Below are 55,303 nucleotides of genomic sequence, written 5' to 3'. Positions count from 1 at the left end.
ACCGCCACGAATCAGCCCGGTCATAAGCGTGACCGCTTCCGGCGGATACATCCATTTGCCCCGCACGGTGATGTCGTTGCGCATGATCCACGGGTAAGGCAAATCGAGACCGTCACCGCCGAGCATGCCGACACCGCCCATTAACACAACACGTCCGTAAGGCCGCACGGCCATCACTGCGGCGCGCACCGTCCTCGTAGTCGCAGATGGCGGCAGCAGATCCATTACGCAGTCGACAGGGGTTCCGGCAGCAGCACGCATCCGCTCGCGATCGTCGTCCTCGTCGCCAGTCAGCTTCACAGTTCGGATGCGTTCGCCGAATCGCCTTTGCAGATCTGCGAGCGCGCGTTCATTGCGGCCCGGCGCGACCACGCAGCGCACACCCATTGCGAGGGCAACGGCGACGCACGCGCTGCCGAAGTTGCCAGTTGCGCCGCTGACAAGCAATGTTTCGCCGGCCTGCAGATTCGACGCAAGCAGCCCGCCGTACGGAACCAGCATGGTGTTGAGCGCACACCATTTTGCGGCATCGGCGGGATCGATTTCACCGATACGAATGGCGTTCTCGGTTGGCACGCGCATTTGTTCGGCAAACGGGCCGTGGTGAAAATGGCGCGCGAGTTGCAGGCCGCCGTCACCGCGTGCGCTCCAGCCCTGCAATGTGATGTCGGGCGTGAGCGCGTCGTCGCGTGAACGGACGGTCGGGTCGCAGAAAACCCAGTCGCCTATCTTGAGATGCGTGGCGTCGGGGCCGAACCTACGCACACGTCCGATTGCCCCGCAGCCAGGGACGATCGGCAATTCAATCGGGTAGCGGCGCTCGCCGCTGAACACCTCCCGCGCATACGACAGTACTGGCGCGGCAACGACGTCGACGATCACTTCGCCGGTGCCCAAAGATGGATCCTCTATATCTTCAACCGCAAGCGGCTCGCCGAGCGTCTTCAAAATCGCTGCTTTCACGTGAATTTCCTTTGATAGTGGTCGGAAGAAACCATTCTGGCAGGCGTAAAATCGATAACAAGGCCTAGTACTATCCTGGGATTCGCGCGTACCTGCTTGAGGAGAAAGGATGGTCGTGACAAAAGCGAGCCGAAAGGAATTTGGCGACTTTCTGCGCTCACGGCGCGAGAAGCTTAGTCCCGAATCGGTGGGGCTCAATAACGGGCGGCGGCGGCGCACGCCCGGTTTGCGTCGCGAGGATGTTGCGGAACTCGCGGGCATCGGCGTGGACTGGTATGTACGGCTTGAGCAAGGCCGCACGGTGAGTCCGTCGGATACTACGCTTCAAGCGCTGGCTCGCGCGCTGCGACTTGGCAAAGTCGAGGCGGCGCATCTGCGCGCATTGGCACGCAGCGGTGATCGGCAGCCCTTCACTCGCGAGAGCGTGCCAGGACCCATCGTGAATCTAATCGCGACACTCGAGCTTCCCGCGTATGTCACGGGCAAGCGTTGGGATTTGCTGTCCTGGAATCGAGCAGCGGCCGATCTGCTCGGCTTCGACCGTCTTGCCGAAGCGGACCGCAACATTTTGGTGTTCATGTTTATCGAACCGGACTCGCGCCGACTTTTCGGCGCGACCTGGACCAGCGAGGCGCGTCGCATGATCGCGTTGTTTCGCGCAACGCATGACCTTCATGCCGACGATCCGGCCTTTGTCGAACTGGTCGAACGCCTGCGCGCGAACAGCACCGAGTTCGCGAAATGGTGGAGCGCGCACGACGTTCGTGGGGGCGCCTCCGGGCAGAAGGTGCTGACCCATCCGGAGCGCGGCACGCAACGCTACGACTACGCGACGTTTCAGGCGAACGACGACCCTGCGTTGAAACTCGCAATCTACACGCCCGCGTGAATCGCTCCCCCACGGCGGAAAAAACCCGCCTGACGGCGGGCAGGAATTTCCGGTATAGCTACGGCCAGAGCTGGCGCAAAACGATTAGAGATTGATCCCACTGCCATTCAGAGCCGACTTTCCCGCGGGTGTCAGGCTGTTCTTTCTAACCCCGAAACTTTCGCCTCGACCACGAACCGGGACTCAAAATTCCTGGCTGTTCCGGAAATCATGAGCGTCTCTCGCGCGCGCGTCATTGCTACATAGAACAGCCGCCGCTCCTCGGACTCGGCAGACTTCGGGTCTGGGACAACTGTCTCTTCGCTGCGCGCAATCCACACGTGGTCCCACTCCAATCCTTTCGAGCTATGCATCGTGGTGAGGATCAGCGCGCCCAGCGTCGGCTCGTTATTGGATTGCCGCAAGAACAGCAGGCGTTCGGCGAACGTGCCCGACAGGCGCGACAACACCTCGTTCGTCGCCTGTATCGCACGGATCGCTGAATCCTTCTTCGCATACTTCAACATCCATTCGGCCACACCGGACAACGTCAGCGAGTGGAACTTCCGCTCGCATAGGCCCTGCCACTCGGCCAAGCGTTTCATGAATTCCCGGTAGTTGGTGGCCACATCCTCAGGCAACCCCAACGCCACCAACTCGGCTCGCCCCTTCTGCGTAAGCGCGGCGCCCATATCTGTATGCAGCGCCCGCAACTGCTGAGCGCTCAGACCCAGGTGGGCAAGCACCGCATCCAGCCCCGTTTCCTTCACGCGCTCCACGATCTCGAGCAGATTGCACATCAGCGCACCTTCCGGCCGGCTGAGCACCGACGCGCCGGACGCCCGGTAGTACTTGATGCCGTGCGATCGACACACGGCTTCGAGCGGATCCAGGATGCGGTTCGTGCGGGCCAGGATCGCGCACGACTGGCCTCGCGCGAGCAGTGGCCCGAATGCCTCGACAGCAGCTACGGCCTCCCCATACTCGTCGGGGTGGCGCGAGCTCAGCACACTCCCGCCGTAACCCTTTTCCGCACGCAGCGTCTTTGCGATCCGATCCACGTTGTTGCGGATGACCAGATCCGCGGCCGACAAAATCTCTGCACGACACCGATAGTTGCTGCCGAGCACGACCGGCTTCGCGTCGAACGCCTGGATGAACGACTCCATTCCGCGATACCCAAGCGCTTCACGAAACGCGTAGATGCTCTGATCGTCGTCTCCAACGACGGTGACGATCGAACCCGCCTTCGCGTGCAGCTCGATCCAGCGGTACTGAAGCGGATCGGTATCCTGGAATTCGTCGACAAGTAAATACGCGAAGGGGTACGGCAGGATAGCGCCTGCCTCCATTCCTTCGACGGCCAGGCGCAGCATGTCCTGAAAGTCGATCTTGCCGTTGCGGCTAAGCGCGTCTTGATACGCCTGATACAACTCGCCATCATCCGTTTTCGGATCACATTGGCCAAAGTTCGTCTTGATCTTCTCGATCGTCGGAATGACGTCTTCGGCCTTTGCCTCGCGCCCGAGTTCCTGCATCACACGGATCAACAGCCCCAGCCGATCGCCGTCCGAGGCGATATCCAGCGGCCGGGCGCCGGGGCGCCTGAGCTGCTTGTAGGCGAGCGAGTGAAACGTTCCCGCGATCAGGCGCGTCTTCACCGAGCCGCCGGCGGCCTTCAAGATCCGCTCACGCAATTCGACTGCGGCATCCTTCGAAAAAGTCACCGCGCCGACCATCGCGGCGCTGTCCTGCAGCAGAAGCGCTGCTTTTGTGGCTATTGTCTTGGTCTTGCCCGCGCCCGGGCAAGCAATCGCCACGCAATGCTGACGCAACTGCGCGACCTCTCGTTGCTGGGGATTGAGCTCGTCCAGCATGTCGCCCTCGTCCTCGTTACAGGCCGCGTACCGTCGTCATCAGGCGCAAGTGCGTCATGTAGCCACGCACGCCGAGCGGATTGACCTTCTTCAGGAAGCGCACCGTCTCATCATCGACATCCGACTGGTCGCGAATGCCGTTCCATACCATGAAGTCGAAATGGTCCATCGCCCGGTCGAACTTCATGATGGCGGTCAGCATGCGCATCGAGAAGCGCGAATAGGCCTCGACCTCGATGTCCATGGCCGGCATCGGGATCGTCGGCTCGAACACGAATTCCTTGTTCGCACGCAGCTCCGCTTCTTTCTGCCGGCGGTAGGCCTCGGCTACACGAAGCTGCTCGTCGGCATACCCTTCGATCGAGGTGAGTTGCTTCTCGAAGAACGTATTGACTGTATCTTTGTCCTCCGCACCGAACGTCGATTGACCGAATCGCTGCATGTTGATGCTCATGCGGTTCAGGTAGGGCCACCATTGCTCGAAGAGCGGCTTGAGACGCGTGTGGTTCAAGCGCACGCGCGCGGCAACGACCGCTGCGCCCGAGAGTTGGCGATCGAGCAGCTGGCGGCCGATCTCTCGGCGACGCTTGATAATGGCGATCCGCTCGGCCGCCGGCAGGTCACGGAACAGCTTGCGGGTTCGGGCCACTTCGGCGCGTTTCATGTTCGCGTCGTCGGTCGAGATCACGCCTTCCTTCTGCAGCCGGTCAGCGTCGGCTTCCATTTGCGTCAGCTCGCGTTCCAACTCGCCGTCGTCGGCGACGTCCATTGTGAGCGGCGCATCGCGCGCGCCCGGCTCCAACGCCACGAGTGCCAGCTGGTTGTCTTCCCCGTTCTCGACCACAATGCTCATACGCCTCTCCTGTTTTTGGCCGTTTCGGCCGGTTGCGTCAGTTGGAACAGGCCCGCGTTCGCGCTGCCCATACAGCAATTGTTGCGGCGGACGGCCTGTTCAAAGGAGAGGATCGACGACTATTTGAAGCGGCTTTCATAGCCTACGGGATGCACTGCGTGATTGCGAGCGCATACGCTGCAAACGAAAACGGGGAAGCCGCTAACGTGTTAGCGCTTCCCTGCTGAAAAGAAGGTGCTTTTTTGCGAGCTTTCCGCCGTCTACCTTACGCTTACCTTCTAGCGAGAAGACTGAAACGACTCCGCCGTTTTCCACAGAAGCGCACCGAGCAGCGCGGCTACGACAACCCAATATGCCGCTAAAACCGGCAACGGCACAACGAGAACGACAAAGAGCGTGCCTGTCACGAGTAGCAGACCATGCCCGGCAAGGTGGAAGGAAAGCGGACTGACGAAGCCGGCTGCGGACGCTTTGATTTTTCTCCGTGCGGTACCGTCGACAAACATGCCGAAGGCAAACAGCGACGTACCTACGATCCACATCTTCATCACCATTGCACGGAACAGCATCCGATAGACAAGTAACCAGAAGTTCTCTGTCCAGGTATGCGCAAAGGTCGAAAATCCCCCGTCATCCATGCCGCCAGCGTTACCTGAGGCGTTCAGCGTGCGATGTAGGATCCCGCTTTCCACGAATGCATGCCGGAACGTCTCGTTCGCACCGCGCACGGCCGCATCAGCGCGAGTTTCCCCCACCGACGACACCAGCGAGGCAGTCTCGGCCTCCGGGACCTCAAACAAACGGCGTTCAGGGATCGCTGGCATCACAACGATGGCCAGCACCGGTACCAGCAGGAACCAGATCTTCAAGTGCGAACCGAAGCGGCTAGCCATGAAGGACTTTCACCAGCATGAGAACGGGAACCGCCACGACCGCGGCCAGGCCGCTCCAGAAGAGTGCCGGGCGGCCTTCAGCGATCGTCGCAAGCGCGTAACAACGTGCACCAGAACCATAGGTGAAAACCTCTGGCACCTGTGCGTTGATTTCACCGTCGAACGCGCTTGCCGTGTCGCATGCGCGTTGAGCGGTGTGAGCATCAACCCTCGAGAGCTTCGCTATGATCGTAACGGTGAGCGACATCGTAATCCTCAAAATAGCGGCGGAACGCCTCGCCCTCCAACGTGCGCGAAGCCAGCTGGAAGGCGGCGGTTCGCTCGGTAATGTGCTCCGGGCACCGCTCGTCGACCATCTCGAAATCGTGGTTGGCGTGCCTTTCCTCAAATGCTGGGATAGCATCCACCATCGGACACCACACTGCGACGTGATCGCCGCGTCGAGCGACATACCGACGCGCGTAAAGCAGCTTTGCGGGCTCGAACAGGCCCTGCATGAAGGCAACGTGGGCGTTTCCCGCGCGCTTCGCCCGCTTGAATCCGTCGAGCGCCGACTCAATCATCTCCGCGGACAAAAGTTGCTTGTTTCCCATGAATCGCTCGCCGATGAAAGCGGCCACTCGTGAACAGGCGAGTTCCAGCTCCGGCGCCACGTTGAAGACCGGCACCAGCTTATGTGAGAGCTTGTGATCGCGAATGATGTTTTTGTATGCAGCCGACATAGTCTGAAAGGTTAGCCTTCGATGATGGGAATTCGACCTTGATACACGGCGCCCCCTGAGATGCGCATGAAGTACTGCAAGTTCGGCAGGCTGTGAATCAGCCGTACGGGTATCAACGGCACCTTCTCAAGTTGCAGCGAGCGCGACTGCGACCCACTGAACTCCAGCGCATGAGCTTCGGTCGTCGTGTTTGTCGTGTTCGACACATTGACCACCCGGATTGCCGTCTCCCCGACTTTGTCTGAGAACCACTTCGCTGTATCGGAGTCTTCAAGTCTAAGGACTATCTGGTTGTTCAAATTGCCCAAAACCTGCAGCATTTTCGCTGCATTTCCGAGCTTGGCTTCCACGTCGGCGCGCGCCTGGAAGGCCACGAACGCCTTGAAACCCGCGCCGCGCCCCTTGTTCAGGATCTGAATCACCTGTTCGTTGATGGCTTCCGCGATTTCGTCGATGATCAACACGACATCGGGAATCTCAGTGTAAAAGTTGTAGATCGACCCGCAGACCGCCGCAACGTCCGTCAGGACCATCGACGCGATCGCTTTCTGCACGATGTTGTTGGACAGCGAGTCCAGCCCCATGTACAGGACGGCCCGCTGCTTGATGACCTTGTCGATGTCCCAGATTTCCCGCTCGTCCTCAAAGTCATCAGCCTTGGGCGCCAGCATGAGCCCAGTCTCGCCCGTTGCCAACATTTGAAGCAGCGGCATCACGGACGCGATGATGCGCATGTAATGCTCACGATCGTGCGTGTGGGTCGCGATCAACCCATCGATCGTTTCATGTCCGTTGTCATGCGCGGCGAAACGGTCCAGGTACAACTTGGCCATGCCGTCGACCAGCGAGACGTCATTGCGGCGCTGTGCATCCTTGACGGTTGCCGCAACGGTCAACTCTTCCCAGTTCGTGACTCCTTTCTCCACGAAGAAGCGACGAAGACAGCGCTCCAGCAACGTTCCGACACCGGATTGAGCGTATTTCAGGATGGTGCGCAGATTGGGCTTATCGCCGACGAACAGTTCCCCTTTTACCGCGCGGTCGATGAAAAGGAACGCAAAGTCCCGGAAAGGCCCTTCCTCCATCAACTGTGCGACCCGCGACGGGACCTCAGAGGGTTGCGACCAGTTCTCCAGCGGATTGAGCCGGATCGACTCGTTGGGCTTCGCCTGATTGAAGTAAAGGAACTTGCGACCGCTGCGAGCGCACTCTTTCTCGACGCGCAGTTTCCATTCGGCATCGTTCTTGGGATCGACGATGATGAGCACGTCTTTCGGGTTGTGGATGACCTGCGTCGAGACCACCTCGTACGTCCGGGTCTTGCCCGCGCCGGTCGTGCCGGCCACCAAGGTGTGACCGCCCATCGCCTTGTAGTGAAAGGGTACGCGAACCTTCTTCGGCTCCATACCGTGGATCCACGACGACCCCTGCGGCATGCGATCGCGGATGCTGTCGCGCGGTCGGAAGATCCGTTCGATGCGCGTCTCGACGCGACGCCCGATCTCCGTCTTCGACAGCCATTTCGGCAGCGACGGAATGTCCGTCACCGGCATGCGGAGGATTTCGTGGGCGATCTGGGTGTGCTTTTGTGTCCACTCGAACCCGATACCGAGATACATCGAGTCCACTTGCTGCTTCATTTGGCTCTGCGTCGTCAGCAGTTTGTTGATCTGGATCTTGCTGAGCCACTTGGTCGAAATCGCCATTCGGAAGCTCAACGCCTGCCAGACCTGCATGCCACGAACCACCATCGGCACGATGCCGGCGAGTGAAAATGCCCACCCACACGGCATGCCTGAACTCAGGATGCCCACAATCACGACCGGCCAAAGCAGCAGCGGTCGAAACTCGTAAATCGGGCGAAAATGGTTGACGTATTTCATGGCGTCGGTCGCTCCGAGATCAAGCGGCCGGCACGCTCGACGACGCAGATGTCGGTGCCGTGCGCGCGCAGCAAGAGGCTGCGCTTCCTGAGTTGTTCGACTAGCGTGTCGCTGGTCATGCCGTAGGCGCCAACGAGCCGCTTTTGCACGACAAGCCCCTTTTCCTCCCACACAACCTTGGCCTTGCCCGCCGCCACGTCGCCGGCGAGCGCTTTGAAAAACTCCTTCATCATCGCAGCGCCTGGCCCCAACACCTCGTTCAGTTCCTCGTCGGACGGACCGGCCTTGGCCGACGACGCTCGCACAGGCGCCCCGGCCGCAGCAGGATCGACAGGTGCGGAGCGCGGCGACGTCGGTGGTTCTGCCGGCGATGGACGTGCGGGCTCAGTCGTGGCCGCGGCAACGGCCTGCGCTTCGCTGCGCTCCAACGCATCGAGCAACGACTGAGAAAGCTGTGGGCCGGCGACTGCGGCGCCGGCGTCAGGTGCGCCGGCGTGCGGCGACGTGCCGGCCGTGCGTGCGGCTTGGCCGGCGTGTTCGGCTTGTTCGACCTGTTCGGTCGGAGCAGGCTGGGCTGGTCTAGCGGCGGAGTGGACCGAAGCGGCGGCAGGAACCGATGACACCATCTGCGGTTCAAGCTCAAGTGCGACATGGACCGCGGATGGAACGTCGAATTTCACCGGCGCGAAGACGCCGCGCTGCGCCTTCTCCTCAAAATTCACAGAAACGTCCATTGCTTGCCGGACAACCTTATGCGCCAAGGCTTCGAACCCTTGCGGGCTGCGTTCTGGATTGATCGCGTTGAACAGGTCGGACAGCACCGCTGTATCGAGTCCTTCGAGCAGTTCGTGCGTGATGATCGTCTGCCCAAACATCGCCGTGCGCATTCGCTCTGCCTTGAGTGGCGTTGGGCGGCGTTCCACTGCGTAGGGCCTCCGCCCGATCCACGTTCCGAACGGGCCGTGGGCGGCAGGATTCCACGTCTGCCGATCCGACTGCCGGATGCACTCGAAGTGGCGAAACGGCTCGTCAAGCAACGAGCATGCGGCCGCAAGGAACACAGCGTAGTTGTACTGCGGCTCCAACTTTCGGCGCTTCTCCGAGGTCAAATCCGCCGCAAACTTCTGCCCCCCGGCAAGCCGCATCGCGTAGAAAGTCGACTCGATGGTGGCACGGAACGCGCCACCTGGCTCGCAGTGCAGCGTGGGCGTGAGCGGCAACGACGAGTACCACTCGGCACACCGGCGGAGCACGGACAGCCACTTCCGTGCGAACTCCGACTCCGCGCTCTCGTTTGCACACTGACGCACAAGTTCGATGCGCTTCTGGTGCGACGCGAAGAGGTCTTCCGCTGCTATCGGATCATGATTGACGGTCACGGGATCATCCTTGACGCGAGCTTCAAAGCACTGGTTCCGGACGCCGTGGCACCACCCCCGAAGACAGTCGCGAGCTTCGGTATCTCGAACGACAGAAGAAGGATGAAAACCGCAAGATTGAAGATGTAGGCTCCGTTGAGCACGGTCGATCCGCCCACGTCAGATGCCTTGTTCACGGCAGAGACGATCGAGGCACCGATCAGCTTGAACAGGATCGCCACGATCACCACATACATCCCCGCGCTGATCATCCAGTCGAGCCATTTCACGAAATAATTGCGCGTATAGGACGAAAATCCCAACGCAAGCGCAATGGGACCAAGGACGATTCCGATGGCCGCTTGGATCTTCCCGACCGCCGTGTAATACACGAAGATCACGGACGCGATACACATGAGGCAGGCCGCGAGGATGAGCGCGATTGAGTCTGCTAGCAGCGCCGGGAGATTCCAGAGCGTGACGGTCGACAGTTTGGTCTTGATTGCGTCAAAAACCACGCCCGCCAACCGCGCCATCGCGGCCCCGGTGGCTCCATCCTGCGATCCGCCTATGCTCGTTGCCAACTGCTGGAACCACGTCCAGAAGCCCGTTGCGATCGAGGTGTAACCCAGATAGAGCGCGACAAATATGCCTAGAATAGCCAGCTCTTCGAACACGTTGACCCACGCGGCCACTGGGTGGTGCGTGCCGGCGAATCGGATCCCGACGAGCACGAGCGAGATCACCCCCAAACCCCAGGCAAACTTGTTCGCCTCGGGCATCACGGAGTTGCTTGCATCCACCGCGCTCGGAATGATGCTACCCAGCAACGAATCGATCTGTTGGGCGGCCTGAGCGGCACCGGCACCGAAGTCGCCGTTCGGGCTGACGAGGACCGTGCCCTGCCCCGCCCCCGTACCGCTAGTAGGCGCGGCGTTTGTCTGCGCAGCGGCACTCTGCGGTAAGCAGATCGCGCCGACTGCCACCGACATCAGCAGAAAAACGACACGAACGAAGTGATAGGGAGAACGCATCGTCATTGCCCCAACACCGGCGAAGCACCGATCTGTGCGTTATAGGCGGCCCGTTCGCGGTCCTGCTGCGTTTTCAGTGCCGCTTGCACCGCGCTGTTCTCCTTCTGGTCTGCGACGCTCGCCGAATCCTTGATCGCGTCGTTCCGTTGTTTTGCTGCCATCATGGAGAGCAGGTCACTGTTTTGACTCGAGATGATGTCGAGCATGTGCGTCGTGAGCGCTGCGGTCGCCTCCATTGTCGGCGACATATTCAGCTGGTCCTGAATCTCCTGACGACGCTTCGCAAGCGCCCCAACATGCGAGATAACGTCATTGCCTTGCTGGAACAACTGCTTGGCCGTCTTGTCGTTGTTCTGAAGGAGCGTGTTCTGATCGGTGAACCACTGATCCGACGTCTTCCCGGATTGAGTGATCAACGACTGCACGTGGCTCGCATACTCGGCGTTGCTCTGGAGCCCGCCATACAGATCCTTCAGCGCATCGCTGTACTTCGAGAGGTCAGTGATGTCACCCGTGATGCTTTTCAGCTGCGCCATCATTGCCGACGGATCGAGGGAGGTCGCCTGCTTCAGTTGATTGAGCATCATCTGATACTGATAGATCAGGTTGCTGTCCTGATAGGCCTCCCCTTTCACCGCTGCGATCGCGGTCGCCGTGTTCTGGATGAAGTTCGAGGCATCGAACACAGGGAGATTTGCATGTGCGTGTTGCAAGAGACCAATCGTCAGCACCCCGGTCGCAACGATGCTGCGCAGGATCTTTTTCATCATTTTTCGATTTTCCTTGTGATAGCAGTTACGCGTTCGCGAGCACGTCACGCACATAGTCTTCTTTCCAGTGTGTGTTGCCCGACTTTACGTGCTTGTCCAGCAGCGCCTGTGCGCGGCCGTCCGAACGAAGATACGCAAGCGCCTCCTTCGGGAACTGTGCCTGCAGCATCCGCGTGAGGGTTGCCGTGACCAGCAGATAATCGCGATTGGGAACGGCTTCCGAGATCATTCGAATCTGGTGCTGTGTGAGCCCGAAGATGTCGCGATAGAGCGTCTGGTTGTTGATCGCGTCGCTGTTGGGCAGATAGATGATGTTCGGGACGTTCTCTTTGAGAATCTCGAAATTCGGTACCCGTGCCAGCTGTCCCAGCGATTGCGTCGCCATGAGCAATACCGCGTTCAGCTTTCTGATGGTGACTGCCCAAATTTCCAGCCGCGCATAAAATTTCGGGTAGGTGAAGAAGAACCCCGCCTCCTCGATCTCGATGACGGTGTAGCGCTTGCCGTCAAGAATCTGGGCAATCCGGTAGAACGCGTAATCCATGAACAGGGCGGCCGCGACCGGGAAGTTCTGGAACAGGTCTCCCATTTCGATCGAGAGATTGTCGGAGATCGCGAATCCGTCTTCGATATGATCGAAGAAGCGACCATTCTTCTGCCCGTCCGTCCACACGAACAGCCGGTCCCGAAGATCCGACGACAGAAGGGTGATCAAGCCTGACAGGCGCCAGGTATCCGGCGGGTATGCTTTCGCGAGCGTGCGGATCCGTTCGAAGATTTCTGTTTCCTGCTGCGGCGTGCAGGTGTAGTCCGCGCCTTCGATGACAAGCTTGACCCAGTCCGCCACATACGGCCAATGCTTTTCGTCCCCGATCAATGAGAGCGGATTGACGGACGTCGCCGCCTCGAAGCGGCCCGTCGCGTCGATAAATCGGCCGTCGCCCAGCATGGTCGGAATCCGCGTCGATCGATCCTTGTCGAAGCGAATGCGGCGCGCACCGTGCCGGTCCGTCTGCTCGACAATGAAATTGAGGATGATCGACTTACCAGCCCCGATCGGGCCGACGACCAAGAGGTGGCCCTTCCCGCCCGGGTGATGCAGATCGAGGTACTGCAGCGTCCGGTAGCGGGTCGGGAGGCACGTCAGCGGGCCGGTCTTTTTCCCCGACTGCTGCGTCAGCCACTCGTTCACCTTGGAGCCCTCTCCGACGCTGCACAACGGCGCGATATCGGACACCGCCGGCGTTTCGACGAACTGAAGCCGCTTTTGCTGATCCCATCGGCCGGGCAGCGTTGCGCTCCATGAGGCGAACAGGTTCGTCTTCTCCAGGATGACCCCGAAGCCCGCATTCCCGATCACACCGACTACCTGGCGCGTCGCATCCTCGCATTCCTCGGGCGTGTTGCCGTACACCACGATGGAGATATTCGCGAACCCATACTGTTGGCCCTCGGCATCGAGCTTCGCAAGCGCGTCGCCGGCCTCTTTGGCCAGCAGCTCGCGACCCTCATCGTTTTTTTGCTCCTCTTTCGTTGCCCACTGCTTCAAGATCGCGGCCGGATTGAAGGCCGCCACCTTGTAAAAGCCCCGAATCTTCTTGATGTAGCTGCTCGCGCGCGACGTATCGAGGAAGCGGAACATCACGCAGACGTCCAGTTCCGCATCGACCTGCGCGAGCACATCGAGAGCCGCCTCTTGAAAGCCCATCCACTCTTTCACGCCGATGATGCGCGCATACACCTTGCCGTGCGCCGACTCGAACATCAATTCGGTCGCACCGATCGTGACTTCAGTCTCCGTCAGGTGCGTATCGAGCATGGTGACCGGATAGCGCACACGTCGCTTGGGCGCTGACGGATTCGCTCGCTGGTGCAGGAACGCCAGTGCGTTTTGCAACTGGAGCCTCTTCATCTTGAGCCGTGTCACACCTCCCACAAAGCCATCGATCACGGACTCGAACCGCTTGATCTCGTTTTGAATCTTCGTCAAATCAAAGGCAAAGGCGCTGCGAGCGAGGATAGTGTCTTTCGCCACCTCGAACATCGCGGCGAACAGATTCTGGCCCCCAACCGTCATGTGGTAGCTGATTTTGTCGAAGATTCGGGAAATTCCAGTCTCTGGCGTGAACGCCAAGGCAAGCGAATGGGCATTTTCGAAGAAATTGCCGCTCCCGATGTTGGCCTGATTGATAGCGTCGATGCGTGCGGAAGACGCGGCCGAGAACTCACCGTCGATGCCGCCCTTCACGCGGCGATGCGACATGCGCCACCATGCGGTCACACGGTGGTCGAAGTTGCGGCACGCATGGTCCAGGTTGTCCCGCGCGGCCGTGATGTCGCCGGGATTGGGTGAATCTGCGTCGATCCCTTCGAACTCGAACACCGTCAGAAGCGACCCGTCCTTGTTGAGGACCAGTTCGGGCGTCACGAACGTTGCCCACGGTGCAATCTCCTGCACCGCGCGCTTCGTGAACGTCATCTTCAACATGGCAGATCCTGGTCGAACCCGTACGGCCGCTTGAATCGCGCGCTGAACCTCGCGCTAGGTCCGGGCTCATACACGTCCGGATAGCGGTTATAGACGAGCATGACGATCCGCCACCACGGATCGGTCGAACTCTTCCAGCGCAGAAAAAAATGCACGATGACGCCGACGATCAGGAACGCCGGGCTCCAGCTCGTGTAGCAGAGCAACGCCGTCAGCGTCCCGTTGAAGATCGCGAGTCCCCGGTCTGCCCCGCCCATCTGGCGCGGTAGCGAAAGTCCTCTACTCACCTTGTGCTGGCGCATGTCAGCAGGCGACGGCCATATGGAAGTGATCGCGCATGATGGGCACCGCGACCGACGCGATGCCCAGGCCGATCAGCACCACGGAGAACGTCTTGGCGATATTGCTTTCCGAGTTGGCCACCGCCACGCCGCCGAGCGTGATCAGCACGATGCCGATCCCGTACAGATACGGGCCGCTGATCAGGTTGCTGATCGTGCAGATGATGTCCGTCAGACCGGTGAGCGACGAGTAGTCGCCGGCCGCCATTGCGGCCACCGACATGACGCTTAGGAGCGCTCCGACGAGCATCGGCTTGCCCACACGCAGGCGTTTGCTAATTGCCGCCGCGTGATTCAAAAATTTCTTGCCCTTCATTTGATGTCTTCCCGTTAAAAAACCCGTTGTAGGTCGTAATCGTTGTCTTTGAAGCCGCGGATCTCGAGGATCTCGGACACGTGCCGCATCTCGCCCGTGCGCCTGAAATGCACCACGTAGTTGAAGCAGTCGGCGATGTTCTTGCGCATATCCTCCAGTTCCCACCGTGAGCCGGTTGGAATGCCGAGCATGGCGAGCGATTCGAGCCGGCTCAGTGCGGTCCGCGCGTTGTTCGCGTGGATCGAGGCGAGCCCGCCGTCGTGACCGGTATTGAGCGCCTGCAAAAGGTCGTAGGCCTCGCCTCCCCGTACTTCGCCGACTATGATTCGGTCGGGGCGAAAGCGCAGGCAGAGGGCGACAAGTAGTTGCGTCGTCACGTTCGTGTCAGCGTTCGAGAGCAAACGCACGCGGTTGGGCACGTGCAGCTTCAGCTCCATCGTGTCTTCAATCGAAATGACGCGTTGGTCCGCCGGGATCTGCTCGATCAGCGCATTGAGGAACGTCGTCTTGCCGGCGGAGGTACCGCCCGCGACCAGGACGTTCTTGCGTGACTGCACGAGCGCGACGAGCGCGCCCATCAGTGCTTCGTTCTCGAGACCTTCCTCAAAATGGATCGCCTCGGCAAATTCGGGCCGCGCGATTGCGGCCGCGAAAGCGCCCATGCTCACGTAGTCGGCCAGCGACAGCTTGGATTCGCGGTGCTTCCGTATGCTCAGCGCATGGCCGTCGATCGAGGTCGGGCTCATGACTGCCGCGATACGCAGATTCTGGTGACCGGCGTTGATGATGCCTTTGTCGCTACCCGCCTTAACCGACTTCTCCACCGATGATGCCAACGAGTGAATTGCCCCTTCGAGATGCTCGGGACGGAGACCGACGTTCTCGCGGGTCATCACCCCACGGCGCTCGACCCAGACGTTGCGGTAGTCGTTGATCATGATTTCCGCGAGATCGGGCGCATCGAGCAACTCACGAAGCGGGGCCAGCGCCTGGAAGAACATGCGCACCGCCTCCGCTTCGAGCGGTCGCAACTTCAGCAATGAGTTTTCGGACGTATCGGACATGCGATGATCTGTGGGCGATCTAACATGTCCTATATTGTTCGAGCAGCCAGGCTCCCATGGGCACCGAAAGAGGCATCAAATCAGGCGCCTTTGGACCATGCGGTGATTGTGGACGGCGCCGCCTTCGAAATCCCACAACCTCACCTTCCTGCTCCTCGAATCCGCTAACGTGTTAGCGTCACATCAGCAGAGAGACAGCGGAAATCGCATCGCTTTCACCCGAACCATCGTTTATCCTGAGATGCACGTCATCACGCGGCCGGCCGCGTTCGTGGATGTGGGCCGTGCCTTCGGACGCGCCGCAATCGCGCGCCTGCTCGCCGGCATTTTTCGCGCAACGTACGCGTGAGCGTTCACGCATGAGAATCTCGCGCGCACTCAAAACAAATACACATCGGCCTGAACGGGGAAAAAGATGCACAACGATCAACTAAGCACGCCACAGGCCGTGCGCGGCCAGACGCTCTTCGCGCCGCGACTGCTCTTCGGTCTGCTTCAGGGAGTGGCACTCTATCTGTTGATGAACGCCGCACACACGCGCGGCAGCATCGCGACCACTCCGCTGCTGTTCTTCCCGCTGATTCTCGTCGCCCTGTTCGTTCCGCCAATGCTCGTTGTGGGCTTTCAGCGCATGCGCGGCCCGCGGCTCGCACTGTGGACCATCCTGCTCGGCGCCATTGTCTTGATCCTCGGATGCCACGACGCATGGCGTTCCGCGGGCACCGGAATGACCGGCGTCCACGCGTTCGGCCACAACGGCGTTGTACTGCCGTCGGCGGCCGTGATTTTCTACAGCGGCGTAATCGTGTTCATCGCCTATTGCCTCGTTCTTGCCGGTGAGGCGGCACAGTCATGGTTCGCGCCGTACGATGGCTATTTCGAGATCAGCTGGAAGCTTGGACTGCAGATAGGTCTGTCCGCCTTCTTCACAGGCGCGCTGTTTCTCGTACTCCGGCTGGGCGCGGCGCTGTTCCTACTGGTCAAGCTGCACTTCCTGGAACGGCTCCTGCGTGAATCGTGGTTCGACCTTCCCGTCGCGGCGATGGCGTTCGCATCCGCGCTGCACATCACCGACGTGCGGCCGGAAATCATCCGTGGTTCACGCACACTGGTGTTGTCGCTGCTTTCCTGGCTACTGCTCGTGCTCGTCGTCATTGTCGCGGGATTCCTCGGCTCTCTGCCTTTCGCCGGCCTCGATCTGCTTTGGGCGACGCGCTCGGCCACGTGGATACTTCTCGGCGTCGCGGCGCTGAAGATCGTGCTTTTGAACTCCGTCTTCAGGGACGGCCCGAAGCCCAACCCATCGCCACGTGTATTGCGCATCTGCATGCGCGTCGCGTGCCTGCTGCTGCCGGTGCTCGTGCTGCTAGCGGCCTACGCACTCGCGTTGCGCATTGGGCAGTACGGGCTCACACCGCGCCGCGTCCTTGCCTGCACGGGCGCGGTCGTAGCGTCCGTCTACGCGATCGGCTATGCATGGGCGGCTCTCGGCCGCGACGACACGCTCGGGCACATCGCGCCAGTCAATGTGGTCGCGGCGTGGATATCGGTCGCGGTGCTGATCGCGGTCTTCACGCCGCTGGCCGATCCAGCGCGTCTGTCGGTGAACAGCCAGGTGAGTCGTCTACTTGCGGGCAGAATCCAACCTGATCAATTCGACTACGCTTTCCTGCGATTTAGGTCCGCCAGATACGGCCGCACCGCCCTCGCGCATCTGCAACAGGAGACCGAGGCGGCCGGATCCGCCTCAATTCGCACGCTCAGCGCCAAGGCTGCGAGTGAACCTGAGAGCGCTGAGTCGATCGCAAGCCGCCCAGACGCTGCGACGCTCGCGAATAACATCGTTTCGCGCACGCCCGGCGTGAGGGTCCCAGATTCGTTTCTCTCGACGGATTGGAAGCGCGCGGCGCAACGCTCAGTGCTTCCGGCGTGTCTGAATTTCGGATCGGTGAACTGCGACGCCTATCTGGTCGACCTGACCGGCGACAGGAAAGTCGATGTCGTGCTTTTTCCGAACAGTGGAAGTATCGGGTTCGTGTTCCATCAAGCGGGAGACGACGCATGGCAACTTGCGGGAAAGTTCTCGATCGCACCAAACTGCGCTGCAATACGCGATGCGTTGTCGAAGGGCACATTTCGGCTGGTCGAGCCGCGTCTGCGCGACATCGAGGTGAACGGGCAACGTGTCGAAATAGAGGCGACGCCGACCCATGAATTCGCATGTTCAAAATAAGCATGAGGCGCCGGAGTTGTCCACGCTGCTTGCGCGAGCGTTTTTCTTTGCCTGAATCGGGTTCTGTGCCGATTCACCCTGCGAGCAAGATCGAGTCGTCGCTTTCCAATGCAACGGTTCGCATTCTCCCGAGCGCTCATTCAGAGAAGGCACCACGAAAGAGTGTCGCCTCAGATACAAGCGCGCTTCCACTCTGTTTGAGCGCGCAACTTCAACGATGTCTAGGTCGTCGCCCAAACATAAAAAGCCCCGCACATGGCGGGGCTTCGGTTTCGAGACTGACCCTGAGCAGCCGGGACTAACACATCACTTCAACTGTTTCGCCGAAGGGGGCTTTCCGCGCCCGCGCAAGCGGCGTGGTTGACGCCCACAGCACCGCATAGTGCGGTCCCACGGCCGGAAACTTACCAACCATATCCGTCAGGTAGACCAGAAACGCGGGGTTCATGCCGTCCTGTGCGACCCGATTGAACGGATCAGCGAACGCCGTCCCGCCGCCGCCCCTCACCGGCATAATCTCGGGCGAGTCACCCCGCTCGAAAATCTGCACCTGCGTCACGCGGGTATCGCAATCCATAACGATCAGACGCGCCGGCTTCAACGAATGGAAGACCGTGAGGATCTCCGCATCGAACTGCGCCTGCGTCTCGTCAAATACCGAGCCACTGGAGTCCCGCACGAACACCGCGTCGCCCATTGCCGGGGTGTGCAGCGCAGGCAGGTAGAAACCGAGGTGCAGATAGCGGCGGTTGGGCATAGCGAAACTGTAGTCCGTTGGAGATGATTGCTGCGCGAACCGATGCAACACGGCCCGCCAGTCGACCACCGGCCGAACGGCCTCGCCCGCCATTGCCTGCAGGTCGCCCGGCAACTTCCCCCGCATCGCCGCAGCCTTCGCGGCTTGCGTCACCGCCACCTTCCACTCGGCTTCCTTCACGGGCTTGTCCGAGCCTTTGTACGGTCGGACTTCACCGAAGGAACCCGGATTGTTGTCGGCGGGCTGTTCAGGCTGCTGCCCAGGCTGTGGCCGTTTCGATCCGCCCGGCTTCTGGTTGGATTGCGACGGCGGGCCCGATGAGCTCTCTTGCTGAAGCGGCGGCGCTTGAGGTTGCGGCTCCGGCGCCTGAGGTTGAGGTTGAGGCTGATTCTGCTTCTGCTTTTCGTCTTGCGTCAGCAACCCGTAAATCTCCTCGGCAGACTTGCCGGTGTAGCGTGGATCGACCAGCAATCCCTTTGGCAGGACCATGCCTGACGACAAAACGATCGGATTGATCGCATAGTCACAGGCGTCGTTCCACCGCTTCGGATCGCCTGCACCCTGGCGCCAGCAATGGCCATTTGCGACGTGGAGCACCTCGTGCGCGATGACACCACGCAGCTCGAGATCACTCAGCGAATCGAGATAGCCGGGGCAGTATCCTAGCGTCTCACCGTCGACCCAGAACGTCTTGGCCGTCGGATCCTCCCGCACGTTCAATCGGAGCGCGAGCGCCCCAAAGAACGGCTGGGACAGAACCAGCTCGGTGCGCTGCCGGGCAATGCGCGGATGAACCGCGCCAGTGCTCGACATGGCCCCCAACACTGTTGTATCGCGGTCCATGATGCCCCCTTATGCGACAAGAAGAAGCTGGCTCGGCTGTGCCGATTCGACTTCCATCGGCTCGGGATGAATGCCCATGAACGCCGCCATGAGGCCCTCGATTTCGTGTGCCTTGCTGGCCACCTGAGAGCGAAGCACGCGCGAATCCTTGAGTTCCGCACCCGTATGCGTGGCCAGATGCGTCTTGGCTTGCTCGAGGATATGGGTCAGCTGCGGGTCGTTCGAGAAGTTGAGCTTCGGCAGCAGCGCACAGAGCTCCCGCACATTGTTGGCGACGTCGAGCCGGACGTTGCCTGTCGCGTACAGCCGATTGGCCATCTGCGATACGGCTTCATACAGTCGTCGCACCAGATCGTCATTCGCTGTGGCGATCGACGCCAGAACGTGCTGGTCTAGCTCGCTTTTGAGCGTGGTGAGGACATTCGCTGGCAACTCGACGCCAAACTGGCTGGCGTCGGGAAACGGGAGAACCGCCATCTTCACACCGAACTTGGTGGACAGTTCCGCGAGGGTCGGATAATCAGCCTCGTTGAACAAGCCGTTGAGCTCGTCGCGTGCGGCTTCCTTCAGGTTGAGGTAGTCGGTCAGGAAAACGGACACCCCCAGGTCGAACTCGTCTTTCAACGAGCGCATCCTTTCGGCGAAGTCCATGTAGACCATCGTCGGCAGCAGGCGCACGCCCAGTTGGTCATATTTCAGAGTGTGGTCGTAAAAGTACGACCGGATGCGACCGGCAAGTGTCACGACTTCGGCAAAACTCGGCGCATGCTCGGGGAGCAGACGCTTGTTGAATCTGCCGATGCCCTTCGCATGATGCTTGTTCTCGACCTCCTGGGTCACCTTGCCGTCGAATCGGCGGCCAACCCAGGTGGAAATCGTGACCGAACACAGCATGACCTTTGATTGGATGGATGTGATGTCCATGAGACAACTCCGTATGGAAAGAGGATGGCTGAAACAAGAAAAATGGCCCTGTGCGTGCGGGGACGCGACAGGGCCAAGAGCTGAAAGCTGGAAAAATTGATGCTGGTGGGCGCTACTCGCCGCGGATGATCTGACCGATCGGACCGCCTTGCGCCACGATGAATGAGTATGAATTCTGGATACGTGGCGAACGCTGCATTGCGTCCCTCACCAACAGCGCCGCGAATTCGCGATGCCCATCTTCGATGAGGCGCTCGGTGTAACGCACGACTCGATCGAAATTCGCATCGCTTGCGCGCGCGGCCAAGGCGGCCGCTATCGCGTAGAGCGCCGACGGCGTCGACGGAATCATCGCCGTGTTCGGTGCGAGCAGAATCGCATCAGGCTGCGGTAGCTCGCGGAAGATCTGGAGGAAGGCGACGAGCTCGGTGGCAGCACCCTCTCCTACCGATCCTGCGTAGGAGATGTGCTCCAGATGCTTGGGGATGACATCCATGGTTTTGGCCACGAACCCCCAACTACGCGGACTCGGCGCGTTCTCGATATCGCGCGAGGTCTTCTGCACGGAAAGCAGATCCGGGCGGAAGCGGAGGAACGCGATGAGCGCGGGCGGGATGTTTTCGCGCACGGCCCATTGCGTCCAACCGTCGATCGACGGCTCCAGTTCGACCACGGTCGCGAACCGGGAGATGACCGGATCGAGGATGCCCGACACGCCGGCGTTGTCCGTCCGGCGATTGGTCGCCGCCAGAAACGTCACCTGAGGCGGGAGAACGTGCTCCCCGACGCGTCGCGCGAGCAGCAGTTGCATCTTCGCGGCCTGGACGGCGGGAGAGGCTTGCCCAAGGTCATCCAAGAACCAGATAAGCGGGCGTCTGGCACTCATCGCGCGTTCCAGATCCCCGAAGGGCAGGAATTTCGCGGTGGCGCCGTCGGCCGAGGGAAACGGCAACCCTTTCGAGTCGGTCGGATCCTCGACCACCGGGTGGCTGATGAGCAGTTCGTGATCAGTCGCTTGCGCGGTCTGTTCGACAATGTCGCTCTTTCCGATGCCGGGGCGACCGGTGATGAGCACCGGAAGACGCTTCGGAACGTAAATCGAGAGGAGCTCGGTGAGTTGAGCAGGCGTGACTTTCATGATGGCTTCCAAAGAGAAGCCCCGAAAAAGACGACGCCCATAGGGACGAAGTCCCTGTGGGGCGAAAAAAAGAGCCGGCGGTGCGCTGGCGCGGTCGATGCGTCTGAGACGCGGGTGTTAACTGCAGTCTATGGAACACGCTGACGACGCAGCGTCCGAATGTTCACTTTTCCATAGTGCCTTTCATTTTTTCCGACGAGTCGGAAGCGACGACGCGAGGGCAAGTTCCAACGAAACCGAATTCTCTTTGAGCTTCACGCTGCTCTGCAGCGCGCCTCGATAGCCTCGCGCCCGTCGAGACGGTGTCGTAGATCGGCTCATGCATCCGTCGCGAGTTGAATCATGCGCAGTTGCACTGCCTCGGTTGGGGATATCTGGACGAGCGAATTGCGCGTCTAATTCCTTTTCGCGTTCCTTTCGGACACGTGGCGCGCGATTGAAATCTCGTCGGGATGTCGAGCTTCACGTTCAGATCGATTCTCGTCAGCGAGCAAGCTCTCGAGCGCGGATTGAAGGTCGTCGCGACCTAGTGCGTGAAGAATTTGGAGTTTGGTTACGGTTCCAAGCTCGGATTTACCGTTGCGCCAAGCGGAAATTTGCGAACGCGTTACACCGAGAGATTCCGCAACCTGCGCATCGCTGCGAAATCCGTGAACGGCCTTGAGTTCGTCGAACAATTCGAACCAATCTCTTCTCATTAACGGCTCCTAACAAAGCGTAATTCGGAGTGAAGCCGGAACGGGACTTTCGATTGCTTGCCAAGGTGACTAGTGTGCGGACGATTTCAGTTTCCGCAGGCCATCCTGGAGCTTCCAATGCCGGATTCCCGCCACGTCATTCGATTCCCCCTTCGTCTTTCCCCCCGTCCCGTGGAGGCATTGACCGACCCGCTGCCCGCTTCCGAGTTCAACGAACTGGAGGTGCGGTTTGCGCTGGCACTCTACGCAAAAGCCGATGCGGAGCGCGTCGACGGCCGCAGCGAAGCCGTTCCCGCGAACTTCCTAGGCGTCTTCGTCGATCTGATCGACATTTTAGAGGCAAACGGTCGAGACGACGCGCATCGCGCGATGGTCGACTTAAGCCGCGTGATCGAAGCGCTCTACCCGGATGAGGACGAGCGACTATACGGCGACGGGGGCGCACGACGTTGACGTCGGCCTTTTAACTTCTACCGTCAAATGTATTTGACATTCTCGGACGGTTTATTTAATCTCGACTTGAATCCGAGAGACGGCGCGTAAGAGACGAAAAACTTCGCAACGCACCGAAAAAAGAATAAATAAAGCGCGGCCACAGGCTTGCGCGAGGTCAAAGAACCTGAGAGACAAACAAAATGGAAGACTTTGTTGGCACAGTGGACGTCACGTTCGTCGTCGAGGAGAAAGACGGACATCCGTTGATCGGGCAGCAAACCATCCGGTTGCTGGTGGCGGCGGGGATCGATGCCCACGCGCGTGAAGCGCGATTGCTCAAGAGCGCCAAGTCGATTGTGGCCGCACACCACGATGTCGAAGATGAATATGTCTGCATAACCGGGCTTTCCGTGCGCGACAGCGATTGACATTGCACTTTGACAATAGAAATCCGTATAAAAATGGCACGCCAACTTACTGGCCGGGAATGGGAACTCATTCGTCCCGTTCTCGTTGAAGCAAAGGTCTCGTGTTATCGCGATCCACGTCTGCGCTCGATTTTCGACGCATTACTCTGGGTCAGCGAAAATCATGTGAGCTGGTCGCAGTTACCAGCGATCTATCCGCCGTATTCGACGTGTTATGGGGCTTATTACCGCTGGCGAGAAAGCGGAGTGATTCAGCCCATTATGACGATGTTTGATATCGCCGCGCCGGTCGCGCAGCCCGCCGGAAGAAAGCCGAAGCACGAGGCCAATAAACGTTTCGAAGCAGCACCGGCGTAACACCAGGCGCGTAACGGACGGCATGCAAGACATCGCATTGGCGAGGCGCTGCGTGGCATTGCGCGCGCTGGATCGCCCGGCACGGTCGTCGAAAATGGAACGCCCGTGAAAAGCAAGCACACGCACGAGAGCCCGGTGATCGCCGAAACTGCATCCACCGATGACCTTGCACGCATGACGACCTCCTCAAGGTCGAATTCGACGGCCGACAGGCGATCAAGCAAATTCTGTTCGTCGATTCGCATGATGCGCATTCATCTCCGATTGCGACCGCTCTTATTGCGATGACACCATGCTTACCCACGCAGCTCGGCTCGTCTTTCGCGGACGTCCCGCGGGCGTTTCTCGCAGAATTCACGACCATACGCGTCGCGCGCACTACCTTCGATGGCCGACCCGCGCTCCAAGCGTCGGCGGCCGGTGGGACCTTGCATGTCCGCTTCCAGTAAGACCATGCTTGGCGTGCCGGTCATTCTTCGCCACCGCTCGTCGAACTCCGGAGATAGCGTTGCGGCGTTTCGCCCATCGATTTCCGAAACAGGGTGTTGAATGCGCCCGCATTGCGATATCCGAATTCGAAAGCGATTGCGGACACGGACATTCCCGTGGCTAACCGTGCGACGGACTCGATGGATCGTGCAGTCTACGTGTTCGATGAATTGGCCGCGGACTAGGCTTGCGCGGGACCATGCTTGATTATCAGGCTTAGCTAAGCTAGACTAGGCTATTCACCGGAGTTCTGATGCAAACTGTCAACATCCATGAGGCCAAATCTCAGCTTTCGCGCCTGATTGAGGCTGCGGTAGGTGGTGAGGAGGTGGTCATCGCAAAGGCCGGCACGCCCGTCGTTCGTCTTGTCGCCGTTGAAAGATCGCCAAAACTCCGGCTCGGATTGATGAAAGGCAAGATCAAGATTGCAAGCGACTTCAATGCACCGTTGCCGGAAGATATTCTCGCCACCTTCGAGGGGCGGTAATGCGCCTGCTCATCGATACGCATGTCTTCTTGTGGGCGATGAGCGGAGACAAGCGGCTCACTAAGCGAGCCGAGACCACATTGCTAAGCGCCGACGCCGTCTTTGTCAGTGCGGCGAGCATATGGGAAGTCTCCATCAAGTCGGGACTGGGCAAGCTTGACGTCGACGTGAACGAGCTTGTGGCGCGGATCGAAGACGCAGGATTCGCCCACCTACCCGTTACCGCAGCGCACGCCGCAGCAGTGCGTGATCTTCCTGATATCCATCGTGATCCGTTCGATCGACTGCTGATCGCGCAAGCCATCACGGAGCCGCTTCGCCTGCTCACTGATGACGACCATGTCGCGAAGTACACCGATCTCGTCATCAAGGTTTAACTACCCCCAGTAGTGAAAGAAATTGGGCGAATGTGCTCGAGGCAGCGGCACGCTACTTATCAGAGCGTAGACGTTAACCCGCCATCCGGATTCAATCCCGGTTTAGTTCGGATCCCGCGTAACGCTACGCATTCGATCGTGTCAGGCGCTTGCCCAAGCTCTTGCTTCAAACTCGACAGCATTGATTACTCTCTGACGCACCCTGAGACGGCCCGCCTGGTCGCCTCCGCACCGCAAGCGGTGGTGTGGGATCAACGATTGTTTGTGGCGGGGATGAGCTCGGGTGGAGAGAAAGCGTGTCGGGGGGATTGGGGCGCGACTGGGATTGGGGAAAGTCGCTGTGAAGTTGGAACGGGGTGGCGCGAGCTTGAGGTTCAGACGCAATCGCAATACGATAGTGCGAATCGCGTTATCTATTTGAAAGATACAACGGCCAGTTTTTTCAGGCACGCGCCACACCGATTCCGCGTTGAGGTTTCGTACAAATGTCAGCAACAACGGTCGGAGCGGATCAGAGCACCTTGCGAGGTCGGCGATGATCAGTTCTTGCACAGCAAGCCCGTCTTGGATTACAACTAGTTCCAGAGACGGGTTCGCCGTCAACAACGACGCGGCGCGCGCGGTTCTTCAACCGGTCATCGCGTGTATCTCTTAAAAGAAAAATTTCTTGCGGAAGACCGACACACGGTGATGCCGAGCAGTGTGTGCGACGCCCTCCTAAACGAGCTCACTAGCGGCGGTATGGAGCGTCGTGTGCGCGCCGCCTCCAAGCAGGTCCGTGATCTCGCGCGCGTCAGCGCAAGTCTCGATGTTCCACACGGCCCGCGCCAGCGCGTCTGCGCCTTCAACTCCTATCACGTCCTCCGCCAGCCCTCGATACTTCGCGAAGAGCCGGTCATCATCGAGCGGATTGCGCGGGTCGCCCAGAGCAATCGCCGCTCGCAGAGTGCGCGACGCGCCATTCGCATAGGCCACGGTGACGTCAGGCTCGTCGAGATCCGCCAGTGAAGGGTCGGGTTCGAGCACGATGCGTGTCATCATCGCGGCCACCCGCTCATCTTCGCGCGCGCGCCGCAGGAACGCATCGATGTCCGTCCGGCCGAACACGAGCGCGGCGGCGAGCGCATACGGCATGCTCATCTGCGCCGATGCCAGATTGACCGGCGTGAAATCGCCGCACATGCCGTGCACGAAGACGCTCAGCCGCACGCGCACCTGCACGACCGGTCCATGGCGCGCCAGTTCGAGAAGCGCGTCGAGCGCCGCATGAATGCTGCGGCAACAGGCATGCGGCTTGATGGAGCAGCGCATGAGCTTCCAGTTCGTCCCGAGATCCGCGAGCAGCGCGTCGGGACACGCCGACTCCGGTGCGTAGGTGCGCAGGAACCCGCCCCAGACATCTTCGAAAATGCGCGTGGCGCCACCCATGCCGTTCGCCGCGAGCAACGCCGCTGTGAGACCGCCCTCCGCCGCGCGTCCGGAATGCAGGCGCTTGGTCTGCGCGCCGTCATGGATGAAGCCCCACAGTCCGCCTGCGAAACTCGCCGCGTGACCGAGCGCCGCGCCGATGCCCCGCGCGTCGCAGCCCAGCACGCGCGCGCTCGCAGCGGCGGCGCCGAACACGCCGCAGCTCATCGTCGAATGCCAGCCTCGACTGTTGTGCGCCGCGTAGCCGCCGCACGCTTCGAGCACGCGCCGCGCGACGTCGTAGCCGAGCACGATCGCATGCAGCAAGGTTGCGCCCGACACTGGACGCTCTGTGCTCGCGAGGGCCGCGAAGACCGCCGGCACGACCACCGCGCCCGAGTGATCGCAGCCGCCGGAATCGTCGAGTTCGAGCGCGTGCGCCGCCACGCCGTTTATGAACGCGGCATCGCGCGGATTCGCGCCTTTCGCCCTGCCCCAGCCCACGGCCGCACCGGTCGAATCCATCACGTTGCGCGCGTGACGCGCCGGTTCCGTGCGCGTCCCCGCCAGCGCCGCGCCGAGCGTGTCGAGAAGATGCCGTTTCGCCTTCGCGACGACCTCGGGTGGCAGATCGTGGAACGACGACGCCGCTATGAAGTTTGCAAGCCGCTCCGAGAGCAAGGTTTCCCTCATGTTCATTCGATCGCGCTCCTGTGACGCTCGGACACCTCGACCGGATGACCGGGCGCGTTGCCCGACGAGCGTTCGCGCCACCACGCGGCTGCCTGCGCGCCGGTGGCGAACCAGACATCGCCGCGCTCGCGCATGGTCGCGAGCAGCGAACGCAGCACGCCGATGCGTCCCGCCGTCCCGATGATCTCCGGATGCAGCCGCATCACGAAGCACAAGCCGAAGCGATGGAACCCGTCGAAATCGCGCGTCCAGTTGCCGAGCACCTCGCGATAGGACGCGATACGCGATTGCCCCAGCGGCACCGGCGGCGCGAGATTGAACGCGAAGTACGGCTCGTCTTCCAGTTCGACATGAAGCGGCAGTTCGATCAGCGGGGCATCGTGATGGTGATACGGCAGATCGTCGCCATACCAGGTCGAGGTCCAGCGGATGCCCTGCCCGTGCAGGTACGCGGCGAAGCCCGGCGCCCAGTTGCCGGTGAACGGCCGGAAGCCCGTGGGCGCGCGACCGAGCACGCCGCTCAGCGCGGCGTGTCCCCGATCGAACGCCTGCATTTGTCCGGCAAGATCGAGCGTGTCGAAGTCCTCGCACGCGTCGCCGCTCAGGCCGATCTCGTGGCCAGCGGCAACGATACTTTCGACCTGTTCGCGGTGCGTGCGCGCGACCTGTCCCGGCACGAACCAGGTCGCGGGGACATCGAATTCGGCGAACGTCGCCAGCAGCCGATCCACGCCGCGCCGCGTGCCGTACTGCCACACGGACAGCGACTTGTCGCGCCCTGCGATATCCGGCGCCTGAGTGCGAATGCCGAGATCGTGATTGAAATCGACGGTGAGGATCACCGCCGAGCGCGCACCTGACGGCCAAGGCCACGTGGCGTGCGTCGTCATGCGCGGGCCTGCCCGCTTCCGGTCCACCAGCCCGCCACTTCGCTGCCGGTGGCGAACCACACGCCGCCCGCATCGATCATGTGATCGATCAGACCTTCGAGCAGCGCGATGCGCCCGGGCTTCCCCGACACCTTCGGATGAAACAGCGTGGTCATGCAAAGCCCCTCTTCGTGTGCGCCGTCGAACTCGCGCATCCAGTTGTCGAGCGCGGTCTCGTAGCTCGCGATACGGTCGAGTCCCGCCGGAAAATCCGGCTTGCGCTGATAGGCCAGCGACGCGTAGTCGTCCAGTTCCCAGCGCGCCGGAATCTCGATCAGACCGCTGTGGGCATCGAGCAGATAGGGACGGTCGTCGCCGCGCATCGAGCTTGAATACCGCACGCCGAACTCCGCGAGAATGCCGGGCGTCTCCGCGGTCCAATCGCCCGACGGCGTGCGAAACCCGACCGGCCGCACACCGAGATGACGTTCGAACGCCTGCTTCGAGATCGCCATGACTTCGCGCTGACGTTCCGGCGAGAGCGTCCAGAACGCCTCGTGCCGATAGCCGTGATACGCGACCTCGTGCCCGCCGCGCACGATCTCACAGCATTGCGACGGCCAGTTTTCGAGCACCCACGCTGGCACGAAGAAGGTGGCGCGGACCTCGCGTTCGCGCAGCAGATCAAGAATCCGTCCGAGCGCGCGCCACGGTCCATACGCACCGAGCGTGAAGTACGCCGGATTGCGCCAGATCGAGCCGTCGAGCATCGCGCCGCCGGTCGGGCCGTCGAGATCAAAGGCGAGCGCGACGCACGAGCGCCGGTCTTCGGGCCAGTGCGGCCGCTCGTCAGGCTGGCGGCGTTCAGTTGCTCGCATTGACCAACGCCTTCTGCACGCCCTGCTCCTGCAAGCCCCATTTGGCGAGGATCTTCTGATACGTGCCATCGGCGATCAGTTGATCGAAAGCCTTCGTCACCGCCTCGTTGACGACCGTGTTGTCCTTCGCCATGCCCACGCCCATGTACTGCGACATGAACGGCGCTCCGATCGTCACGTACGCGTTCTGATCGATCTTGTTCTGGTACGGCATGGTCTCGCCGCCCTGCACCGCGCCGTCGATGCGTCCCTGGCGCAACTGCATGCGCGCATCCGACGAGCCATCCGTACCCACAACCGTGATCGGCTTCTTGCCGGCCTTCACGCAATGCTCGTCGCTCCACGCCTTGATGTTGGTGGGGAACGAGGTGCGACGGCTCGATCCGATCGACTTGCCGCACAGCGCATCCATGTTGGGGAAGTCACCGGCGCGGGTTTTCAGTGCATAGAACTGCGGGCCGCTCTTCAAATAATCGAGGAAGTTCACCGACGTGCGCCGCTCGGGAAGATCCGTCATGCCCGACAGAATGATGTCGACCCGCTTGGTCGCGAGCGCGCTCAGCATCTGGTCGAAGCTCGTTTCCTGCCACTCCATTTTCACGCCCATCTTCGCGGCAAGCGCTTCGCCGAGATCGATGTCGAATCCTGTCAGCTTGTCCGTTTCCGGGTCCTTGAACTCGAACGGCGGATAGTTCGGCACGACCGCCGCGACGATCTCCTTCTTGGCCAACGCGGGCGTCTGCGCGCCGGCCGCATCGACATGCAACAGCACGGCGGCACACGCCAGTGCACAGAGGCTACGCATACATAGAGTGGCTTTCATCGGATGGCTCGCTTTTGAATGATCGAATCGATTGAAGATCAGGCCAGGACGGCCGAAATGAAATCGCGCGTGCGCGCCTGGCGCGGTTCGGACAACACCTGCGCGGTCGGTCCCGCCTCGACGATCTGCCCCTGGTCCATGAACACGACGCGGTTCGCCACTTCGCGCGCAAAGCCGAGTTCATGGGTGACGACGATCATCGTCATGCCGCTTTCGGCAAGACCGCGCATCACGGCGAGCACTTCGCCGACGAGTTCGGGATCGAGCGCCGATGTGGGTTCATCGAAGAGCAGCAACTGCGGATGCATCGCGAGCGCGCGGGCGATCGCCACGCGCTGCTGCTGGCCGCCCGAAAGTTCGACGGGAAACGCATCGCACTTGTGACCCAGCCCGACGCGTTCGAGAAGCGCGCGTGCTTCCTTCACGGCCTCCGCCCGCGGACGCTTCAGCACATGCACCGGACCTTCGATCACGTTCTCCAGCGCGGTCATGTGCGGGAACAGATTGAAACGCTGGAAGACCATCGCCGTGGCAAGACGCTGCCGCGCGATCTGCTTCTCCGAGAGTTCATGCAGCTTGTTGCCGTCCTGCCGATAACCGAGCAGTTCACCGTTGACCCACAACGCGCCGTCGCTGACGGTTTCGAGCTGGTTGATGCAGCGCAGGAACGTGCTCTTGCCCGAACCGGAAGGCCCGATGATGCACAGCACTTCGCCTTCGGCGACATCGAGCGTGATGCCCTTCAGTGCCTGAAACTCGCCGAAGGACTTGCGCACGTCGGCGGCCCGGACGATCGGATTGCGCACTGCGTTCATGTGTGCCTCCTGTTCATGTGTGCCCCCTCATTGACGACTCGACACGCGGCCCGCGCCGCGCGCATAGCGGCGCTCGACACGCACCTGCAGGAACGACAGCAGCGTGACGACGGCGAGATACCAGATCGCCGCGACGATCAGCAGTTCGATCACGCGGCCGTTCGCGTAGTAGATGTTCTGCGCGTTGTGCAGCATCTCAGCGAACTGGATCACGCTTGCGAGCGACGTGAGTTTGACCATGCCAACGAGTTCATTGCCGATAGGCGGCACGATCACCCGCATCGCCTGCGGCAGGATGATGCGGCGCAACGCCTGCAGACGCGGCATGCCGATCGACTTGGCCGCCTCGTACTGGCCGGTATCGACGGACAGCAGGCCCGCGCGCACCACTTCCGAGGTATAGGCGCCCTGATTGATGCCGAGCCCGAGAAGCGCTGCGAGAAACGGCGTCATGACGTCCACGGTGCGCAGCGAGAACACGCCGGGAATGCCAAGCGTCGGAAACACGAGCGCCAGGTTGAACCACAGCAGCAGTTGCAGGATCACCGGCGTGCCGCGAAACAGCCACACGTAGCCTTGCGAGATCGAACTCAGCACCGGGTTGCTGGAGAGTCGCATCACCGCCGTGACGACGCCGAGCGCGATGCCGAGCGCCATCGCGAGGATCGTCATGACGATGGTGTTGCCGAGCCCCCAGAGGATCGTGCGCGCGGTCAGGAAGCGCCCGACCGTCTGCCATTCGATCTGCCCGCGCGCGAACGCCAGCACGATATAGCCGAGCACGACGACGATCGCCGCCGATGCCACGTAACGCCCCCAGTAACGGCGGCGTACGCGTTCGAGTTTTGCGGGTTCCGTGCTCATCGATGGTTGCGCCTCGTCGATTGCGCTCAGCATGTAGGACCTCCGTATCCGTTCGTCCATTCGCCTTGCCTGGCGAGCGCCAGCTTCAGACGTTCGATCTGCTCGCCGACACGCGCGGGCGCCGTGCCGCCGAAGCCGCAGCGCGCATCGACGGCGGCTTCGAGCGTGAGATGCTTGAGCACGTCGGCGTGCAGACGCGGATCGATCGCGACGAGCATCTCGGCCGTCACCTCCGACAACTCGATCGCGCGTTCCTCGCAGGCCCGCACCAGCGCGCCGGTGATCTCGTGCGCCTCGCTGAACGGAATGCCCTGCAGCGCGAGCCAGTCGGCCACTTCGGTCGCGAGCGTGAAGCCGAGCGGCGCCTGTCTGCGCAGTTCGTTCACATTCACGCGCATCGTGCGGATCATGCCAGCCATCGCGGGCAGCGTCAGTGAAAGGGTGTTGATGCTGTCGAACGTGGCGGCCTTGTCTTCGGCGAGATCGCGGTTATAGGCGAGCGGCAGCGACTTGAGCGTCGCAAGCAGCCCGCTCAGATTGCCGATCAGACGTCCCGCCTTGCCACGCGTGAGTTCCGCGATATCCGGATTCTTCTTCTGCGGCATGATCGAACTGCCGGTGGCGTAGCCGTCGTCAAGTTCGACCCAGCGGAACTGCCGCGACGTCCACAGGATCACTTCCTCCGACAGACGCGACAGATCCACCGCCAGCATGCTCGTGACGAACAGGAATTCGGCGACGTGATCGCGCGCCGCCACGGCATCGATCGAGTTCTCGCACGGCGCGTCATAGCCGAGTTCCGTTGCCGAGAGCGCCGGATTCACACAGATTGCCGAGCCCGCGAGCGCGGCCGCGCCCAGCGGTGAACGGCTGCTGCGCCGGTCCCAATCGATCAGACGGTCGACATCGCGATAGAACGCCTGCGCGTGCGCCAGCAACTGATGCGCGAAAACCACCGGCTGGGCCGGCTGCAGGTGCGTGAAGCCCGTGCTGTAGCTGCGCAGATGGGTCTGTGCCTGCGCGACCAGCGCGTCCTGCAAGCCGATCACGCCGCGCACGATGGCACGTGCCTTGTCGCGCAGGAACAGGCGCAGATCGTTGGCCGCCTGATCGTTGCGCGAACGTCCCGCGCGCAGCTTCGCGCCCGCCGTGCCGAGCCGCTGGGTCAGCACGCGCTCGAGGAAAGTGTGGACGTCTTCGTCGTGCGGCGACGGTGTCAGCTGCCCCGCGACGAACTCCGCGCGCACCTGCTCCATTTCGTCCAGCAGCTTCTGCAATTCGTCTGCGTTGAGCACGCCCGCGCGGTGCAGTTCTCGCGCATGGGCTTTCGAACCCGCCAGATCGTACGGCGCAAGCTGGAAGAAGCTTTCCTCGGAGCGCGACAGCGCTTTGAGTTCGGCCGCAGGCGCCGATCTGAAACGCCCGCCCCACAGTCGTTCGGTTCCTTCAGTCACCTTCATGCCTTGTCCTCGTCCCTGTCATGTTGAGTTCACGACGAGCATAGGCCTCCAATTTTTTTGTTTGTAGCGAGATTTTGAACCTGCTCTAATCAAGTTTTTCTCAGCATCTCGCCTTCGGACTTCACGGACGACCCATGCGTAGCCGCCTGCCGCCTCTCAATCCGCTGCGAGCCTTCGAGGCGACCGCGCGTCACGCCACTGTCGCGAGAGCCGCGGAGGAGTTGAACGTCACGGCGAGCGCGGTTAGCCATCAGGTGCGCGTGCTGGAGGAGTCCCTCGGCGTCGAACTGTTTCTGCGCTCGCGAGCGCGCCTCAAGCTGACACCGGCGGGCGAGGCGCTGTTGCCCTCGGTGCGCGGTGCGTTCGAGATGATCGCAACGGCAGTCGCAAAGGTCGGTGAGACCGTGGTCGCCGGGGATCTGGTCGTGTCGGCGCCGCTGTCGTTCGCGTCGCGCTGGCTCGCGCGGCATATCGGCGACTTTCTGCAGCGCTACCCGGCGATCAAGCTGAAGCTGATTCCGTCGAACGATGACAAGGATGTCTATTCGCCAGATGTGGATGTCTGCATCCGCTATGGCGAAGCGCACTGGAAAGATCGCTCGGTCACGCTGATAGAACACCCTTCGCTTTATCCGGTGGTCAGCCCCGCACTGATGAACGGACCCAAGGCGATTCGCTCGCCCGATGACCTGCGCCATTACGCGCTGTTTTGCGAGCACGCTGGTTCGTGGATGCGCTGGCTAATGGAGGCGAAGGTTGAGCATCCCGAGCGTATGCGCATCCTTGAGATCGGCAACGCGCATATCGCGGTGGAAGCGGCCCTGCATGGTCAGGGCGTCGCGCTCGGCGACAGCATCTCGGTGCGAGACGATCTCATCGAAGGTACGCTGGTGAGGCCGTTCCAGGCGAAAGTGCCGTCGCGCCATCCATATCACATCGTGCGTGCACCCGAGCGCGCCGATTCGCCGCTCGCCTCCGTGTTCGTGTTTTGGCTCGAACAGCAGCTTGGCGAACCGGCGTAAGTTCGAGACTTCCCTGCGTTCGCTCAGAGAGTGCCTCGATCTGCGCCGCAGCCGCCGGCTGGATCGCCCAGGCTTGTCAATCAGCAGCCGGGAAGTTTCCTTCCCGGACCGCCGCTTTAAAGTCCCGCAACTGCGCTCACATCTTCTTGGAAATCAGCTTCGCATCGCTCTGCGAGGCGCGCAGAGACGAACGTGCCATCTTCCGTGCACACCCGAGGCTTCTGAGCTGTCTCACGAGCGCGCAGCTTCACGCGCGACGCGGCGAGCCTCTCGCTGTGAGACGCACAGCGATTCCCACTCGGCCTGCTGCCGAGTGTCCATGCCCGCCAGTTCGAAGATTGCCCGTCGTCGTGTTGCGGCGGGCATACCAACGAGCTTGATCCCGAAGACTTCACGCACGGCATCTTTCGTCGCGCGATTCACGTCGTCAGGCCGGTCAAGAACGCTCAGCAGATACGACATATCTCCGTCCTGAATGGCTCTCGCTAACTCATTAGCGAACCTGTGTGTCGTTCTACCGTGATCGAGCATGGCCATCTGGGTGTCCCGGCGGAACACCCGTTCGCTGATGGAGCCGGTCAACCGAGCCTTCTTCTGCTCAGCCAGGCGCGCATCGCGCCGGCGATCGGCAAGCGTGCGCCTGAGCACTTCTGCGAATCGGCCAGACGGTTGGCCTACATCGACGGGCGTCGAATAGAACTCAGGCAACGGGTACGACTCCAGCACGCCCTTCGCATAGAGCAGATCGTCGACCTCTACCGCGGACGGTTCAGGGCGCGCCAGGCCCATCAGCATGACCAAGAGGGCAGCATTCTGCGAGTCGATGGGCTGTTCGGCATGTCGCATTACGCTTACCAGTGGCGCGAGTTTGGCAACTGACAATCCCCCTCGCAACTCCGGAACGCTCACAAGTGGCATCGCCCATTGCAGGTTTGGGTTGAAGTGCTCCAACGATGTGTAGTCTTCGAGGACGGACTGCGGTACTGGTCTGCCAGCGGCAAGCGCATATGCGACGTGAACCTCATGCCGGCCGCTTTGTTGCCTGCCATCAAACACCGGGCCCGCATACTGGAATCCGAAGCGCCGCTGCGATTCTCCCTGCAGCAATTCGAACAAATCGAGACCATGGCGGCCTCCCCTGCACTCCTCCTCGTTGGCTTGCGCCAGTTGATCCGAGGAGAACAGATACAGCGGCTCACGCGCGAGATCGAAAGCCAGGTAAAGCAGACGCCACTGCTCGCGACGGATCTCCCACGGATTGCGAGCGACGAAGTGCGGGCGGAAGTACGCTCCGTCGATTTCATCGATCAGGGACAGGAAGAGCCGGGAGGCGGAGCCCGCGCGGCGCACGGTCAGCCGGCCGTTGAAGCGTGTGACGTCGATCGGATGCCCTGCAATGCTGAGCGCCACTTCACGAGCGTCGATATCCCGCGCAAGCGGATCGGTACGGAAGATGGCGAGGACATCGAGAAGCGTGTCCAGCGAGCGGGAAATGCCCGCCAGAGTGAGGAGATACATGGTGATTGCCTTCGAAAAAACGCGGGCAATCGGTCCCTGTCGGGTCGAATGCCCGGCAAGGGTTAAGTGGCGCTGACGTTTGCTACGTTGGCGCGGAAGAATCTTAGGTAAGACGCGTCGAGCAGGCGCGAGAGCAGCCGCGCGAGCGACCACGCGTGATCGCTGGAAAACACCTTCGCGCGCAGCAGCGGCATGACCGCATACCGGCGTTCAATCGAATCGTGCTCGGCACGCCGGCTGATCCAGTCGATGTGCACGATCCAACCTTCCGAGTTGCCGATGCACGGCGACACGGCAATCCGGTCGTATGACGCCTGCACCGGCCAGAGTCTGTCGTGACGCGCCCCAAAAACTGCTTCGTTGGCGTCATCGGACATATTCGCCGGACACAGCCATTCCGGATCCAGCTCGGTCTTGCGGAGAAGGCGGCAGAGTTCAACGAACACCTGATCGACGGTTTTGTGCTCGGTGTCCAATCGCGCGACCGCCTTTAGGTCGACCGCGCCATTGGCCGCGACGCCAAGCGGAAGTGCTTGTGCAACATTTGCCTGCAGCATGAATCCCCCAGAAATGCAAAACGCGCCCGAAGGCGCGTCGAAATAAATGGCGAAAAAAAACCGCACCCTTGAAGGTACGGCTCGTCCTTTGTGACTCAGCTGACGCCGCGTCGAATCATTTGCCCCAATCGCGTTCGCGATCAGCTTTCCGACCGTTGTTCGACGTCCACATAAAGAATCCAGCAATGGACAGGCCGAGCACCAACGTGAAAATTGTCGCACCCATTTCATTCTCCTTTCATTGCATGGTGACCTGCATACCACAATACTATCCCAAGCCCAGTAAGTGCTGTTGCGCCTGCGATGGTCGGCAGATCCCAGGATGAAGCGGAATGCGCATAACCCACTGCGCCGACAATCGATGCGGCCGAGAGCGTGTGGAGAGAAAGCGCCCGTTCTGCTGACGCTGGTCGTTCGTCGGAGTAGCGATCGCATCCAAAAGCTGGCGGAAACCACCTGCCGGGTCGGCCGGAATCTTGACCGTATATCCGCCGTTGACCGCCGCTGCTATGGGAAGGATGTAGCCCTTGTACTGCAAGCTGAATGACGGCGAACACTCGGACTCAGCCATCGTGCTCAACAGACCCAGCACGCGCGCCGCGAGATGAACCTCGCCTGTCACAGGATCGAGTGTGACGCGCTCCACGATCGTGGTGCCCGCGCTGTACTCGATCTTGACCTTCGCCAGCTCATACTCGACCTCCGCACGTGAGGTCGATGCCACCCGCCAAGCGCAGACCCTCCAGCATGGCTTGATAGCCCGCCTTCGTTTCCAGTTGAACGAGTGAAACGTAGTTCTCGCCACCCCCCGTCAGATCCGAGCGGCCGCGCCGAGTTCTGAAACTCAACGCCACACCCGATCCGCCGCGCGGCTCGACCACATCGACGAACAGCGTGTCGGTACGAAGCGAGACTCGTACCGCGGAACTGCCACGCCGTGAATGCATGACGACTTCGTGCGATCTCGCGGGTATCCGCAGGTCCTGCGCGACACGCCTCAGCACGCGCGCAGCGTGCCGCTCAAGCGCCGCCTTCGCGCCCGAGTTGGCGCTACTGCGGGCAGCGTAAAACAGTCTGGGAAATTTCATGGATTGCCTCGATGAAAAACAAGGCATGCCCCGAACGGGGACCTGCCCCGCATGGGTTGAGCGCGATTGCTACCGCGCAAGAAGAGATGGACGACGAGCGTTCAGTGGGTGATCCGGTAACCGGATCCACTGGAGACAAGAAACACTTGCTGTCCTGGCACGAACTGCTGATCATCGACTTGCGTCACGACGACGGTCGAACCGTTGGTGCGGCGAAGAAATACCTCGACACCGCTATGCCGTGCCATGACTGCGCTGACACGCTGGGCGACCAGCCCAGACACCGAACCGGACAACGCGCCGGCGACGTAGCGGCCGCGACCGTTGCCGATCACTTGCGAACCGAGGAAAGCACCGGCCGCAGCACTGACGATTGATGAAATGCTCGACGAATCGGAAGAGTTTTCGATCGCGATGGGCCGCACGCGCAGGATGGTTGCCTGCTCGTATTGCCCGATCCGTTGCACGTCGTATCGCTGGTATGTGTTTGGCGAGCCGAAATCAGCGGACGCACACCCCGTGAGAATCACGAGAAGAAGTATTGAGGAGAGAAGTTTGAACATGGATCACCTCGACGCGAAGAGGGCAATCCATCCCAAGGGCTGGTTTGCCCCATGGGGATAGAAGAAAGAAACGACAAGAAGACGGCGTCCAGCGAACAGCACTGGATGCGTCATTCACGAAGGACGAGGGCCAATCGGCTGAGGTGATGCAGTCTGACGCGGCCGCTTTGCACGAGATGGCGCTCGGCTTGCGCATTGAGGTTGTAATCCCAATTCACGAACGCCGTACCGTCGCTCCACACCGAGATGATTCGACCGGTGTATTGCTGCGGTGGCGAAGCCTCGACGTCCTAGCCAATCACTCGCTGGTTTGCCGTAAATCCGTTGTTGTTCGAAACCATGACGACACGTGCGAGATTGCGATGCATAGTGCAGCTCCTAATTAAAAGGGAGCTGCTCCCATCGGGAAGAGTTCCCAACGGGCTGAAAGAAGGTGAACACACGTGGTTACCAGAAGATAGCTGTCGCAGACAGCCTGGAGAAAAGATGGACCTCCAGCACGCTGGAGGGGTAGGTCGATGCGCAGTCGCGCGGGGAATGAGGCCAGTCTACGGAACAAACAACCCGACAATGCCCTGAAAGCTCGGCTTTTCGCTATACCTCTTCCGCTCGTCAGTTGCGTATAGGAAAGCGCCGCGCACAGCCCTTCTGAAGTGGCGTTGAAAGTCCGTCGCACTTCCGAGGGCCGTCAACGAACCTGAACGCCCTGTGCAGTGTTTGTTCGCAATCTCGATGCTGCTCGCGTCCGACGAGCGTGTTCATTTTCCATGGCAGCATGACCGTCGATCTGATCGCCTCGCAGCCGGCTGATAGAGTCCTGCGTGACAGAAGTTGAAACGCTGCATTTCACCTGACGATCTATCAACATGGCATTAGGTTGCCAATACTCAGTTGGCGCCGGTCGCACGGCGTATCTTCACACTCAGACTTTGGCCCGTCAGTGCTGATGGGCCTTCTTTTGTTTGTCGCGCTCAAGTCGCTCTATATGGTCGATGATCAGTCCCCGATGTTCGAGCATCGCGCCGAGCGTCGTACACATTGCTTCGAGAAGCGTACGGGCGGATGCAGTGTCGTGACCGTCACTATCGAGTTCGTCTACGATTTCCCTCTGGCGAGCGATTAGTGACTTCGCTCGCTCAATATTGACGTCGGCCCTAATCAGACGGTGCGCCTCATCGTCTATATTCATGGCGAGCTCCCGAGCAGTCGAACTTCGGCAAACAAAGCCAGCGCGCAGTCGACGCGGCGCTTGCAACCCATGCTAAATCTAAACTCACATTCAGATCCCGCTATGTCAAGCGATCTGATCAGAGTTTATGAGCGCGGGCTCTTACACTGCCGTCCCCTCCGTCTCGGCTGTTGCTTTGGATCAGCAAAGAAATTCGGAAAGACATCGGCGGGCGAGCGGATCAACAACCGGCGAGATGGGCGCGGCTCTCTGTCAGCAATCATTTACGCGTCGAGGCTACCGTCTGGCTTTTTCCGCACGCTGCGCCGGTTTCCAAGCGACTCTCACTAGCCCAACTACAGGAGACGTAGCGCGGAGAAAAAAGCGCGGAGTTGGCGGCCGGTCGGCCCCACGGCCTTCGAATTGATATAGGCATCATTTGATGCTATAATTCGTGCCGTCATGAGGAGATTGCCGTGCGCACCACCATTGCACTTGATGATGATTTGATCGCCAAAGCTCAAGCCTATACAGGCGTTGAGGAGAAAACGGCCCTCGTGCGCGAGGCGCTAAAGGCGTTGATTCAGCGTGAAGCCGCGAAACGACTTGCGAATCTCGGAGGAAGCCAACCAGGGATTACTGGCGCTCCGCGTCGCCGTCAGGACGCGGAATGATCCTCGTTGATACGTCTGTCTGGATCGACCACATTAGTATGTCTGATCCAGTGTTGACTGACCTTCTTATAAACGAGCGGGTGCTCGCGCATCCGTATGTGATTGGCGAAATTTCGCTCGGCAGTTTGCGCAACCGTGAGATGGTGCTTGGTGCGCTGCTCGATCTGCCAAGTGCGCCAGTTGCCACGCCGGAAGAGATTTTTTATCTGATTGAACGGGAAGAAATGTTCGGCCGGGGAATCGGATACGTGGACACAGCACTGTTAGCGGCTGCACGCCTGCAACCCGGCGCTACCATCTGGACGCGTGACAAACGGCTGAAGAGCGCTGCTGACCAGCTCGGATTGAACGCAGCGCTCGACCACTGATTGAGGCGCGATATTCCCACGAAACAGTGCTACGGCATTCTCCTCCGAGTCATTCCACAATAGGCGGCTCTGAACTGCCGACGACCACAAGAAACCAAACGTCATCCGTCACCACTTGCATCACGGTTGGACGAAGAAGAGTTCCCGCCCAGCGATCGGGCTTCACAGTTTAGCGCTTTCACGATCTCGCGTGCCGTCGATGCACTGTTGATCTTCTTCTCGAGCTCGAAGATCGTCAGCAGGTCAGACGCCGATTTACTCGTGAACAGCACGGGGATTGACATCAGTCACCCACCTTCGGCAAAGGCAGTTCGTTTTCGGAGCCCAGCGAATCCGTCCAGCGTTCCATCGCATCCATCGACACTAGACGTCCTGCGTCGACATCATCAAAGCCTTCCTGGATCATCTGGCGTTCGCGCTCAGCACGAGCCATGTATGCCACCGCGGCTTTGCGCACAATCCACTGCTTCGAGCGGTCCAAACGCGCCGCCATGTCGTCCATCCGGTCCACGAGATTCACCGGCAGCTGAGCCGTCACCGTCTTCAACGCTTCCGCCATCTGACACCTCCGTCTCTTGCGTTTCATCAGTTGCTATTGTGTCGCAATAGCCGTTCTTCAATATGTGTTTTCTCATCATCTCGGCAGTTCCCGAACGTCGCAGAGCCCTACCGCAGTCGGACTTCTGCGATCCCGAAAATGGGCGGATCGCCGCTCTCCACTGTTTCGCAACAAACATTGCCACCACCGATTGAGACGTGACCAGAACTGCCGTTGCCTGAAGCAAATGCTCCCATGAGATGTGCCTTTTGGCACGGCTTGGGCGCCGGCTCCCGGATGGGAGCCGGCTCCACTTAGGAAGCTTGCTTCGTCTTGCGGCTTCTGCTCGCCTTTCTTTCAGGTTGGTCCAGGGCCGAATAGCCAAACCGCGCCCATGCCGCCGGGTCGAGTGGAATCGGATTCGTGCGCCCCGAAGTGAGGTTCACGAACACGCCCGAAAACGGCACCGCGGCGGTTCGAAACATGGTCCAGAGGAGATTGAACGCCTGGACCGCGATCGCTTGGTTGATCACCAGCGACTGCTTGCGCAGCGCCTCTGCCATCGAACATGACGGCGCATCGTCTTTGGCATCGAGCTTTGCATTCACGAGTTCAGGGAAAAGCTCGCCCACGTGCGGCAAGCGCTCCGGATGCTTCTTCGTATAGCTCTTCCCACAGAGTTGCCCCAACACCACCTGCCCTCGATCCGCGTCGTTGCCACAGTCGAGGTAGTAGGCATTCGAGTGCTCCCCAGCGCACACAATGGCAAGCCGTGCAGCGCGCGTGTCGACGCAGCCGATGATCAGATCAACGTTGTAGAGCGCGTCGCCCGCGCCAAAGCGCCGGGTCTGGGCTCTCCAGTCGGTTCCCATCAGAAGGTTCAATCGATTGACGATGAGCGAGGCTTTGTACTCACCCACGTCGTTCGGATAGAAGCCCTGCCGGCCCACATTGGTCGCACTCACCGTGTCATCGTCAAAAACCGTGCAGTCGATGCCGCCCGGATGGCCGAGTTCGACCATCGCATGGTGCAGTCGAGCGAGGCTCGGTAGAACCGCGCTCCCCGTGCCGCCGGCGCCGACCACGACCACTTTCCACGCACGCTCGAGCATCCGCGAAGGAAGCGCGTGACGGATTGCTGTCGTCATGCGACCTCCTTCAGACGGGCGGCCGCATACCAGCTGCTCGGTACCCGGCCGACCTCTTCGAAAATCCCTTTCGCGCACAATCGCATGGCCATGCTGGGCACCGAGGAGCCACAATTTCCAACGACAAAGGCGAATTTCGTCTCATGCCGGTCATCCTCGTTATCGGTCGACGAAAAAAAGGCCGGGTGCGCGCCATGCGAATGGCAGTCGATCACGCGGAGTTCGTCAACCAATAGAGTCGGTCGCTCATATCTGAGCGAGCCGGTCCCCTGTGACAGCACCCTGACCGGCGCCAGCCGAAACTCCCGGGTTCGAGCGTTCCAGACGACCCACGCGCCGGTTTCCAGCGGATGCGCGGCGCGCGCCATCTCGACGAATGCGCCGATCAGGTGCGCAGGCACCTGCCCACATCGCAGCACCGTCCGTTCGGCCACGCGCCCATACGGGATTGCGGTCGGGACGGAGTAATCCGCGATGCGGCGAACGACCGACAGCCACGGCAGATCGATCTCGAGGAACACGCCGTTTTCAGCGACGAGCAACCGCTCACCGGCGGCCTCCATCGGTGTCACCGGCTCGCGCCGCGGAACCATCACGGTCGGAAAAGAGCGCTGAAGCGCCAGATCACCCGCATTCATAGTCGGACTCCTTTTTTGCCGGCGATTAGCTCAGCGAGAGTTAGATTCATCGGGATAAGCGCCTCCTTCGGGAATTGCTCGCCATACTTGCCGTCGAGCATTTCCTTCCAGAAGGCGAACTCGCCCTTGCAATGCGAAACACGCTTGCCACCGTGGTTGGGGTGGGTGAATGCGGACTCGAAAAAGCCGCTCTCCCATCCATCGATCGAAGCGACATCGACGCGCCGAGGAACGTGAGCGGACCCGATGCAGATCTTTCCCCCGTCCCACGTGTTGAAGTACGGCGGTTCATGCAACCGTGATTCAGGCGTCGGTCGACCGTCTTCCTGCAGCGCGAACACGGAGAATCCGTTCAACGCTGCGCGGAACACCAGGCCCGGATGAGGAACGACCGCACTGCGTCGACCGAGCTCCGGACAGTCGAAGAAAACGCGACGCATCGCAGGTCTGCACCACCACATCACCGCGTCTTGCGACACAGACAGCACCGTCTCCGGCAGGAATTCCGCGGGCGCCGCCGCATGCGCGGCCAGTTCGCGGAGGCAATCGAAGAGCGCTTTCCGCTCGATCGGTCGACCCGCTCCGATCGTCGCCCGACCGCTTTCGCCTTGCGTCACCGGATGAACGGTTCCATAAATGGCGCTGTGCGCATCTCGTCCATACAGCAAAATCGCGTTCGTCGCGGTGACTGCATCAACACGGTCTGAGCCAATATCAAGCCCTTTCATGAATTGCTCCAGGTTTTATGCCACAAGCGACGCGATGACGCGATCGAGCTGGCTAATAATGGAAAGTCCCGTTGCCCAGTCCGCGTATTGCGCGCGGATAGCGTCAGGGGAGGAGGCAAACGGCACGAAGCCGTAATACGTTGTGCCGTCGCCGGCGCTGGACAGATACTCGTAGTGCGAGTCGAGTACCTCACCGACGCGAGAGTCGTTCTGCACGGTCAGCGTCGCGGCGGCGTACGCGCAGCGCGGTCGGTATGAACAGTTGAATAGGTCACTCCGACTCGCCCGGCTAAGCATCAGACTCAGCCTTTCGAGCTCCCGGCAAATTCGCCGGGTCGGACCATAAGTGAACCGCTGAAGCCGACGCAACGCGGTGACACGGAGCGCATGCTGATGCACGCGCTTGTGCGTGCCGGTGCGCGAGCGCTTTGTGCGAAAGACGTCCATGTCATCCGGACAAAGCTCGGGACGCACGACGGAGGGTAGGTACTGCTCGAACTCTGCCTCGTCCTCACCGAATCGATCTTTCAAGGACTCGCGTGCTTCTTCGTCGGTCGCGGTGGGATCCCCTTCCCAAAACCAGGAAGCGAACTCGCATAAGAACTCGTCGGGCGTGCGGATCCATACCGTCCGGCCCGCAGCCCGATTGATCAGCAACATTGCGGTGGTCGCCAACCGCGGATGCACCTTCCTCAGTGCGGCTGCTCGCGCGCCGATCTCGAGGATGTTTTCGGCGCCGATCTCGATGCCAAGATAGAGCGGCGAGGTTGGTTCAAAATCAACACCGTCCTCTTGATACTGCACCACCTCCTGGACGGCGGCCCAGTCGCACAGCACGAAGTCGAAATTCAGGCATGTCCACTTCGACGTGTGACGCTTCGCCCATGCAAAAAATGCGTGCGCGAGCGCGTCGCCAGCGCCCTTGAATTCGGGAACGTCTCGTGCACGAAGGACACCCGACTCGAACTGGGCAGCAATCAAACCCGCGACATCCTTCTCGGCATTCCAACGCAGATCAGCGCGCGTATGAACGTTGGCGCCAATGGCTGGCAGGCTCAGAAAATCATCGGCAGGTCGACGTCGGGCAGCGCGATCGCGTCGCGGTTGCCATGACTCTCCTGCGACAGCGACCTCTGCACCAAACGAACGAGGATCAAAGAGCATTCCTCGATCTCCTTGTCATGAAAAAAAACCGCCCTGTCGGGCGGCTTCTGGTGGGTTATGGCCTGATCCGGATCGGATAAGGCCTTGAGCAGATCGCGCTTACGCATGAGCGCCCTTGGCGCCGGCTGCACGCACGAACTCGAAGCGCATCACTTCGCCCTCAGCAGTCGGTCCGTCGATCGCCGCGGTCGTCAGCTCCGGGTACTGCGCGGAGTAGAGATCGCGGACATCGTCGGGCGAGAACGTCGGGCCTGGATCAGGAAACCTGACGCCGTTGTAGACGAACTCGCGGATGAGTTTTGCGACGGTAATGGCCATAGTTGATTGCTCCCTTAGTCGAAAAGCGATGCGAGGTTGGTTCCGCTGCTAGCGGGGTCCGGCGAAGCCGACACCGACGCCGATGCAGCGGGGTCATTCGGAACGGTGCCCTGCTCCTTGTCGCCCTCCTCCCCATCTTCATCGTCCGCGCTGTCCGAGCTTGCTCTGTCACCCGAGCCGACTGCGGTCTTGCCGTTGCCTTTCGAGAGGGTCCTCGTGGCCTTGGAGACCTGTTGGCCCTTCGCGGCGTCGAGGATCGCAGTGGTCGCCGCGACCTGTTCGGCGAGCGACGCATGCGCGCCCGTGTACGCGACGAGCGCCTGCACGAAGCCCGTATCGAGCTCCGCAGGCGTTGCCGTAAGCGCGAGCGGCTGCAGCATCGCGGCGTCTTTGGCCGTGCCTTGCGGCATGACGTAGACGACCATCTCGTCGCCCTTCATCTGCATCGAGAGGGTGAGCTTCGCGCAAGCGCGCAAAAGCGGTTCAATGGCTACGAACATAAAAAACTCCAGAGAAAAGAAAAGACCGCCTCGAGGGCGGCCGGAAAGGGAATGAAACTGCTGGGTCGATGCGCGGTGCTCCGTGAAAGAGCCGCGCGATTAGAATTTGAGCACCTTCGGAATCTTGCCCGTGTAGTCGAAATCCTTGACCGCCAGGAGCGCGTCAATGACCTCGCCCTTGGACTTGCCGAAGACCTTCTTGAAGTTTTCGCCGAGCGCAGCATGAATGCCAAGCTCGTCTGCCACCACCATCATTTCCGACTTCGTGATCAGCTCCAAAAATTCCTTGCAGAGTTTCCAGTGCTTGTTGAGGTCGAGGCGATGGTGTTTGCACAGGCGGGTCAGGTACTGAACGTCCAGCCCCTGGATCGCCGCCACGGTGACACCCGTGACCGCAGCCGCGAGCAGCGGACCGTCAGCCGCAGCGGTCGCTGCAGCAGCCTTGGTGATATCGCTCGACGCAACCTGTTCCTGCGTCAGCTTCTCCCAGATGCCCGAGAGCGTCTTTTGATCGACGCAGCGCATCTGATCGGACAGCGCGATCGCAACGAGGTATCGCTGCGCGAGCGCGGGATCCGAGCCCACCTCACGACGCAGGGCTTTGCGCCACAGCGCCACGCGATACGCTTTGATCTTGTCCGACTCGGAAACGACCGTCACCGACGGGTTCGCACCCGTCGCCGTCGCCTCCGCTGCCGAGATCGGAGCCGCTGTGCCGCCCGCCCTGCCGCCCGGCTTGCCGCCCGAGTTGCCATGCTTCCCGGCCGCTTTCGCGTCCGGTGACGGCTTCGGCTGCGTCGCGGCCTTGATTGCCTGCAGGTTCGCCGCGACTTTCTTCATGTTGCAGACGGTATCGAAGCACTGGCCTTTGTAGACCTTGCCGATCGAGTCAGGCAAGCCGCTCACCGCAGCGCCGTAGTTCTGGCACGCATGACACGCCTTCGCCTGCTCTTCACCGACGCCCTTGGCGCCGTCGACCGCGAGTTGCACGCGAGTGTGGTTGTCACCAGCACGCACGATGCGCACGACCGGATACTCGTCGCGCAGGCTGACAGCCGTTGCGGCAAGCGCGTGATCGGTCTTCTCGTTGTAGCAGGTGCGGTTGGTACAGTTGCCCGTGCCGATCGACTCGCCGAACATCTCGCCCTGAGTGGACGAGTTGTGCGGGCATCCCGCGCAGTCGGCCTTGTCGAAGATCGCAGCGGACAGCGAACAGGCAACCTGTTCGATCGTCTTCCTGACCTCCGTTACCGGCTTTCCCTCCTTCACGATGACGGGCAGCAGCTTGTCCTGCATCTCTTTGGGGAGCGCCGCAAGCAGTTCAGCGTGACCGAGGAAGATCTGTCGCGTGCTCAACGCATCGAGCACGGCAGTGCTGCAGTTCATGAGCGCGAGACGCTTGTCCAGCGTCGCGCGCGACCATCCGAAGATGCGCGCCACTTCGTCGCGATCACCTTTGCACAGGCCGACCTGCTCGGCCGCGGCGATTGCTTCCTCCGCCGGCGACATGTCGGCACGCTGGATGTTTTCGATGATCGCGAGTTGCTTGGCTTCGACTTCATCGATCTCCCGTACGACCACCGGGATCTCGTAGTCTTCACCGTGCGCGGCGAGCGCCGCCTTGTATCTGCGACCGCCTGCAACGAGGCTGAAGCCGCCGTCAGGCAACGTTCGCACGATCACAGGCTGGATGACGCCCTTCTCGCGCACCGATGCGGTCAGTTCCTCCATCTCCGCAGGATCAAAATATTTGCGGGGATTGACGTTGATCTGGATCTGCTTGGGGGCGAGGGTAGGTTGTTGTTGCATTGTGGGCTCCGAAGAGGGAACCCGCCCCTTGGGAGTGGTTCCCAGAGGGTTGAACAACGCAGGCTGAGAGAATCAGCGCTGGTCGATGCGTCAGAGACGCGGGTGATGCAGCAAAGATAGCGGCTTACGAGGCTTGTCCGATGAATAAAGCTCTTGAATTTGTGATGCCTCTTCTTCGGGGCGTCCGGTTGATCTACATTTCTTTGCTTGGATATCGCTTGAGCGCTCGAATGAAATCCTCTGGCACTGCCGACGCCCGCATGAACGCCTTTGCTCGTAGAACGATGAAGAATGAGAAGGCAATCGTCGCGAGCACGATGAACATGCCAAGGCAGGGAATGCCGTAAGTGACCCACGGCTCATCGAGAACTGTCGGGTCGGTTCCATTATCCGCCGAGAACATATCGAGCATTGCTGCCACGCCTGCCACAATCACCAGTTGGAACACTGCGGCAATCTGCAGCTTTCGTTGCTGCTTGCGAGCCTCTCGATAGATTGCGATTGCGACCTGCTGCCTTACTGAAAATGCTTCGCTGTCGGCTTTCTGGAGGGAGAAATCGGAATAGTTTTTTGAGGGCATGGTTTGTCGTGGCTCCGCACGCGCCTGGCCGAAAAGCGAGGACCTTGACTGACGCTTAGGTTTGCCGCGTGGTATCAGCGATACCAGGTCGCGCCACGCCGGGGCGTGGGCGACTCCCGAACGACGCATGGCACTTCTGCCATGCGTAACTTGAAAAGCCGGCACAGGAGGGGGTTGGATAAGACCATGCCGATACGAAGGCATCCTGCGATGCGGGCCGATCCTCACACTGACTCCGCGGTCGTGACCAACCGGCGCGATAGTAGCATTGCTAGTGGCTACATGTTCACTCATCAAATTGATGACTTTGGCTGCCAGGCATCCGCCGACCGGAACACCGTACTTCGATGCCCTCGACTGACGCGTTGCCGAGAGTCTTCCACACGGCTGTGGGATACGAGCCTTCGCAGTTGACTAGCCCAACGGCCATCGAACCTCATCGTGCGATTCTCGACTGCTAGTCCAACTCGGATAGTAGATCTACTCGAATGAACTCAACGTCGCCGCTCAGACGCCCGTGACTACGGTAATACGGGATCCACTCGCCGATGCACGACAGACGTGCCCACACTGATCGCCCGAGCCGCTAGGATGCGTTTAATTGCCGTGAGAGACTCCTCGGCCACCGCACTTGAGGGGCGAGAGTGACGGCGCGGAAATTGAGGTGCCTTGAGCCCCAAAGCCCGACAGACGGCCGAAAGATACGGCTTCGAGTGCGTGTCACATTTGGCGGCGGCATCTTCGATGGCCGCATCGCCGACGGTTCGCCTCAGCCATTCGAGGGTTTGCCGATCGGATTCGTTGTAGACCCTGACCAAATGTTCCATTGTCAGCTCCGTCGAAACTGTACAAAACTACAGCACTGTTAATATATACAGTATAAATGCGGCTTGCAAGCGGTTCAGGAGGACGCAGAGCGCGGGCAGAGATACTCTCCGCAGCGCGGAGAAAATGATGGGCGACCTGACGGGGACCTTCATCGCATGGTCGCGGCGCCATGCATTTGCTAGCCCACACGAGTCCACCTTGCACTTCACCGCCTCGATATAAGACGAATCTCTTCCCAGACACTTCGAAACGGCCATCAAAAAAGCCCGGCGCGAGGCCGGGTCCTGACTCTTATCGGGATGCAAATCAAGCGGCATCCTGCAATGCCGCCCTACCCCTCACGCCAATGCCACGTTGGCGGTCAAAATCGGACGAGACAGGAGCGTCGTGACGGCGCCCGCCAACATCCATTCACCGAACCGATCCTCATGACTCTCGTGTACCAGCCGGTCGAGACACAAGACTTCGACACCTTCGACCGATACCTTGCCGAGGATCTTCGCCATGGCAGCGCGATTGGAACCCTCGCGCTTGACGGTCACCACGTCTTCGCCCACCAATATCGACACCTTCGCGTCCTTCACGCGACCTCCTTCAAAAGTTTGCGCATGTCGCTGGCGTTCCGGGCCGCGAACGATGCGAGATCATCGACGAACCGATCCAACACCGTATCCATGTGCAGGAACGTCTCGTCCTCAAGCTCCGGTGTCGCCCAGTCCAGGCCCGCCTGCGTCGCATCACGTTTGTGCGCGACCATCTGGTCCTGATACTCGTCGATGCTCCCAGGCAGGTGGAAATACAGCACTTTCAGCACGCCCTTCCGGTTCCAGCGCAGCGCGCGCCGCATCGCCTGATACTCGATGCGCCACGTCCACGACCGGTCATAGAAGAGAATGTAGTCCGCATTGGGCAGGTTGTACCCCGCCCGCCCCGACGCTTTGGTGGCCATGAGGCCCGTGGCCAGCCCGGTCAAAAATCGCTTGTCTTTATCAGCCACGCGACGTTTGATCGGAATCTCGCCATGGAACGGCACAGTCTGCACCCCGTGTGAATCGAGCTCGCGCGCGAGGAGATTGAGCACGCCCGGATTCTCCGCAAACACGATCGCCTGCTTGTCCTCCGCGGCGATTGCGCGCATGCGTTGCACCACCGCCCGCTGCTTGCTCGTCAACCCGGCGACATACTCCACACCCTCCATCCCGTACTGCGGATAGTTGGCCGCGAAGTGCACCGCACGAATCCGCGCCAGGATCGTGACCAGGTTGCACGCCTTCTTGTCGTCGCGAGACTGGCGGTACCAGTCAGCGAACTCATCGGCTGCACGCAGATACGATGCAAGATGACCGCGATCCCACTCGATTGTCTCCACCTCGAATTCGGGCGGCTCGATCTGGATATGGCGCGACACGTCGGGCTCAGCCACCAAACGGCGCTTGATGTGCGGCGCCAGCATGGCGCGGTACCGATGCAGATTGCCGATCTTCGGCACTTCGCGCTTCGCCCCGTCCTGCAAGCTCTCCGCGAATTGCCACGTGACCCACTCCAGCACCACGAAGTCATCCCTGAACCGATCCACGCCACGCATGGCGTATCCCACCGAGTTGATCCAGTTTTGCTCCAGATACCCAACGCGGTAGCCGTACGGCTGCGCGGCCGTGCCATCGCCGCCTGAGAACGCGATCAGACCGAACGCGTCGCGCGGGTAGTTCGGGATCGGGCTGCCGGTCAGCACGAAGCGTCTGCGAGCCGAGAGTTGCCAGAGCGCGCGGCTCTGGTCGCTCGTCGGATTCGCCAAGCGCTCGCCCTCATCGGCCACCAACAGGCCGATGCGACGCCGAAGCCGATGCGCGTACGTCACGCGCGCCGAGGATGCTCGGTCGACTGGCATGCGCAAGCGCTCGTACGAAATCAGATTGAACTGGCGCAAATCGGTCAGGTCCGCCTCCGACTCGATCACCTTCACGCGATCCGCAGCGATGGGCAACTGAGCGATTTCGTTGAGCATCTCGGCAATCAGCCGGGATTCGACAACGATGAGGCCGTGCTTGACCCCGGAGAGCAGAATTAGCGCCAACGCAAGACGCGATTTACCGCACCCCTGCTCCCACGCGACCACACAGCCAGTCGGCTTAAGCAGCGTCTCGACCAGGTCATCGACCTGAAACTCCCAGTCGAGCCACCGATCGATGCCCAGCGACTTCACACGCGCACGAAGTTCTGCCGCCTGGTCCGGGAAGCGCGCGCACACTCCCTCGTGCACCACCTCCCAACTCTCAGTGACATTTTCCACCGCGAAGCGCGCGTTCAGCTCGTCGACCGACAGATGATATGAGACGCCGTGCAGCGCGTACTGATATCGACCATCTTCGACCCGCGTGAACTGGACTGCATCACCCGCCTTGAGAAGCGGACTCGCCCAGCGCGCTGCATCGACCTTGTGAGTTTCCTTCGCCGTACCACTGACAACGTCGCGGGAGCCGGCACCGGTCGTCCATGCCACATGGCGCAGCGGTATAGACTGCCTCACGCTCTTGCGCATGCGTCTGCGAAAGTGATTCATGAATCCCAGCGCCAGTTGCGGCACGCCGCCCGCTCGCCGGATTCGCTCGAGCAGCTGATCTAACGCGGCAACCGGATCATCCTGGATCAGATACGTCTCCAGGTCGAGCAGGCCTTGGCCAGCGTAACGAAATCCTCTGGGCAGACGATGGCCGTCGCGCGAATAGATCCGCTCGACAAACACCCCGTTCAGCACCATCGCTTCGTTGAATCCACAGGCAAAGCCCAGCTTGATGCGTCGGCCGTCATGCGAGACCTTCACCGACTTGTCGCCGGTGACGGCCCGCGTGATGACCGGCTTGCTGTCATCCAGCCGCTGCAGATGCAATCTGGGTTCGCCAAAGGCGCGCGTCTCGAAATGGAGCCCGAGATTCGGTCCCGGCTTCGCCAGATCAACAATCTCCGCGCGCACGAAGTCAGACGGACGATCCCGGTAGCGGTCGAAGACCACAACCGCCGTGCGCACGTTCGCGCCCTCGAGCTTGAACGCGTCCGCGGGCAATTCGAAGATGCCGGCCGCGCGCCGCTTGAGCGTCTCACCCTGGTCACCTGCCACCATGGCTTCTGCAGTGGTGATCGGCAGCAGCGCGACGACAATGTTCGCCGCCGCAAGCGCCTGGTGGACGCTGTAGTCGTGACTCAGCGCACTGGTGTTGCTGCCATACCGGCCCCACGTCGTACATCCGAGCGGCTGAAGATGCGGGGATTCGAGGTGGATCGAGAACGGCGGATTGATCAGCGCGATATCGAAATGCACCGGATGGATGTCCTCCATGCCGGCTTGCCTGAACTCACACTGAAAGCCCGCTTCCTCAAACACCTTCTGGCATTGCTGGATGACATCGGCGTGGACGTCGATCCCATACAGCGCATGCCGACCCGGATCAGCGTATTGAAACAGCCGGCCGGACCCGACCGAGTTGTCGAGCAGACAAATTGGCCTGTCGAGCTTCCAGCCAGCCACGAAACTCCACATGAACGCAGCGACTGCGTCCGGCGTGAAGAACTGTCCAAGATGCTGCCGCCGCGCGGCCGCCAATTCGCCTTGGTGCGCGACCGCGGGTGCCTGCGAGCCTAGACTTCTGACGGAGTGCAACGGCTCGTACCAGTCGCGGTCGATGGAAAACAGATCTCTCTGCATGAAATCGCCTCTAGAAATGAAGAAACCCGCCGAAGCGGGTTTCAGATCGAAGGGGGAAATCGGCGATCAATACCGGTCGCGCGAGGCGAGGTACTCGGCACCGAACTCGCTGATAAAGATCGACAGTGCGTCGCCCACGTTGTGGGCGAACTTGAACTGCCACTTGTCGTTGAAGAGCACAATCTCGAGCCCCGGGAAGCCCAGCTTGTCCCGAGTGGAGAACGTCAGGCGATGGACGCTGAAGTTGCGCAGCTGATTTGCCAATTCGCCGAACCGGTGCTTCTCCGCAAAGGTCCCGAGACCCTGGAAAGTTTCTGCAACCGATGACTGCGAGGAGTAGTAGACCTCGCGTTCGCCCTTCGAGTGAAACGAGGGTTGTGAGGTCACTCGCTTTTCGAGCATCATCGCGCTGCTGGTGCGTTTGATCTCACTGTCGCGCTTGAGCCAGAAGCCGCTGATGATCGCTTTCGCGGCCTGCTCGAATGCGACCCGCTCACCGGCCTCGCCTCCGAACGCCTGTTCGAGGTGCTTCCAGAATCCATCCATGTCGGGAAGGTGGCCCCTGCGCAATGCTTCCGAAACGTTGAGGCCCGTATCGATCAGCCTCGCCAGCGGAGTCGATTTCGATTCTGCCTCCCGCCGGCGCGAACTTGCGACTCGCCTCCATCACCAGACGCGATTGCAGGCGCAGACAAAAGCTCGCGAGCTCACGTTCGGCCTTATATTCGCTGCGGGCCTCCATTGCGCAATACTCAGCCATGCATCCTGCGAAGGTCTCGCGCTCGGCCACCGCTACGACCTGGTAGGCCAACGCTGCCGCTGCCTGGGCATCTTTGAACTGCTGAATCAACTGCGTGTACATGCGAATGCTCCAAGAATTGAGCAGGCGCGCGCCCGCGAGGGTGCATGCCCCTGCGGGTTGAAATAAAAGAACTGCGTATGTGCGGCGTTGAGGCTTGCCGAACGGTCGATGCGCGTGCGCGCGGGTGATGTGCCAACGATACTTGTCGTGAACGCTTTGCCCAAGCCATATAGCGTTCGTTTTCGTGGTGCCTCTTCCTGTCGCACGTTTCGACTTATCCACAGATTCTGTGCGTAAGGGTGTTGATAAGTGTCAGCGCGGACGCTACGGACAGACTGTTTCGACGGCCGGCGTTCTGTGAATCCGCTAACGTGTTAGCGTCACTTCGGCAGAATGACAGCGGAAAGCGTATAGCTTTCCACTTTGACCACGATCGAGCCTCATCGCGAAAGTGGCTCGAATAGAGGTGTCTTTCAACTCCTCACAGGCTACCCCGGCAATGAGAATTGACGCAGCGCGTGGGTATGCGCGACTCGTCTCGAATCTCATGAAAATAAGTCATATCGCCACCATCGCCCTACTCGCGACATCGGCAGGCAGCTCCATGGTCGCGGCCACTCTGGTCGCACGCCAATACACCATGCAACGCCCCGTCGTTCAGCTCATCACCGATACGGCTGTCGTTGAGCGTATGCAGGGCGTGTCCGATGCGATTCGGTATGCGGTCGACTACATGCCGGTGGCCGAGCGCCAAACTCTCGTTTCCGACTATGGTTATTACAACGAGGATGCGTTTCGCTTGGCACTGCACGCTCAACGAAGCGCGCTCGAATCCTTGCAGCGAACTCGCGCGAAAGAACTGGCTGCCAACGACATGCGATTGACCGCCGTGATCGCGATTTGCGGTTTCAACACGATCATCGCTCTCATGAGCGCTGTTGTGCTCCACGACATTGCGTCTCGCCGGCGTCGAAAGTTCGGCGAACAGTCAACCAGTGGCGCTGCACGACGACACACACCCGCTTAACCTCGCTTCGCAAATCGATTATGAATCTAATCGTCGTTAGCTTCGAAGACTTCACGAAAAATCCTGCAGGCGTGCGTGCGGATGCGAAACCGTCGCCTGGACTGCCCGACAGCTGGATCGACGCACTGCTTGGCGCCGGCGCCGTCTTCTCGCGCGCCTATGCGGCGCCCGGGGCAGTATCAACGATTGGCCTGCGTTTCCCGAGCTGCTACCACGCAGAGCAGTTCTGCCTAAGTGTTAGAGAGGTCGCGAACCTGCTTGGAACGCGAGCGCACATCCACAAGGTGCCTGCCGAACACGTCCGAAACACGTTAGAGGAGGCGACAAGACATGGCGAAAGTCTCGTGTGATTAGATCAAACTCCCCTTAGCGGAGGTCCAGGACAACCACGCCCGCCATGCACGCCGACTCGAGCGGGCGAAATTGTCTGCAGTCTATGCGCGTAGCGCGTTCGCGCAAATCGGTCTGCTGAGCAAGCGCGCCTCACTTGCGGACGGGCGATAAGAAAGTCAGCTTCGAGAACAGCGAGGACCTGGCCGTCGACGATTTTCCAGTTCGAAACCGCCGGTAGCGCCACCACTAACTTGAATCTGTGGTATCTCGCCCATGCTGGAGTTAGATCTGACAGTCGCCCGGGGGTCTTCTTGAAAGGACGAGTACGTCTCTAATCGAATACATCCCTGCCGCCTTCCGGCTCCGTGCGCAACCCGGCCCGCAGATCGCACTCGCACTCGCACTCGCACTCGGCATGATCCTCACGTATCACACCATGATCACCGTCAAAACCTTTTAAACAAAGTGATGAACGCTATCCGGATAGCACTTAACAATTTTGTAGCGCGCTTATACGTTGTTGATTCGAACACGAGATCACGGCACGCGCACTGTGGCTTTTAACGCCCTCCCTGTTGGATGTGACAAGCATTCCGCCGCAGAAGCCTATAAAGCGAGCACCTCGAGATGCCGAGCAGCGCCGCGGCGGCTTTCTTCTCTCCTCGCGCGCGGGTGAGCGCACGTTCGATTTGCTCAACCGTAACAGCTGCCGATTTTTGCTGCGCGATTCCGTTATAGCTTGCGATATACGCGTTCGCCTTCCTCGGCCGGCTATGGCCGGCCGCCTGGACGATTCGGATCATCGCTTGCCGATGAGCACCCACGTCAGCTCGTTCACCACTTCGCTTAACCGGCGCCGGGACGCCCGTGAGCGTCGCGTACATCTGCTGCAGATATTGGTGCCGCAGCCCGTGACTTGTGACACCCAAACCTGCTTTCGTGACGCCGAACCGTTTGAGCACGTCGTAGTAATGGTTTTTCCACTGATTCTTGGTGTAGCCATCCGGGATGGTCGAACCTGTGAGCGTATTGCAGTGCTGCATCGCCTCTCGCAAAACGGCCGTTTGCAGTTGCATCGGCACCAACCGATCTCGACCACCTTTCGTCCCGCGCGTAACGCTCAGCAGACCATCCTGCCGGACTGATTCTCTCGGCCTCAGCAGAAAACTCTCCTCCACGCGGAGTCCGAACGCGGCCTGAAGTTTCAGTTGCATCGCGACCACCGGCTCAGATTGAGCGATCGCGTCGAGCGTTGCGACCGCGTCCACTTCATTGCCCTCCCACGACTTATCCTCCAGCGCCGAGTATGAGCGTCTGAGCCCGTGCTCCTCGACGTCGACGTAGTCAGACACTGTTCCCAACATGCCAGGCTTGTCGATCCAATTCACGAACGCGCGGAAATATGTCAGCTTGTTCTCGATGGTGCCGGCGCTCTGCCCTTTCTTGACCCACAGCTGTACCAGAAACCGAATGTGCTTCTCGCGGAACGACCTAGGCGATTGCAGTGCGAAACCGTTGTCACGAAGCTCCACGAACGAGTGGCACAGTTTCTGTAGCCGATATGCCTGCGTTTTCACCGAGAGCGGCTTCGTACTGCGACGCGTGCGACTATGCACGCGGTTCGCGTTGTCCCAAAACAGCACTTCGAGCTCGCGCTTGAAGGTCGCCCGAAGTCCGCCGTACGCGTTCAACAGCGCACGCACATTCACCAACGCTTGAACCATGTTCTTTCCTTGAAGGTTTTCCCACATCATTGTTGTCGCACGATGGAACGCGGGGCCCATCTCGAACGCCCGTCTGAGTTCGGCGACATGCACCAACTGCCCT

At 60.6% G+C, this 55,303-nt stretch carries 59 protein-coding genes (1 of these 59 running past the window's edge); 11 read left to right on the top strand and 48 right to left on the bottom strand.

The window, feature by feature from the left end; all coding sequences use genetic code 11:
• A protein-coding gene (locus QCE64_RS37025) for a zinc-binding dehydrogenase (RefSeq protein WP_310009376.1) crosses the window boundary here: on the bottom strand, positions 1–963 show its 5' portion. It extends 117 nt beyond the left edge of the window; only the first 963 of its 1,080 coding nucleotides appear in the window; it begins with the start codon at positions 961–963; the stop codon falls past the left edge of the window.
• 109 nt (positions 964–1,072) lie between these two features.
• Between QCE64_RS37025 and QCE64_RS37020 the strand changes: the two genes are divergently transcribed.
• Positions 1,073–1,852, top strand: a complete 780-nt coding sequence (locus tag QCE64_RS37020; RefSeq protein WP_404988001.1) for a helix-turn-helix transcriptional regulator — start codon at positions 1,073–1,075, stop codon at positions 1,850–1,852.
• A 131-nt stretch (positions 1,853–1,983) separates the two neighbouring features.
• Here QCE64_RS37020 and QCE64_RS37015 read toward each other — a convergent pair whose 3' ends face one another.
• The 13 genes from QCE64_RS37015 to QCE64_RS36955 all read right to left on the bottom strand — a co-directional run bounded on the left by QCE64_RS37015 (position 1,984) and on the right by QCE64_RS36955 (position 15,791).
• Positions 1,984–3,708, bottom strand: coding sequence for an ATP-dependent helicase (locus QCE64_RS37015; protein WP_310009375.1), 1,725 nt, complete (start codon positions 3,706–3,708; stop codon positions 1,984–1,986).
• 16 nt (positions 3,709–3,724) lie between these two features.
• Complete coding sequence (locus tag QCE64_RS37010; RefSeq protein WP_310009511.1) at positions 3,725–4,561, bottom strand: ATPase; 837 nt, start codon at positions 4,559–4,561, stop codon at positions 3,725–3,727.
• A 278-nt stretch (positions 4,562–4,839) separates the two neighbouring features.
• Entirely contained in the window at positions 4,840–5,454 is a 615-nt protein-coding gene (locus QCE64_RS37005) for a DUF4400 domain-containing protein (protein ID WP_310009374.1), read from the bottom strand.
• A gap of 203 nt (positions 5,455–5,657) precedes the next feature.
• Entirely contained in the window at positions 5,658–6,176 is a 519-nt protein-coding gene (locus tag QCE64_RS37000) for a hypothetical protein (protein WP_310009373.1), read from the bottom strand.
• An 11-nt stretch (positions 6,177–6,187) separates the two neighbouring features.
• Complete coding sequence (gene traD / locus QCE64_RS36995; protein WP_310009372.1) at positions 6,188–8,059, bottom strand: conjugative transfer system coupling protein TraD; 1,872 nt, start codon at positions 8,057–8,059, stop codon at positions 6,188–6,190.
• Entirely contained in the window at positions 8,056–9,438 is a 1,383-nt protein-coding gene (locus tag QCE64_RS36990) for a TraI domain-containing protein (protein ID WP_310009371.1), read from the bottom strand. The genes traD and QCE64_RS36990 overlap by 4 nt, the downstream gene beginning before the upstream one ends.
• Positions 9,435–10,457 (bottom strand): type IV secretion system protein, encoded by a 1,023-nt coding sequence (locus QCE64_RS36985; RefSeq protein WP_310009370.1) that lies wholly within the window; start codon positions 10,455–10,457, stop codon positions 9,435–9,437. The genes QCE64_RS36990 and QCE64_RS36985 overlap by 4 nt, the downstream gene beginning before the upstream one ends.
• Complete coding sequence (locus QCE64_RS36980; RefSeq protein ID WP_310009369.1) at positions 10,454–11,221, bottom strand: type VI secretion protein; 768 nt, start codon at positions 11,219–11,221, stop codon at positions 10,454–10,456. The genes QCE64_RS36985 and QCE64_RS36980 overlap by 4 nt, the downstream gene beginning before the upstream one ends.
• A gap of 25 nt (positions 11,222–11,246) precedes the next feature.
• Complete coding sequence (locus tag QCE64_RS36975) at positions 11,247–13,709, bottom strand: type IV secretion system protein VirB4 (protein ID WP_310009368.1); 2,463 nt, start codon at positions 13,707–13,709, stop codon at positions 11,247–11,249.
• Positions 13,703–13,966: a conjugal transfer protein gene (locus QCE64_RS36970; protein WP_404988046.1), complete on the bottom strand. Its 264-nt coding sequence runs from the start codon at positions 13,964–13,966 to the stop codon at positions 13,703–13,705. The genes QCE64_RS36975 and QCE64_RS36970 overlap by 7 nt, the downstream gene beginning before the upstream one ends.
• 46 nt (positions 13,967–14,012) lie before the next feature.
• Positions 14,013–14,366, bottom strand: coding sequence for a TrbC/VirB2 family protein (locus QCE64_RS36965; protein WP_310009366.1), 354 nt, complete (start codon positions 14,364–14,366; stop codon positions 14,013–14,015).
• A gap of 14 nt (positions 14,367–14,380) precedes the next feature.
• Positions 14,381–15,430, bottom strand: coding sequence for an ATPase, T2SS/T4P/T4SS family (locus tag QCE64_RS36960; RefSeq protein WP_310009365.1), 1,050 nt, complete (start codon positions 15,428–15,430; stop codon positions 14,381–14,383).
• A gap of 178 nt (positions 15,431–15,608) precedes the next feature.
• The gene (locus tag QCE64_RS36955) at positions 15,609–15,791 is read right to left on the bottom strand and encodes a hypothetical protein (RefSeq protein WP_310009364.1); all 183 of its coding nucleotides are present in this window, start codon (positions 15,789–15,791) and stop codon (positions 15,609–15,611) included.
• Positions 15,792–15,845: 54 nt separating this feature from the next.
• Here QCE64_RS36955 and QCE64_RS36950 point away from each other — a divergent pair, with 54 nt between their 5' ends.
• Positions 15,846–17,663, top strand: a complete 1,818-nt coding sequence (locus QCE64_RS36950) for a DUF4153 domain-containing protein (protein WP_310009363.1) — start codon at positions 15,846–15,848, stop codon at positions 17,661–17,663.
• A 298-nt stretch (positions 17,664–17,961) separates the two neighbouring features.
• On the opposite strand, the gene QCE64_RS36945 is transcribed toward QCE64_RS36950, so the two are convergent.
• From QCE64_RS36945 to QCE64_RS36930, 4 genes are all read right to left on the bottom strand, one after another.
• Positions 17,962–19,263: a DUF2201 family putative metallopeptidase gene (locus QCE64_RS36945; protein ID WP_310009362.1), complete on the bottom strand. Its 1,302-nt coding sequence runs from the start codon at positions 19,261–19,263 to the stop codon at positions 17,962–17,964.
• A gap of 9 nt (positions 19,264–19,272) precedes the next feature.
• Positions 19,273–20,187 (bottom strand): hypothetical protein, encoded by a 915-nt coding sequence (locus tag QCE64_RS36940; protein ID WP_310009361.1) that lies wholly within the window; start codon positions 20,185–20,187, stop codon positions 19,273–19,275.
• Between the two features lie 112 nt (positions 20,188–20,299).
• A complete protein-coding gene (locus tag QCE64_RS36935) occupies positions 20,300–21,325 on the bottom strand; it encodes an ATP-binding protein (protein WP_310009360.1) in 1,026 nt (341 codons plus the stop codon).
• 395 nt (positions 21,326–21,720) lie between these two features.
• Positions 21,721–22,023, bottom strand: coding sequence for a helix-turn-helix domain-containing protein (locus QCE64_RS36930; RefSeq protein WP_310009359.1), 303 nt, complete (start codon positions 22,021–22,023; stop codon positions 21,721–21,723).
• 117 nt (positions 22,024–22,140) lie between these two features.
• On the opposite strand from QCE64_RS36930, the gene QCE64_RS36925 reads away from it, so the two are divergent.
• The 3 genes from QCE64_RS36925 (at position 22,141) to QCE64_RS36915 (ending at position 23,243) form a co-directional block, all read left to right on the top strand.
• Complete coding sequence (locus tag QCE64_RS36925; protein WP_310009358.1) at positions 22,141–22,476, top strand: hypothetical protein; 336 nt, start codon at positions 22,141–22,143, stop codon at positions 22,474–22,476.
• Between the two features lie 182 nt (positions 22,477–22,658).
• Positions 22,659–22,886, top strand: a complete 228-nt coding sequence (locus QCE64_RS36920; protein ID WP_310009357.1) for a hypothetical protein — start codon at positions 22,659–22,661, stop codon at positions 22,884–22,886.
• 33 nt (positions 22,887–22,919) lie between these two features.
• Positions 22,920–23,243, top strand: a complete 324-nt coding sequence (locus QCE64_RS36915; protein WP_310009356.1) for a transposase — start codon at positions 22,920–22,922, stop codon at positions 23,241–23,243.
• Positions 23,244–23,712: 469 nt separating this feature from the next.
• Here the strand turns inward: QCE64_RS36915 and QCE64_RS38045 are convergent, their stop codons facing one another.
• On the bottom strand, positions 23,713–23,874 hold the full coding sequence (locus tag QCE64_RS38045; protein ID WP_404988044.1) for a helix-turn-helix domain-containing protein: 162 nt from the start codon (positions 23,872–23,874) through the stop codon (positions 23,713–23,715).
• A gap of 111 nt (positions 23,875–23,985) precedes the next feature.
• Here QCE64_RS38045 and QCE64_RS36910 point away from each other — a divergent pair, with 111 nt between their 5' ends.
• Both QCE64_RS36910 and QCE64_RS36905 read left to right on the top strand, forming a co-directional pair.
• Positions 23,986–24,219 carry a type II toxin-antitoxin system prevent-host-death family antitoxin gene (locus QCE64_RS36910; protein WP_310009355.1) on the top strand — a complete coding sequence of 78 codons (234 nt, stop codon included), beginning with the start codon at positions 23,986–23,988 and terminating at the stop codon, positions 24,217–24,219.
• Entirely contained in the window at positions 24,219–24,596 is a 378-nt protein-coding gene (locus QCE64_RS36905) for a type II toxin-antitoxin system VapC family toxin (RefSeq protein WP_310009354.1), read from the top strand. The genes QCE64_RS36910 and QCE64_RS36905 overlap by 1 nt, the downstream gene beginning before the upstream one ends.
• A 717-nt stretch (positions 24,597–25,313) precedes the next feature.
• Here QCE64_RS36905 and QCE64_RS36900 read toward each other — a convergent pair.
• Genes QCE64_RS36900 through argH form a run of 7 tightly spaced genes read right to left on the bottom strand, consistent with a single transcriptional unit; the run spans position 25,314 to position 32,405 of the window.
• The gene (locus tag QCE64_RS36900) at positions 25,314–26,702 is read right to left on the bottom strand and encodes an MmgE/PrpD family protein (RefSeq protein ID WP_310009353.1); all 1,389 of its coding nucleotides are present in this window, start codon (positions 26,700–26,702) and stop codon (positions 25,314–25,316) included.
• Positions 26,699–27,586 carry a polysaccharide deacetylase gene (locus QCE64_RS36895; RefSeq protein WP_310009352.1) on the bottom strand — a complete coding sequence of 296 codons (888 nt, stop codon included), beginning with the start codon at positions 27,584–27,586 and terminating at the stop codon, positions 26,699–26,701. Before QCE64_RS36895 ends, QCE64_RS36900 begins: the two co-directional genes overlap by 4 nt.
• On the bottom strand, positions 27,583–28,443 hold the full coding sequence (locus tag QCE64_RS36890) for a polysaccharide deacetylase (RefSeq protein WP_310009351.1): 861 nt from the start codon (positions 28,441–28,443) through the stop codon (positions 27,583–27,585). Before QCE64_RS36890 ends, QCE64_RS36895 begins: the two co-directional genes overlap by 4 nt.
• Positions 28,430–29,266 carry an ABC transporter substrate-binding protein gene (locus tag QCE64_RS36885; RefSeq protein ID WP_404987991.1) on the bottom strand — a complete coding sequence of 279 codons (837 nt, stop codon included), beginning with the start codon at positions 29,264–29,266 and terminating at the stop codon, positions 28,430–28,432. Before QCE64_RS36885 ends, QCE64_RS36890 begins: the two co-directional genes overlap by 14 nt.
• 38 nt (positions 29,267–29,304) lie before the next feature.
• Positions 29,305–30,081: an amino acid ABC transporter ATP-binding protein gene (locus tag QCE64_RS36880; RefSeq protein ID WP_310009349.1), complete on the bottom strand. Its 777-nt coding sequence runs from the start codon at positions 30,079–30,081 to the stop codon at positions 29,305–29,307.
• Between the two features lie 27 nt (positions 30,082–30,108).
• The gene (locus QCE64_RS36875) at positions 30,109–30,978 is read right to left on the bottom strand and encodes an amino acid ABC transporter permease (RefSeq protein ID WP_310009348.1); all 870 of its coding nucleotides are present in this window, start codon (positions 30,976–30,978) and stop codon (positions 30,109–30,111) included.
• A complete protein-coding gene (argH, locus tag QCE64_RS36870; RefSeq protein ID WP_310009347.1) occupies positions 30,972–32,405 on the bottom strand; it encodes an argininosuccinate lyase in 1,434 nt (477 codons plus the stop codon). Before argH ends, QCE64_RS36875 begins: the two co-directional genes overlap by 7 nt.
• A 134-nt stretch (positions 32,406–32,539) precedes the next feature.
• Between argH and QCE64_RS36865 the strand changes: the two genes are divergently transcribed.
• Positions 32,540–33,427 carry a LysR substrate-binding domain-containing protein gene (locus QCE64_RS36865; RefSeq protein ID WP_310009346.1) on the top strand — a complete coding sequence of 296 codons (888 nt, stop codon included), beginning with the start codon at positions 32,540–32,542 and terminating at the stop codon, positions 33,425–33,427.
• A gap of 231 nt (positions 33,428–33,658) precedes the next feature.
• On the opposite strand, the gene QCE64_RS36860 is transcribed toward QCE64_RS36865, so the two are convergent.
• From QCE64_RS36860 to QCE64_RS36835, 6 genes are all read right to left on the bottom strand, one after another.
• The gene (locus tag QCE64_RS36860; RefSeq protein WP_310009345.1) at positions 33,659–34,945 is read right to left on the bottom strand and encodes a hypothetical protein; all 1,287 of its coding nucleotides are present in this window, start codon (positions 34,943–34,945) and stop codon (positions 33,659–33,661) included.
• Positions 34,946–35,007: 62 nt separating this feature from the next.
• Positions 35,008–35,733 carry a hypothetical protein gene (locus QCE64_RS36855; RefSeq protein WP_310009344.1) on the bottom strand — a complete coding sequence of 242 codons (726 nt, stop codon included), beginning with the start codon at positions 35,731–35,733 and terminating at the stop codon, positions 35,008–35,010.
• Positions 35,734–35,770: 37 nt separating this feature from the next.
• On the bottom strand, positions 35,771–36,226 hold the full coding sequence (locus tag QCE64_RS36850) for a hypothetical protein (protein ID WP_310009343.1): 456 nt from the start codon (positions 36,224–36,226) through the stop codon (positions 35,771–35,773).
• Positions 36,192–36,590 (bottom strand): hypothetical protein, encoded by a 399-nt coding sequence (locus tag QCE64_RS36845; protein ID WP_310009342.1) that lies wholly within the window; start codon positions 36,588–36,590, stop codon positions 36,192–36,194. Before QCE64_RS36845 ends, QCE64_RS36850 begins: the two co-directional genes overlap by 35 nt.
• A 101-nt stretch (positions 36,591–36,691) precedes the next feature.
• Positions 36,692–37,153 (bottom strand): glycine zipper 2TM domain-containing protein, encoded by a 462-nt coding sequence (locus QCE64_RS36840; RefSeq protein WP_310009341.1) that lies wholly within the window; start codon positions 37,151–37,153, stop codon positions 36,692–36,694.
• A gap of 937 nt (positions 37,154–38,090) precedes the next feature.
• A complete protein-coding gene (locus tag QCE64_RS36835; protein ID WP_310009340.1) occupies positions 38,091–38,342 on the bottom strand; it encodes a hypothetical protein in 252 nt (83 codons plus the stop codon).
• 455 nt (positions 38,343–38,797) lie between these two features.
• Here QCE64_RS36835 and QCE64_RS36830 point away from each other — a divergent pair, with 455 nt between their 5' ends.
• Entirely contained in the window at positions 38,798–38,995 is a 198-nt protein-coding gene (locus tag QCE64_RS36830) for a type II toxin-antitoxin system VapB family antitoxin (RefSeq protein ID WP_310009339.1), read from the top strand.
• Entirely contained in the window at positions 38,992–39,363 is a 372-nt protein-coding gene (locus QCE64_RS36825; protein ID WP_310009338.1) for a PIN domain-containing protein, read from the top strand. The genes QCE64_RS36830 and QCE64_RS36825 overlap by 4 nt, the downstream gene beginning before the upstream one ends.
• 101 nt (positions 39,364–39,464) lie before the next feature.
• On the opposite strand, the gene QCE64_RS36820 is transcribed toward QCE64_RS36825, so the two are convergent.
• From QCE64_RS36820 to QCE64_RS36750, 15 genes are all read right to left on the bottom strand, one after another.
• Entirely contained in the window at positions 39,465–39,647 is a 183-nt protein-coding gene (locus tag QCE64_RS36820; RefSeq protein ID WP_310009337.1) for a hypothetical protein, read from the bottom strand.
• Positions 39,647–39,922 (bottom strand): ribbon-helix-helix protein, CopG family, encoded by a 276-nt coding sequence (locus QCE64_RS36815; protein WP_310009336.1) that lies wholly within the window; start codon positions 39,920–39,922, stop codon positions 39,647–39,649. The genes QCE64_RS36820 and QCE64_RS36815 overlap by 1 nt, the downstream gene beginning before the upstream one ends.
• 293 nt (positions 39,923–40,215) lie before the next feature.
• Complete coding sequence (locus tag QCE64_RS36810; RefSeq protein WP_310009335.1) at positions 40,216–41,049, bottom strand: PRTRC system ThiF family protein; 834 nt, start codon at positions 41,047–41,049, stop codon at positions 40,216–40,218.
• Positions 41,046–41,687 (bottom strand): PRTRC system protein A, encoded by a 642-nt coding sequence (locus QCE64_RS36805; RefSeq protein ID WP_310009334.1) that lies wholly within the window; start codon positions 41,685–41,687, stop codon positions 41,046–41,048. Before QCE64_RS36805 ends, QCE64_RS36810 begins: the two co-directional genes overlap by 4 nt.
• Positions 41,684–42,415 carry a PRTRC system protein B gene (locus QCE64_RS36800; RefSeq protein WP_310009333.1) on the bottom strand — a complete coding sequence of 244 codons (732 nt, stop codon included), beginning with the start codon at positions 42,413–42,415 and terminating at the stop codon, positions 41,684–41,686. Before QCE64_RS36800 ends, QCE64_RS36805 begins: the two co-directional genes overlap by 4 nt.
• 15 nt (positions 42,416–42,430) lie before the next feature.
• Positions 42,431–43,429: a PRTRC system protein F gene (locus tag QCE64_RS36795; RefSeq protein ID WP_310009510.1), complete on the bottom strand. Its 999-nt coding sequence runs from the start codon at positions 43,427–43,429 to the stop codon at positions 42,431–42,433.
• Positions 43,430–43,470: 41 nt separating this feature from the next.
• Positions 43,471–43,686: a hypothetical protein gene (locus QCE64_RS36790; RefSeq protein ID WP_310009332.1), complete on the bottom strand. Its 216-nt coding sequence runs from the start codon at positions 43,684–43,686 to the stop codon at positions 43,471–43,473.
• Positions 43,679–43,897 (bottom strand): PRTRC system protein C, encoded by a 219-nt coding sequence (locus QCE64_RS36785; protein WP_310009331.1) that lies wholly within the window; start codon positions 43,895–43,897, stop codon positions 43,679–43,681. Before QCE64_RS36785 ends, QCE64_RS36790 begins: the two co-directional genes overlap by 8 nt.
• Before the next feature lie 14 nt (positions 43,898–43,911).
• Entirely contained in the window at positions 43,912–44,397 is a 486-nt protein-coding gene (locus QCE64_RS36780) for a PRTRC system protein E (protein ID WP_310009330.1), read from the bottom strand.
• A gap of 99 nt (positions 44,398–44,496) precedes the next feature.
• The gene (locus QCE64_RS36775) at positions 44,497–46,206 is read right to left on the bottom strand and encodes a PRTRC system ParB family protein (protein WP_310009509.1); all 1,710 of its coding nucleotides are present in this window, start codon (positions 46,204–46,206) and stop codon (positions 44,497–44,499) included.
• 193 nt (positions 46,207–46,399) lie between these two features.
• Positions 46,400–46,786, bottom strand: coding sequence for a hypothetical protein (locus QCE64_RS36770; RefSeq protein WP_310009329.1), 387 nt, complete (start codon positions 46,784–46,786; stop codon positions 46,400–46,402).
• Positions 46,787–47,952: 1,166 nt separating this feature from the next.
• A complete protein-coding gene (locus tag QCE64_RS36765) occupies positions 47,953–48,198 on the bottom strand; it encodes a hypothetical protein (RefSeq protein ID WP_310009328.1) in 246 nt (81 codons plus the stop codon).
• A complete protein-coding gene (locus QCE64_RS36760) occupies positions 48,195–51,314 on the bottom strand; it encodes an SNF2-related protein (protein ID WP_310009327.1) in 3,120 nt (1,039 codons plus the stop codon). The genes QCE64_RS36765 and QCE64_RS36760 overlap by 4 nt, the downstream gene beginning before the upstream one ends.
• A gap of 66 nt (positions 51,315–51,380) precedes the next feature.
• Positions 51,381–51,860 (bottom strand): hypothetical protein, encoded by a 480-nt coding sequence (locus tag QCE64_RS36755; RefSeq protein WP_310009326.1) that lies wholly within the window; start codon positions 51,858–51,860, stop codon positions 51,381–51,383.
• Positions 51,808–52,176 carry a hypothetical protein gene (locus QCE64_RS36750; RefSeq protein ID WP_310009325.1) on the bottom strand — a complete coding sequence of 123 codons (369 nt, stop codon included), beginning with the start codon at positions 52,174–52,176 and terminating at the stop codon, positions 51,808–51,810. The genes QCE64_RS36755 and QCE64_RS36750 overlap by 53 nt, the downstream gene beginning before the upstream one ends.
• Positions 52,177–52,663: 487 nt before the next feature.
• Here QCE64_RS36750 and QCE64_RS36745 point away from each other — a divergent pair, with 487 nt between their 5' ends.
• Positions 52,664–53,143, top strand: coding sequence for a hypothetical protein (locus tag QCE64_RS36745; protein WP_310009324.1), 480 nt, complete (start codon positions 52,664–52,666; stop codon positions 53,141–53,143).
• 893 nt (positions 53,144–54,036) lie between these two features.
• Here QCE64_RS36745 and QCE64_RS36740 read toward each other — a convergent pair.
• Positions 54,037–55,200, bottom strand: a complete 1,164-nt coding sequence (locus QCE64_RS36740) for an integrase domain-containing protein (RefSeq protein ID WP_310009323.1) — start codon at positions 55,198–55,200, stop codon at positions 54,037–54,039.
• Between the last annotated feature and the right edge of the window lie 103 nt (positions 55,201–55,303).

The sequence above is a fragment of the Caballeronia sp. LZ043 genome (assembly GCF_031451075.1).
Taxonomy (GTDB): Bacteria; Pseudomonadota; Gammaproteobacteria; order Burkholderiales; family Burkholderiaceae; genus Caballeronia.
This window is presented reverse-complemented; position numbering and strand designations above follow the sequence as displayed.

What these genes read in the sequence shown, in the direction of transcription:
- QCE64_RS36875 (WP_310009348.1), bottom strand. Translation starts at nt 30,978, where the DNA reads ATGCTGAGCGCAATCGACGAGGCGCAACCATCGATGAGCACGGAACCC.
- argH (WP_310009347.1), bottom strand. Translation starts at nt 32,405, where the DNA reads ATGAAGGTGACTGAAGGAACCGAACGACTGTGGGGCGGGCGTTTCAGA.
- QCE64_RS37020 (WP_404988001.1), top strand. Translation starts at nt 1,073, where the DNA reads ATGGTCGTGACAAAAGCGAGCCGAAAGGAATTTGGCGACTTTCTGCGC.
- QCE64_RS36800 (WP_310009333.1), bottom strand. Translation starts at nt 42,415, where the DNA reads ATGAAAGGGCTTGATATTGGCTCAGACCGTGTTGATGCAGTCACCGCG.
- QCE64_RS37015 (WP_310009375.1), bottom strand. Translation starts at nt 3,708, where the DNA reads ATGCTGGACGAGCTCAATCCCCAGCAACGAGAGGTCGCGCAGTTGCGT.
- QCE64_RS36900 (WP_310009353.1), bottom strand. Translation starts at nt 26,702, where the DNA reads ATGAACATGAGGGAAACCTTGCTCTCGGAGCGGCTTGCAAACTTCATA.
- QCE64_RS37005 (WP_310009374.1), bottom strand. Translation starts at nt 5,454, where the DNA reads ATGGCTAGCCGCTTCGGTTCGCACTTGAAGATCTGGTTCCTGCTGGTA.
- QCE64_RS36960 (WP_310009365.1), bottom strand. Translation starts at nt 15,430, where the DNA reads ATGTCCGATACGTCCGAAAACTCATTGCTGAAGTTGCGACCGCTCGAA.
- QCE64_RS36980 (WP_310009369.1), bottom strand. Translation starts at nt 11,221, where the DNA reads ATGATGAAAAAGATCCTGCGCAGCATCGTTGCGACCGGGGTGCTGACG.
- QCE64_RS36910 (WP_310009355.1), top strand. Translation starts at nt 23,986, where the DNA reads ATGCAAACTGTCAACATCCATGAGGCCAAATCTCAGCTTTCGCGCCTG.
- QCE64_RS36940 (WP_310009361.1), bottom strand. Translation starts at nt 20,187, where the DNA reads ATGGACATCACATCCATCCAATCAAAGGTCATGCTGTGTTCGGTCACG.
- QCE64_RS36985 (WP_310009370.1), bottom strand. Translation starts at nt 10,457, where the DNA reads ATGACGATGCGTTCTCCCTATCACTTCGTTCGTGTCGTTTTTCTGCTG.
- QCE64_RS36955 (WP_310009364.1), bottom strand. Translation starts at nt 15,791, where the DNA reads ATGCGTGAACGCTCACGCGTACGTTGCGCGAAAAATGCCGGCGAGCAG.
- QCE64_RS36825 (WP_310009338.1), top strand. Translation starts at nt 38,992, where the DNA reads ATGATCCTCGTTGATACGTCTGTCTGGATCGACCACATTAGTATGTCT.
- QCE64_RS36770 (WP_310009329.1), bottom strand. Translation starts at nt 46,786, where the DNA reads ATGCCCTCAAAAAACTATTCCGATTTCTCCCTCCAGAAAGCCGACAGC.
- QCE64_RS36760 (WP_310009327.1), bottom strand. Translation starts at nt 51,314, where the DNA reads ATGCAGAGAGATCTGTTTTCCATCGACCGCGACTGGTACGAGCCGTTG.
- QCE64_RS36880 (WP_310009349.1), bottom strand. Translation starts at nt 30,081, where the DNA reads ATGAACGCAGTGCGCAATCCGATCGTCCGGGCCGCCGACGTGCGCAAG.
- QCE64_RS36745 (WP_310009324.1), top strand. Translation starts at nt 52,664, where the DNA reads ATGAAAATAAGTCATATCGCCACCATCGCCCTACTCGCGACATCGGCA.
- QCE64_RS36840 (WP_310009341.1), bottom strand. Translation starts at nt 37,153, where the DNA reads ATGTTCAAACTTCTCTCCTCAATACTTCTTCTCGTGATTCTCACGGGG.
- QCE64_RS36905 (WP_310009354.1), top strand. Translation starts at nt 24,219, where the DNA reads ATGCGCCTGCTCATCGATACGCATGTCTTCTTGTGGGCGATGAGCGGA.
- QCE64_RS36855 (WP_310009344.1), bottom strand. Translation starts at nt 35,733, where the DNA reads ATGAAATGGGTGCGACAATTTTCACGTTGGTGCTCGGCCTGTCCATTG.
- QCE64_RS36790 (WP_310009332.1), bottom strand. Translation starts at nt 43,686, where the DNA reads ATGCGTAAGCGCGATCTGCTCAAGGCCTTATCCGATCCGGATCAGGCC.
- QCE64_RS36740 (WP_310009323.1), bottom strand. Translation starts at nt 55,200, where the DNA reads ATGGTTCAAGCGTTGGTGAATGTGCGTGCGCTGTTGAACGCGTACGGC.
- QCE64_RS36845 (WP_310009342.1), bottom strand. Translation starts at nt 36,590, where the DNA reads ATGAAATTTCCCAGACTGTTTTACGCTGCCCGCAGTAGCGCCAACTCG.
- QCE64_RS36970 (WP_404988046.1), bottom strand. Translation starts at nt 13,966, where the DNA reads ATGGGCGGGGCAGACCGGGGACTCGCGATCTTCAACGGGACGCTGACG.
- QCE64_RS37000 (WP_310009373.1), bottom strand. Translation starts at nt 6,176, where the DNA reads ATGTCGGCTGCATACAAAAACATCATTCGCGATCACAAGCTCTCACAT.
- QCE64_RS36750 (WP_310009325.1), bottom strand. Translation starts at nt 52,176, where the DNA reads ATGTACACGCAGTTGATTCAGCAGTTCAAAGATGCCCAGGCAGCGGCA.
- QCE64_RS36950 (WP_310009363.1), top strand. Translation starts at nt 15,846, where the DNA reads ATGCACAACGATCAACTAAGCACGCCACAGGCCGTGCGCGGCCAGACG.
- QCE64_RS36920 (WP_310009357.1), top strand. Translation starts at nt 22,659, where the DNA reads ATGGAAGACTTTGTTGGCACAGTGGACGTCACGTTCGTCGTCGAGGAG.
- QCE64_RS36785 (WP_310009331.1), bottom strand. Translation starts at nt 43,897, where the DNA reads ATGGCCATTACCGTCGCAAAACTCATCCGCGAGTTCGTCTACAACGGC.
- QCE64_RS36860 (WP_310009345.1), bottom strand. Translation starts at nt 34,945, where the DNA reads ATGTATCTCCTCACTCTGGCGGGCATTTCCCGCTCGCTGGACACGCTT.
- QCE64_RS36835 (WP_310009340.1), bottom strand. Translation starts at nt 38,342, where the DNA reads ATGAATATAGACGATGAGGCGCACCGTCTGATTAGGGCCGACGTCAAT.
- QCE64_RS36885 (WP_404987991.1), bottom strand. Translation starts at nt 29,266, where the DNA reads ATGAAAGCCACTCTATGTATGCGTAGCCTCTGTGCACTGGCGTGTGCC.
- QCE64_RS36780 (WP_310009330.1), bottom strand. Translation starts at nt 44,397, where the DNA reads ATGTTCGTAGCCATTGAACCGCTTTTGCGCGCTTGCGCGAAGCTCACC.
- QCE64_RS36865 (WP_310009346.1), top strand. Translation starts at nt 32,540, where the DNA reads ATGCGTAGCCGCCTGCCGCCTCTCAATCCGCTGCGAGCCTTCGAGGCG.
- QCE64_RS36810 (WP_310009335.1), bottom strand. Translation starts at nt 41,049, where the DNA reads ATGACGACAGCAATCCGTCACGCGCTTCCTTCGCGGATGCTCGAGCGT.
- QCE64_RS36915 (WP_310009356.1), top strand. Translation starts at nt 22,920, where the DNA reads ATGGCACGCCAACTTACTGGCCGGGAATGGGAACTCATTCGTCCCGTT.
- QCE64_RS36925 (WP_310009358.1), top strand. Translation starts at nt 22,141, where the DNA reads ATGCCGGATTCCCGCCACGTCATTCGATTCCCCCTTCGTCTTTCCCCC.
- QCE64_RS36930 (WP_310009359.1), bottom strand. Translation starts at nt 22,023, where the DNA reads ATGAGAAGAGATTGGTTCGAATTGTTCGACGAACTCAAGGCCGTTCAC.
- QCE64_RS37010 (WP_310009511.1), bottom strand. Translation starts at nt 4,561, where the DNA reads ATGAGCATTGTGGTCGAGAACGGGGAAGACAACCAGCTGGCACTCGTG.
- QCE64_RS36945 (WP_310009362.1), bottom strand. Translation starts at nt 19,263, where the DNA reads ATGGACCGCGATACAACAGTGTTGGGGGCCATGTCGAGCACTGGCGCG.
- QCE64_RS36935 (WP_310009360.1), bottom strand. Translation starts at nt 21,325, where the DNA reads ATGAAAGTCACGCCTGCTCAACTCACCGAGCTCCTCTCGATTTACGTT.
- QCE64_RS36975 (WP_310009368.1), bottom strand. Translation starts at nt 13,709, where the DNA reads ATGTTGAAGATGACGTTCACGAAGCGCGCGGTGCAGGAGATTGCACCG.
- QCE64_RS36895 (WP_310009352.1), bottom strand. Translation starts at nt 27,586, where the DNA reads ATGACGACGCACGCCACGTGGCCTTGGCCGTCAGGTGCGCGCTCGGCG.
- QCE64_RS36805 (WP_310009334.1), bottom strand. Translation starts at nt 41,687, where the DNA reads ATGAATGCGGGTGATCTGGCGCTTCAGCGCTCTTTTCCGACCGTGATG.
- QCE64_RS36965 (WP_310009366.1), bottom strand. Translation starts at nt 14,366, where the DNA reads ATGAAGGGCAAGAAATTTTTGAATCACGCGGCGGCAATTAGCAAACGC.
- QCE64_RS36815 (WP_310009336.1), bottom strand. Translation starts at nt 39,922, where the DNA reads ATGGCGGAAGCGTTGAAGACGGTGACGGCTCAGCTGCCGGTGAATCTC.
- QCE64_RS36755 (WP_310009326.1), bottom strand. Translation starts at nt 51,860, where the DNA reads ATGGATGGATTCTGGAAGCACCTCGAACAGGCGTTCGGAGGCGAGGCC.
- QCE64_RS36890 (WP_310009351.1), bottom strand. Translation starts at nt 28,443, where the DNA reads ATGCGAGCAACTGAACGCCGCCAGCCTGACGAGCGGCCGCACTGGCCC.
- QCE64_RS36775 (WP_310009509.1), bottom strand. Translation starts at nt 46,206, where the DNA reads ATGCAACAACAACCTACCCTCGCCCCCAAGCAGATCCAGATCAACGTC.
- QCE64_RS36820 (WP_310009337.1), bottom strand. Translation starts at nt 39,647, where the DNA reads ATGTCAATCCCCGTGCTGTTCACGAGTAAATCGGCGTCTGACCTGCTG.
- traD (WP_310009372.1), bottom strand. Translation starts at nt 8,059, where the DNA reads ATGAAATACGTCAACCATTTTCGCCCGATTTACGAGTTTCGACCGCTG.